General features: G+C 68.0%; 48 protein-coding genes. 16 read left to right on the top strand and 32 right to left on the bottom strand.

From position 1 onward, the window contains the following. Positions 1-65: 65 nt before the first annotated feature. The 11 genes from ACTJJ4_RS16820 to ACTJJ4_RS16770 form a co-directional block, all read right to left on the bottom strand. Complete coding sequence (locus tag ACTJJ4_RS16820) at positions 66-1,625, bottom strand: ABC transporter substrate-binding protein (protein WP_440944373.1); 1,560 nt, start codon at positions 1,623-1,625, stop codon at positions 66-68. A gap of 57 nt (positions 1,626-1,682) precedes the next feature. Next, positions 1,683-2,684 (bottom strand): carbohydrate ABC transporter permease, encoded by a 1,002-nt coding sequence (locus ACTJJ4_RS16815; protein WP_440944372.1) that lies wholly within the window; start codon positions 2,682-2,684, stop codon positions 1,683-1,685. Then, the gene (locus ACTJJ4_RS16810; protein ID WP_440944371.1) at positions 2,671-3,549 is read right to left on the bottom strand and encodes an ABC transporter permease; all 879 of its coding nucleotides are present in this window, start codon (positions 3,547-3,549) and stop codon (positions 2,671-2,673) included. Before ACTJJ4_RS16810 ends, ACTJJ4_RS16815 begins: the two co-directional genes overlap by 14 nt. A gap of 198 nt (positions 3,550-3,747) precedes the next feature. After that, complete coding sequence (locus ACTJJ4_RS16805; protein WP_440944370.1) at positions 3,748-4,746, bottom strand: arabinan endo-1,5-alpha-L-arabinosidase; 999 nt, start codon at positions 4,744-4,746, stop codon at positions 3,748-3,750. Continuing rightward, positions 4,743-6,242, bottom strand: a complete 1,500-nt coding sequence (gene arfA / locus ACTJJ4_RS16800) for an arabinosylfuranosidase ArfA (RefSeq protein ID WP_440944369.1) — start codon at positions 6,240-6,242, stop codon at positions 4,743-4,745. Before arfA ends, ACTJJ4_RS16805 begins: the two co-directional genes overlap by 4 nt. Before the next feature lie 26 nt (positions 6,243-6,268). Then, a complete protein-coding gene (locus ACTJJ4_RS16795; protein WP_440944368.1) occupies positions 6,269-6,928 on the bottom strand; it encodes a YesL family protein in 660 nt (219 codons plus the stop codon). Next, positions 6,925-8,211: a family 43 glycosylhydrolase gene (locus ACTJJ4_RS16790; protein ID WP_440944367.1), complete on the bottom strand. Its 1,287-nt coding sequence runs from the start codon at positions 8,209-8,211 to the stop codon at positions 6,925-6,927. Before ACTJJ4_RS16790 ends, ACTJJ4_RS16795 begins: the two co-directional genes overlap by 4 nt. Positions 8,212-8,213: 2 nt before the next feature. Next, positions 8,214-9,155: a carbohydrate ABC transporter permease gene (locus tag ACTJJ4_RS16785; protein WP_440944366.1), complete on the bottom strand. Its 942-nt coding sequence runs from the start codon at positions 9,153-9,155 to the stop codon at positions 8,214-8,216. 7 nt (positions 9,156-9,162) lie between these two features. Next, complete coding sequence (locus tag ACTJJ4_RS16780; RefSeq protein ID WP_440944365.1) at positions 9,163-10,071, bottom strand: carbohydrate ABC transporter permease; 909 nt, start codon at positions 10,069-10,071, stop codon at positions 9,163-9,165. 86 nt (positions 10,072-10,157) lie between these two features. Beyond that, on the bottom strand, positions 10,158-11,471 hold the full coding sequence (locus tag ACTJJ4_RS16775; protein ID WP_440944364.1) for an ABC transporter substrate-binding protein: 1,314 nt from the start codon (positions 11,469-11,471) through the stop codon (positions 10,158-10,160). Positions 11,472-11,584: 113 nt separating this feature from the next. Next, positions 11,585-12,595, bottom strand: coding sequence for a LacI family DNA-binding transcriptional regulator (locus ACTJJ4_RS16770; protein WP_440944363.1), 1,011 nt, complete (start codon positions 12,593-12,595; stop codon positions 11,585-11,587). A 74-nt stretch (positions 12,596-12,669) separates the two neighbouring features. Between ACTJJ4_RS16770 and ACTJJ4_RS16765 the strand changes: the two genes are divergently transcribed. Continuing rightward, the gene (locus tag ACTJJ4_RS16765) at positions 12,670-13,515 is read left to right on the top strand and encodes an NAD-dependent epimerase/dehydratase family protein (RefSeq protein WP_440944362.1); all 846 of its coding nucleotides are present in this window, start codon (positions 12,670-12,672) and stop codon (positions 13,513-13,515) included. Between the two features lie 15 nt (positions 13,516-13,530). Here the strand turns inward: ACTJJ4_RS16765 and ACTJJ4_RS16760 are convergent, their stop codons facing one another. Further along, complete coding sequence (locus ACTJJ4_RS16760; protein ID WP_440944361.1) at positions 13,531-14,592, bottom strand: LacI family DNA-binding transcriptional regulator; 1,062 nt, start codon at positions 14,590-14,592, stop codon at positions 13,531-13,533. A gap of 387 nt (positions 14,593-14,979) precedes the next feature. Here ACTJJ4_RS16760 and ACTJJ4_RS16755 point away from each other — a divergent pair, with 387 nt between their 5' ends. The 3 genes from ACTJJ4_RS16755 to ACTJJ4_RS16745 all read left to right on the top strand — a co-directional run bounded on the left by ACTJJ4_RS16755 (position 14,980) and on the right by ACTJJ4_RS16745 (position 20,524). Next, on the top strand, positions 14,980-18,555 hold the full coding sequence (locus ACTJJ4_RS16755) for a hypothetical protein (RefSeq protein WP_440944360.1): 3,576 nt from the start codon (positions 14,980-14,982) through the stop codon (positions 18,553-18,555). Between the two features lie 113 nt (positions 18,556-18,668). Next, the gene (locus ACTJJ4_RS16750; protein WP_440944359.1) at positions 18,669-19,757 is read left to right on the top strand and encodes a LacI family DNA-binding transcriptional regulator; all 1,089 of its coding nucleotides are present in this window, start codon (positions 18,669-18,671) and stop codon (positions 19,755-19,757) included. A 29-nt stretch (positions 19,758-19,786) separates the two neighbouring features. Then, positions 19,787-20,524 (top strand): alpha/beta fold hydrolase, encoded by a 738-nt coding sequence (locus tag ACTJJ4_RS16745; RefSeq protein WP_440944358.1) that lies wholly within the window; start codon positions 19,787-19,789, stop codon positions 20,522-20,524. A 9-nt stretch (positions 20,525-20,533) separates the two neighbouring features. Here ACTJJ4_RS16745 and ACTJJ4_RS16740 read toward each other — a convergent pair whose 3' ends face one another. The 9 genes from ACTJJ4_RS16740 to ACTJJ4_RS16700 all read right to left on the bottom strand — a co-directional run bounded on the left by ACTJJ4_RS16740 (position 20,534) and on the right by ACTJJ4_RS16700 (position 31,520). After that, a complete protein-coding gene (locus ACTJJ4_RS16740; RefSeq protein ID WP_440944357.1) occupies positions 20,534-21,907 on the bottom strand; it encodes a glycoside hydrolase family 28 protein in 1,374 nt (457 codons plus the stop codon). Between the two features lie 52 nt (positions 21,908-21,959). Further along, a complete protein-coding gene (locus tag ACTJJ4_RS16735; protein WP_440944356.1) occupies positions 21,960-23,501 on the bottom strand; it encodes a glycoside hydrolase family 43 protein in 1,542 nt (513 codons plus the stop codon). After that, on the bottom strand, positions 23,498-24,502 hold the full coding sequence (locus ACTJJ4_RS16730; protein ID WP_440944355.1) for a hydroxyacid dehydrogenase: 1,005 nt from the start codon (positions 24,500-24,502) through the stop codon (positions 23,498-23,500). Before ACTJJ4_RS16730 ends, ACTJJ4_RS16735 begins: the two co-directional genes overlap by 4 nt. Next, positions 24,499-25,392 carry a family 43 glycosylhydrolase gene (locus tag ACTJJ4_RS16725; RefSeq protein ID WP_440944354.1) on the bottom strand — a complete coding sequence of 298 codons (894 nt, stop codon included), beginning with the start codon at positions 25,390-25,392 and terminating at the stop codon, positions 24,499-24,501. Before ACTJJ4_RS16725 ends, ACTJJ4_RS16730 begins: the two co-directional genes overlap by 4 nt. Then, positions 25,389-27,479 carry a glycoside hydrolase family 36 protein gene (locus tag ACTJJ4_RS16720; protein ID WP_440944353.1) on the bottom strand — a complete coding sequence of 697 codons (2,091 nt, stop codon included), beginning with the start codon at positions 27,477-27,479 and terminating at the stop codon, positions 25,389-25,391. The genes ACTJJ4_RS16725 and ACTJJ4_RS16720 overlap by 4 nt, the downstream gene beginning before the upstream one ends. Then, the gene (locus ACTJJ4_RS16715) at positions 27,476-28,069 is read right to left on the bottom strand and encodes a hypothetical protein (protein ID WP_440944352.1); all 594 of its coding nucleotides are present in this window, start codon (positions 28,067-28,069) and stop codon (positions 27,476-27,478) included. The genes ACTJJ4_RS16720 and ACTJJ4_RS16715 overlap by 4 nt, the downstream gene beginning before the upstream one ends. A 134-nt stretch (positions 28,070-28,203) precedes the next feature. Then, on the bottom strand, positions 28,204-29,094 hold the full coding sequence (locus ACTJJ4_RS16710) for a carbohydrate ABC transporter permease (protein ID WP_440944351.1): 891 nt from the start codon (positions 29,092-29,094) through the stop codon (positions 28,204-28,206). Then, positions 29,091-30,101 carry a carbohydrate ABC transporter permease gene (locus ACTJJ4_RS16705; RefSeq protein WP_440944350.1) on the bottom strand — a complete coding sequence of 337 codons (1,011 nt, stop codon included), beginning with the start codon at positions 30,099-30,101 and terminating at the stop codon, positions 29,091-29,093. The genes ACTJJ4_RS16710 and ACTJJ4_RS16705 overlap by 4 nt, the downstream gene beginning before the upstream one ends. A gap of 72 nt (positions 30,102-30,173) precedes the next feature. Continuing rightward, positions 30,174-31,520 (bottom strand): ABC transporter substrate-binding protein, encoded by a 1,347-nt coding sequence (locus ACTJJ4_RS16700; RefSeq protein WP_440944349.1) that lies wholly within the window; start codon positions 31,518-31,520, stop codon positions 30,174-30,176. A gap of 248 nt (positions 31,521-31,768) precedes the next feature. Between ACTJJ4_RS16700 and ACTJJ4_RS16695 the strand changes: the two genes are divergently transcribed. After that, a complete protein-coding gene (locus ACTJJ4_RS16695; RefSeq protein WP_440944348.1) occupies positions 31,769-32,794 on the top strand; it encodes a LacI family DNA-binding transcriptional regulator in 1,026 nt (341 codons plus the stop codon). Between the two features lie 33 nt (positions 32,795-32,827). On the opposite strand, the gene ACTJJ4_RS16690 is transcribed toward ACTJJ4_RS16695, so the two are convergent. From ACTJJ4_RS16690 to ACTJJ4_RS16655, 8 genes are all read right to left on the bottom strand, one after another. Then, the gene (locus ACTJJ4_RS16690) at positions 32,828-35,851 is read right to left on the bottom strand and encodes a glycoside hydrolase family 2 TIM barrel-domain containing protein (RefSeq protein ID WP_440944347.1); all 3,024 of its coding nucleotides are present in this window, start codon (positions 35,849-35,851) and stop codon (positions 32,828-32,830) included. A 153-nt stretch (positions 35,852-36,004) separates the two neighbouring features. Further along, positions 36,005-37,192: a bifunctional 2-methylcitrate synthase/citrate synthase gene (locus ACTJJ4_RS16685; RefSeq protein ID WP_440944346.1), complete on the bottom strand. Its 1,188-nt coding sequence runs from the start codon at positions 37,190-37,192 to the stop codon at positions 36,005-36,007. 4 nt (positions 37,193-37,196) lie between these two features. Then, positions 37,197-38,168, bottom strand: a complete 972-nt coding sequence (gene prpB / locus ACTJJ4_RS16680; protein WP_440944345.1) for a methylisocitrate lyase — start codon at positions 38,166-38,168, stop codon at positions 37,197-37,199. Positions 38,169-38,238: 70 nt separating this feature from the next. Next, positions 38,239-39,768: an MmgE/PrpD family protein gene (locus ACTJJ4_RS16675; protein ID WP_440944344.1), complete on the bottom strand. Its 1,530-nt coding sequence runs from the start codon at positions 39,766-39,768 to the stop codon at positions 38,239-38,241. Beyond that, positions 39,765-40,421, bottom strand: a complete 657-nt coding sequence (locus ACTJJ4_RS16670; protein ID WP_440944343.1) for a GntR family transcriptional regulator — start codon at positions 40,419-40,421, stop codon at positions 39,765-39,767. Before ACTJJ4_RS16670 ends, ACTJJ4_RS16675 begins: the two co-directional genes overlap by 4 nt. An 83-nt stretch (positions 40,422-40,504) precedes the next feature. Beyond that, positions 40,505-41,104, bottom strand: a complete 600-nt coding sequence (locus ACTJJ4_RS16665; RefSeq protein ID WP_440944456.1) for a methionine ABC transporter permease — start codon at positions 41,102-41,104, stop codon at positions 40,505-40,507. A 68-nt stretch (positions 41,105-41,172) separates the two neighbouring features. Then, positions 41,173-42,222: a methionine ABC transporter ATP-binding protein gene (locus ACTJJ4_RS16660; RefSeq protein ID WP_440944342.1), complete on the bottom strand. Its 1,050-nt coding sequence runs from the start codon at positions 42,220-42,222 to the stop codon at positions 41,173-41,175. After that, positions 42,219-43,127: a MetQ/NlpA family ABC transporter substrate-binding protein gene (locus tag ACTJJ4_RS16655; RefSeq protein ID WP_440944341.1), complete on the bottom strand. Its 909-nt coding sequence runs from the start codon at positions 43,125-43,127 to the stop codon at positions 42,219-42,221. Before ACTJJ4_RS16655 ends, ACTJJ4_RS16660 begins: the two co-directional genes overlap by 4 nt. 170 nt (positions 43,128-43,297) lie before the next feature. Here ACTJJ4_RS16655 and ACTJJ4_RS16650 point away from each other — a divergent pair, with 170 nt between their 5' ends. The 5 genes from ACTJJ4_RS16650 (at position 43,298) to ACTJJ4_RS16630 (ending at position 46,596) form a co-directional block, all read left to right on the top strand. Then, positions 43,298-43,654, top strand: a complete 357-nt coding sequence (locus ACTJJ4_RS16650) for a PadR family transcriptional regulator (RefSeq protein WP_285637844.1) — start codon at positions 43,298-43,300, stop codon at positions 43,652-43,654. A gap of 1 nt (position 43,655) precedes the next feature. Beyond that, a complete protein-coding gene (locus ACTJJ4_RS16645; RefSeq protein ID WP_440944340.1) occupies positions 43,656-44,024 on the top strand; it encodes a DUF1048 domain-containing protein in 369 nt (122 codons plus the stop codon). Then, positions 44,021-44,809, top strand: coding sequence for an ABC transporter ATP-binding protein (locus ACTJJ4_RS16640; protein ID WP_440944339.1), 789 nt, complete (start codon positions 44,021-44,023; stop codon positions 44,807-44,809). Before ACTJJ4_RS16645 ends, ACTJJ4_RS16640 begins: the two co-directional genes overlap by 4 nt. Then, positions 44,806-45,573, top strand: a complete 768-nt coding sequence (locus ACTJJ4_RS16635; protein ID WP_440944338.1) for an ABC transporter permease — start codon at positions 44,806-44,808, stop codon at positions 45,571-45,573. Before ACTJJ4_RS16640 ends, ACTJJ4_RS16635 begins: the two co-directional genes overlap by 4 nt. A 210-nt stretch (positions 45,574-45,783) precedes the next feature. Continuing rightward, on the top strand, positions 45,784-46,596 hold the full coding sequence (locus ACTJJ4_RS16630) for an aspartate/glutamate racemase family protein (protein WP_440944337.1): 813 nt from the start codon (positions 45,784-45,786) through the stop codon (positions 46,594-46,596). Here the strand turns inward: ACTJJ4_RS16630 and ACTJJ4_RS16625 are convergent. Then, positions 46,502-47,281, bottom strand: a complete 780-nt coding sequence (locus ACTJJ4_RS16625; RefSeq protein ID WP_440944336.1) for a GNAT family N-acetyltransferase — start codon at positions 47,279-47,281, stop codon at positions 46,502-46,504. The two genes, ACTJJ4_RS16630 and ACTJJ4_RS16625, sit on opposite strands and share 95 nt — an antisense overlap. Positions 47,282-47,510: 229 nt before the next feature. Further along, positions 47,511-47,876: a DoxX family protein gene (locus ACTJJ4_RS16620; RefSeq protein WP_440944335.1), complete on the bottom strand. Its 366-nt coding sequence runs from the start codon at positions 47,874-47,876 to the stop codon at positions 47,511-47,513. A 122-nt stretch (positions 47,877-47,998) separates the two neighbouring features. Here ACTJJ4_RS16620 and ACTJJ4_RS16615 point away from each other — a divergent pair, with 122 nt between their 5' ends. The 4 genes from ACTJJ4_RS16615 to ACTJJ4_RS16600 are packed head-to-tail and all read left to right on the top strand — an operon-like array spanning position 47,999 to position 51,216. Further along, positions 47,999-48,412, top strand: a complete 414-nt coding sequence (locus ACTJJ4_RS16615; protein ID WP_440944334.1) for a winged helix-turn-helix transcriptional regulator — start codon at positions 47,999-48,001, stop codon at positions 48,410-48,412. Between the two features lie 44 nt (positions 48,413-48,456). Beyond that, positions 48,457-49,134, top strand: a complete 678-nt coding sequence (locus tag ACTJJ4_RS16610; RefSeq protein WP_440944333.1) for a response regulator transcription factor — start codon at positions 48,457-48,459, stop codon at positions 49,132-49,134. Between the two features lie 40 nt (positions 49,135-49,174). Continuing rightward, positions 49,175-50,443, top strand: a complete 1,269-nt coding sequence (locus ACTJJ4_RS16605; RefSeq protein WP_440944332.1) for a sensor histidine kinase — start codon at positions 49,175-49,177, stop codon at positions 50,441-50,443. A 56-nt stretch (positions 50,444-50,499) separates the two neighbouring features. Next, a complete protein-coding gene (locus ACTJJ4_RS16600; RefSeq protein WP_440944331.1) occupies positions 50,500-51,216 on the top strand; it encodes a hypothetical protein in 717 nt (238 codons plus the stop codon). A gap of 49 nt (positions 51,217-51,265) precedes the next feature. Here the strand turns inward: ACTJJ4_RS16600 and ACTJJ4_RS16595 are convergent, their stop codons facing one another. After that, on the bottom strand, positions 51,266-52,219 hold the full coding sequence (locus ACTJJ4_RS16595; RefSeq protein WP_440944330.1) for an EamA family transporter: 954 nt from the start codon (positions 52,217-52,219) through the stop codon (positions 51,266-51,268). Between the two features lie 39 nt (positions 52,220-52,258). Here ACTJJ4_RS16595 and ACTJJ4_RS16590 point away from each other — a divergent pair, with 39 nt between their 5' ends. Continuing rightward, complete coding sequence (locus tag ACTJJ4_RS16590) at positions 52,259-52,795, top strand: CGNR zinc finger domain-containing protein (protein ID WP_440944329.1); 537 nt, start codon at positions 52,259-52,261, stop codon at positions 52,793-52,795. A 322-nt stretch (positions 52,796-53,117) separates the two neighbouring features. Continuing rightward, a complete protein-coding gene (locus ACTJJ4_RS16585) occupies positions 53,118-54,389 on the top strand; it encodes an ABC transporter substrate-binding protein (RefSeq protein WP_440944328.1) in 1,272 nt (423 codons plus the stop codon). Positions 54,390-54,449 lie beyond the last annotated feature (60 nt).

The raw sequence follows: 54,449 nt of genomic DNA, 5'->3' as shown, positions 1-54,449 counted from the left end.
TTTTTCTTTTTGGGGGGTCGGGGTGGCCCCCCTCGCCGCCCCCCCCCGGCGGTGTCGTGCAGCGGCTACTTGAGCGGGTGGTCCTTCGCCCAGGCGTCGACGTCCTTCTGCAGCGACGCGCGCACGTCCTCGTAACCGGCGTCCTTCAGCTTCTGGCGCATCTCCTTGATGGCCTTGGCCGGGTCGTCGAACTTGCCGTAGTTCAGCTGCGGGATGTACTCCGAGAGCACCGCGCCCATCGCGGCGAGCGTCGGGTCGATGCTGCTCTTGTCGATGATCAGCGTGGAGTACGGGTAGTCACGGGCGACCTTGTCGAGAGCGCCGTAGATCTTGTCGCGGTCGGGGTCGTCGGTGACCTTGGCCGGCTCGAACTCGTCCCGACGCCCGGCCCAGAAGTTGGAGCCCAGCGAGTCCTTCGACGCGTCGTAGCCCTCGGGGTACCCGAGCTTGCCGTCCTTCATCACATAGTCAGTGCCCTCGATGCCGAAGTTGAGCAGGTCGTAGTCGGCCTTGTCGTTGCGGATCAGGTCGTACACCTGCAGCGCCTTCTCGGGGTGCTTGGAGTTCGCGCTGACGGCCATCGCGCCGTGCGTCTTGATGTCCTTGTACAGGTTGCCGTTCTCCTGGCCCCAGTAGAACATCTTGGGCTCGGAGCCGGGCTGCTTGGTGGTCATGTTGTTCCAGATCTGCCCGATGAACGTCTGGGTGTGGTGCTGGTCGGTTCCGGACAGCCCCGAGTAGAACTCCTCACGGGTGTCGCCGTCGTAGTTCAGCGCGTCCTCGCGCCACACGCCGAGCTTGTTCCACTCCTTGGCGAGCTCGGCGGCCTTCTCCAGCTCGTCGCCCTCCATGTACCAGGACGTCACCTCGCCGGGGTCGGACTCCGAGGTGGTGAACGGGGCGTAGTTGCCGGCGCTCACGCCCTGCAGCGGCATCTGGTCGGTGTGCCCCTGCAGGTAGCCGGTGAGCACGGCGTCGTTGCCGCCCGTCGAGGCGACGTCCCACGGGTAGGCCTCGGGCTTGTTCTTCTTGACCCACTGGAAGTACTTCGTGAAGTCCTCGAAGGTGGTGATCGTGCCGTCGGCGAAGCCCGCCTCCTTCGCCCAGTCGCCGCGGTAGAAGAACCCGTGATTGGTGTACTGGGTGTAGTCGTCCTCGGGGATGAACTGGATCTCTCCGTCGAGCTTGGTGAGGTCCCAGTCGCCGGACTTCTCGACCTGCGCCCAGGTCTTCGGCGCGTTGGCCTTGAGCATGTCCTCGCTGAGCGGGAGGAAGGCGCCCTTCTCGGCGTTCTCCCACCCGAACAGCCAGTCGGTCGCGGTGGTGATCAGGTCGACCTTGTCGTCGCCGGAGAGCAGCTGCACGTTGTACTGCGTCTGCCAGTCGGCCCACTCGACGTAGAACAGGTCGAGCGTGGCGTTGGCCTGCTTCTTCAGGTTCGCGTTGAGCTTCTTGAGCATCGCCTCCAGGCGCCCGTTGGTCGGCTTGTCGCCGAGCACGAGCATCGTGATCTTGGTGGGCTTGCTCGGGTCGTCCTCGCTGGACCCGGTGCATCCGGCCAGCATGGTCATTCCGACGCCGAGGGTCGCGATGACCGCTCCGGCTCTGAGGATCCTTCTCTTCATTGCGAGTCTCCTAGTGATGGGGTGTTCGGTGTTTCGGGGTGTGGGGAACGGGCGGGCTCAGCCCTTGACCGCTCCGATGGTGATGCCGCTGACGAAGTACTTCTGGACGAAGGGGTAGAACAGCAGGATCGGGCCGGTGGCGACCACGGCGCTGGCCATCTTCAAGGTGTTGGAGGGCAGGTCGCTGATGCTCACGTTGGCGCCGGCGACGGAGTTCCGCAGGGCGTTGGCCGTGTTGATGATGTTGTAGAGGTAGTACTGCAGCGGCTTGAACTCGACCGTGCTGCCCAGATAGAGGGACGACAGGTACCACTCGTTCCAGTAGGCCAGCGCGAGGAAGAGGCCGATGGTCGCGAGCGCGGGCTTCATCATCGGAAGGGTCAGCTGCGCGAAGATCCGGAAGTCGCCGGCGCCGTCGATCTTGCCCGACTCGACGACCTCGTACGGGACCGTGCGCATGAAGTTCTTCATCAGGATGATCAGCCACGGCGTCATGAGCAGCTGCAGGAACACCGCGAGATAACTGCCCCGCAGATGCAGCCCCTGCGTGATCCATAGGAAGGTCGGCGCGAGCCCCGCGGAGAACAGCGTGGTGAAGTAGATGAAGAACGAGATGTGGTTGCGGAACGGGAAGTCCTGCCGGTACAGCGCGAACCCCGTCATCGCGATGATGAACAGGCCGATCGCCGTGCCGAGCACGGTCATCGTGACCGTGACGACGTAGGCGCCGATGATCTGCCTGGGCGCCTGGAAGATCAGTTCGTAGGCGGCGAGGCTGAAACCCTTGGGGAGCAGGCCGAACCCGTCCTTGCGGATCGCCGCCTCGCTCGAGAACGAGGCCGAGACGATCAGCACGAACGGCAGCAGGCAGAACAGCGCGAACAGCGTGATCCACACGTACGAGATGCCGCGCAGCCAGCGGTCGCTCGCGGAGAGCTTGATCGACCGCGGCCGCGGGGAACGGGCGAACAGGCTCTTGTCCCGCGACGGCAGCAGCAGGGTCTTCGTCGCGCCGGTGTCGGTGACGGGCGGGTTCATCGTCAGGTCAGAAGAGGGCATAGTCCTTGTTCATCCTTCGAACGAGCCAGTTCGCCGTCATGACGATGGCGAAGCCGAACAGCGACTGGTACAGGCCCACGGCCGTGGAGGTCGTGAAGTTGTTCTGCGACATGACCATCCGGTACACCGAGGTCTCGATGATGTCGGTGGTGGAGAACAGCGCCGCGTTGTTGCCGACCAGGTTCCAGAACAGGCCGAAGTTGCCGCTCATGATCCCGCCCAGCGAGAACAGGAAGAGGATGATGAAGGTCGGCTTCAGGCTGGGCAGGATCACGTACCGGATGCGCTGCCAGGCGGATGCCCCGTCGATCTCGGCCGCTTCGAACAGGCCCTTGTCGATGCCCATGATCGCCGCGAAGTAGACGATGGACCCGTAGCCGGTGCTCTGCCAGAGGTGCACGACGATGATGATCAGCGGCCAGAGCCCGGCCATGCTGTAGATCTTGATCGGATCGCCGCCGGTCTGCTTGATCAGCGTGTTCAGTGCGCCGCTGTCGTAGTTGAGCAGGTTGAAGGCGATCACGCCGATGAGCACGACCGAGATGAAGTACGGCAGGAACATGACGCCCTGCGTGATCTTCTTGAAGAACTTCAGCCGCACCTCGTTGAACATGATCGCGATCGCGATCTGCAGCACATTGCCCAGCACGATGAACGCGACGTTGTACAGGATCGTGTTGCGCGTGAGATCCCACAGCATCCCGGACTTCACGAGGAACTCGAAGTTCTTGAACCCGACGAACGGGCTGCCGAAGATGCCGTCCCGGTAGTTGAAGTCGGTGAACGCGATCCAGATGCCGGGCAGCGGGGCGTAGTTGAAGACGAGGAAGAACGCGATGGCGGGGACGCACATCAGGATCAGCATCCTGCTGCTCCTGATCTGCCCCCACAGCGACTTCCGCCGTCGTGGTGCTTGCGTCGGTATCATCCCCCGCCTCTCTGCGCGACCCGGTCGGCGTCGACCGGGTGGAATGAACAGGTATAAAACTAACCCCTGATTAAACTACGGCCACGGTAGCAGAGGCTGGTGCGGCGGGACAAGGACTTTCTCGCCGCGGGGCCGTCAGCCCTCGGCGGGGGCGACCGACGGCCAGCCGTCCGCCCACTCCAGCGGCAGGATGCCGAGTGTCGGCACGCCTTCGGCGGCGCCGTCGTACCAGTGGAAGGCCAGCATCCCGCCGGAGACGGACTGGCCACCGGGGCCGATGCGGTCGCCGTCGGTCGTGAGGACGACCGTGCCGCCGTCCTCGAGCAGCCTGCCGCCGTCGGCATCCAGGTAGGGGCCGCGGACGTCCTCGGACCGGCCCACGATGATCTCGTAGGTGCTGTCCGTGCCGCGGCAGCAGAAGCCGCGCGAGGCGAAGAGGTAGAACCAGCCGTCGTGACGCACGATGTACGGCGCCTCGATGGCGTTCTCGACCAGGCCGCGGTCGGCGAGGCGCAGCGGCTCGGCGTCGTCGGCGCGCAGCCCGCTCGGCCATTCGAGCCTCACCATGCGGATGCCGGAGGAGAACGATCCGAACGCCATCCACGGGGTGCCGTCGGCGTCCTCGACGATGCCGGCGTCGATCGCGTTGAAGTCGGTGCCCGCGCTGGCGATCACCTCCCCGCGGTCGACCCACTCGTACTCGGGGTCGTCGGGGTCGAGGGTGGTGTTGGTGGCCAGCGCGATCACCGACCGGTTGCTGCCGAAGGTGGATGCCGCGTAGTAGAGGTACCAGGTGCCGTCGTGCTCGTAGAGCTCGGGCGCCCACAGGTTGTCGACTCCGGGCACCGCCTCGGCCAGCCATGCGGGCTTGTGCTGCCACACCTCCCCCGCGTACTCCCATTCGGCGCCGTCGTCGGAGCGGCGGATCTGGATGTTCCCGTCTGCGATCTGGCCGTCGCCGGTGGAGTACACGAAGTCGCCGTGGTCGGTGCGCACGTACGCGGGATCGTGCACGAACACGTCGCCGCTCAGCTGCGGCGCCGCCGCGACCGCGGGTGCGCAGCCGGCCAGCGCAGCCGCCGCCGTGATGGCCGCGACGGCTGCGCCGGCCAGGCGCAGGATCGGATGTCTCACGACAGCGCGAGCGCCGACCAGGAGACCGGGGGCAGGGTGACGGTGAGCACGCCGTCGGCGAGCGCGGCGCCCTCCAGCGGCTTCAGGCCCACGCGGTCCTGGTCGGCGAGCGTGTTCTTGGCGTACACGTCGTCGTCCCAGAGAGTGACCGCCTCGTCGATCGTCGCGACCCCGAGCTCGGTCGCGTCGATCGTGACGGTGATGGCCGAGGTCCGGCTGCGGTTCACCAGGAACACGGCCGAGCCCTCGCCGTCGGTGGTGACCACCGCGTCGATCAGAGGAGCCTCGCCGTGGACCTTGGTCTCGTACGTCCCCACCTCGATGCGCGGCTTGATGATCTCGCCCCTGGCCAGTCGCGAGGTGACCGAGAACGGGAAGAACGTGGTCTGCCGCCAGGCGTCGCCGCCGGGCTCCGTCATGATCGGGGCGATCACGTTGACCAGCTGTGCCAGTGACGCCGAGGCGACCCGGTCGTGGTTCTTCAGCAGCGTGATGAGCAGGTTGCCCAGCACCACGGCATCCGCCACCGAGTAGACGTCCTCCAGCTGGCGCGGAGCGTACCGCCACTCGTCGTTGACCTCGTCGGATGCCTGGTGCTCGTCGAGGTACCAGATGTTCCACTCGTCGAAGGAGAGCTTGATCCTCTTGTCGCTCTTCAGCTTGTAGCCGACGTGGTCGGCGGTGGCGACCACCGTCTCGATGAAGTACTGCATGTCCAGCGAGGAGGCCAGGTACGAGTCCAGGTCACCGCCGCGCTCCTGGTAGTAGGCGTGGCAGGAGATGTAGTCCACGTGCTCGTAGGCGTGCTCGAGCACCGTGCGCTCCCAGTCGCCGAAGGTCGGCATCGACGACCCGGACGACCCGCACACCACGAGCTCGAGACTGCGATCGGCGGCCTTCATGGCCTGCGCGGTGCGAGCGGCGAGCTTGCCGTAGTCGTCCGCGGTCATGTATCCGGTCTGCCAGGGCCCGTCCATCTCGTTGCCCAGGCACCACATCCGGATGTCGTGCGGCTCGATCGTGCCGTTGGCGATCCGCTGATCGCTCAGTGCGGTGCCGGAGGGGTGGTTGCAGTACTCCAGCAGGTCGAGCGCCGCCTCGATCCCTCGGGTGCCGAGGTTCACTGCCATCATCAGCTCGGAACCGGTGAGCTTCAGCCAGCGGGCGAACTCGTCGACGCCGACCTGGTTGGTCTCCAGTGAGTGCCAGGCCAGGTCGCGGCGCACCGGACGGTTCTCGCGCGGACCGACCGAGTCCTCCCAGCGGAAGCCGGAGACGAAGTTGCCTCCGGGGTAGCGGATGGTGGTCGAGCCGAGCTCGCGCACCAGGTCGACGACGTCCAGGCGGAAGCCGTCCTCGTCAGCTGTCGGGTGGCCGGGCTCGTAGATGCCGTCGTAGACGCAGCGGCCGAGGTGCTCGACGAAGGAGCCGAAGATGCGCCGATCGATCGGGGCGACGACCGCCTCGCGGTCGATGGAGATGCGTGCCTGGGTCACGGTGTTCCTTTTCTGGATGGGTGGGGTCAGTGGTTCGGATGCCCGGGGTCGAGCGCCCTGAGTCGGCGGTCGATGAGCCGCGCGGCGATCCCGAGCGGCAGCGACGCCCCCGCCAGCGGCACGAAGACGGGCAGGACGGCGGCGATGATGCCGCACGAGACGAGGGCGAGCACCACTCCCGCAGCGGTGAGAGGTGCGGTCAGGGCGATGCCGAGCGCGTAGCGCAGCACCGCCGTCGGGCGGTCGTCGTAGCGGGCCAGCAGTGTGACGGCGACCACGCCGGTGAGCAGGACGAGTACGGCCGCCGCGACGGTCAGGACGATCAGCACCGCGGCGGCCGGTCCGGTCAGGTGCGGCAGGACCAGGGCATCCGCCGTCAGCAGCACGGCCGCTGCGAGGAGCGGGGCGCCGGTGAGATTGGCGCGCCGGAACTCGCGTCGATAGGTGCGCAGGAAGATCCGCGTGGCGCCGCCATCCTGGTCGACGCCTTCGGCGTCGCGGAGCAGGACGGACACCGCCGCCGTCGCTGCGGGCATGACTCCGAGCAGCACGAGCCCGGCGAGCACGCCGGCGAGGAACAGCAGGTTCACGAGCACGAGCGACCAGACCGCACCCAGCATCTGCATGACGCGGCCCGCCCAGCCGAGGGCGGGCTGCGCGTCACCGCTCAGGGGATGCCCGGTCATGCCGTCACCGTCTTCGATCCGCTCCACACGACGCCGTCCGCGTCGATTCCGCTGAATGCGAGCACGGTGCGCTGAGCGACCGGGTCCCAGGCGCCGAACACGACGGCGTCCAGGATCGCGCCCCCCAGGACCAGGACCTGAGCGACCGGCGTCCCGTCCGACATCCCGTTCGCGCTGACCTCGACGCGCCGCGCGTCGACGAGGGCCGACACCTCGGGCGCGAAGCGCACGGCGTCCCACTCCCCCGCGATCGGCTCGGCGTCAGGCAGCCGCTCGGTGTCCGCGCCGGCGTACGGGTGCGGCGAGACGACGGGCCAGCCGGATGCCGTCCAGTGCACGCGGCGCACCTGCGCCTCGTGCTGCGCAGGCGCGTCCGCGAGCCGCACGTGATGCACCATGAACATGTCATCGCCCACCCGGAGGATCGAGTTGTGTCCTGGCGCGATCAGACCCACGCCGCCGGGGAACCGCAGACCGCCGAGCACCTTGGTGCCGGTCGCCCGCGCCTCCTCCTCCGAGGGCGACGTCATGTCGCGTCCGCTCTGGTCGACGTAGGGTCCGGTGATGGCATCCGACACTCCGACCCGCACGCTGTAGGAGTCCGCGAGCGAGTCGTACGAGACGAACAGGAAGTATCGTCCGTCGTGCTCGACGACGTAGGCGCCCTCGATCGCTCCGTCCACGCTGCGCGGACGGCGTGCGATCAGCGTGCCCGGCTCGTCGCGCAGCCGCATCCCGGTCGTGAGCGAGAGCTCCACCGCGTGGATGCCGCCGAAGAACGAGCCGTAGATCATCCACGGCGCCCCGTCGCGGTCGAACACGACGGCCGCGTCGATGGCGTTGATCTCGTCCCGGTCGTGGCGGGTGGCGATCACGATGCCGCGATCGGTCCAGGGCCCGGCGGGATCGGATGCCGTGGCCAGGCCGATCGCCGAGGTGCGGGATCCGAAGGTCGACGCCGAGTAGTACATGTGCCAGCGCCGCTCGGCAGCCCTTTCCCGCGGTACGCCATCGGCATCCGGCCACCGCACCACCTCGGGCGCCCACAGGCCGACGGCACCGGACCACTCGGCGGCGGGTGCGGGCACGCCGGGCAGCGCGGTGCCGTGGAAGGTCCACTCCACCAGGTCGGGCGAGGTGCGCACGTGCGCGCCCGCCGGGACGCTGTCGACGCCGGCGGCGGCATCCGTCGAGAACATGTACCAGAGGCCGTCGTCGCCGCGGACGATCGTGGGGTCGTGCGCGTTGCGGGCTCCCCAGGAACCGGTGTCCAGGTCGACCATGCTCAGCCCTTCGCCCCCGTCAGCGCGACGGACTCGATGATCTGCTTCTGGAAGATCACGAACACCAGCAGCACCGGGATCAGCGCAATGAACGACGCCGCCATGATCAGCGGGTAGTCGCGCTGGGTCGCGTAGGTCGAGTTGAAGGTCGCGATCACGACCTGCAGGGTCTGCTTCGCCGGGGTGTTCAGGTAGATGACCGGTGCGAGGTAGTCGTTCCACACCGCCATGAACCACAGGATGAACTGGGCGGCGACCGCGGGACGGATCGCGGGGAAGATCAGCGTCGTGAAGATCCGCAGGTGCCCTGCGCCGTCGAGCTTTGCGGCCTCGATGATCGAGTCCGGCACGGAGTCGAGGAACTGCCGCAGGAAGAAGACCATCACGATGTTGCCGAACAGCCCCGGGAGGATCAGCGGCCACAGGGTGTCCACCAGACCGAGATTCGCGAACATGATGAACTGCGGGATCATGATCGTCGGGAACGGGATCATGATCGCGGCGAGCAGCACGAGGAAGATCGCGTTCTTGAACGGGAGCCGCATCTTCGCGAACGCGAACGCGGCGAGCGCGGAGAACCCGGTGCCGACGACGGTCACGCTCACCGACACGATGAGGCTGTTCCCGATCCCCGAGGCGAGCGGGCCGGCATCCCACACCCTCACGAAGTTGTCCCACTGGATCGGGTCCGGGATCCACTGCAGCGGGTCGGTCAGTGCGGCCGCCCTGGACTTCAGCGCGGTGCTGAGCGTCCACACCAGCGGTGCGATCATGACGATCCCGCCGAGGGAGAGCACGATGGTCAGGATCGCGTTCGTCAGACGGTGACTGCGAGCACGGGCGCCGGAGCGCACGGGCCGGCCGATCGTGTCGGAGAGGCGGCGCCGTCCGCCCGGAGGGGACGGGACGACGGTGGCCACGGTGTCAGGTGCGTCGATGGTCATGGCTGCCTCACTCGATGGAGAACTGGGAGCGGCGGTTGATCTGGAACTGGATCGCCGTGACGACGAAGACCAGCAGACCCAGCACGACCGACATCGCCGTCGCGTAGCCCATCTGCGAGTAGTTGAAAGCCTTCTGCCAGATGTACCAGACGATGGAGGCCGTGGAGAACTCGGGCCCGCCGGTCGGGGTCATGATGTTGATCTCGATGAAGATCTGGGATCCGCCGATGATGCTCGTGATGACCAGGAAGAAGGTCACGGGCTGCAGCATCGGGACCGTGATGTAGCGGAACTGGCGGAAGGCGCCGGCGCCGTCGATCGCGGCGGCCTCGTACAGGTGACGGGGCACGGACTGGAGCGCGGCCAGGTAGAGCAGCATCGAGAAGCCGAGGCCCTTCCAGATCGCCATGATGACGATCGCGGGCTTGGCCCAGGCCGGGTCCTGCAGCCAGTTGGGCCCGTCGATTCCGACCAGCGCGAGCAGGTGGTTGATCAGTCCGACGTCGCCGTTGTACGCCAGCTGCCACAGGATGGCGACCGCCGCGAGCGACGAGATCACCGGCACGTAGTAGACCGTGCGGAAGAAGGTGGTGCCGCGCATCCTGCGGTTCAGCGCGAGCGCGAGCAGGAGCGAGAGGATCAGCCCGATCGGGATCCCGATCATCATGAAGACCGTGTTGCCCATCGACTGCCAGAAGTACGGGTCGGAGAGGATGTCGACGTAGTTCTGGATGCCGTTGGGGCGCGGCGCCGTGAGGCCGTTCCACTTCGTGAACGAGACGTACACGGCGAAGAGCATCGGGAACGCGATGAACACGAGGAAGCCGATGACCGGCACGGCGATGAAGGCGAGGGCGGTCAGGTGCTCCCGGCGATGCAGCGTGGAACGACGCGCGGCGTGCGGCAGTGCTGCCACGATCCACCTCCAAGGGTGAGATGCGGTCCGGCCGTGGCCGGAGGAGGGAGGCGGGGGGGTCCGTCGCGGACGCCCCCGCCGACGGGTCAGCCGAGCTCGGCGTCCTGAATGGCCTTGTCGAGGAGCTTCTGCATCGCGGGCTGCTCCTTCTTCACGTAGTCCGCGGCCGTGACCTTGCCGTCGAGCACGGGCTGGATGTTCTTCCAGAACTCGTCGTACCACTCGCCGCTGTAGGTGTTGTTGGCGGGCAGGGCGCGGCCGTAGTCCTTGACGATGTCCAGGAACTCCTGCTTGTTGGCCGGCGGAAGGTCGGAGCTGGTCACCCAGGCGTCGGCCATGCTCTTCAGGTTCGGGATCTGCACGCCCGCGTCCACGAGCGACTGCTGCGCCGTCTTGTCGGTGCTGAGGTACAGCGCGAGCTTCGTGGCGAGATCGGGGTTCTTGGTGCTCGCGCTCACGGCGATGCCGAGCGTGCCGATCCAGGTGGCCGGCTCGCCGGTCTCGCCGACCGGGTAGGGGATCAGATCCCAGTCGAAGTCGAGCTTCTCGTAGGTGGGCACGTCCCAGGGCCCGACCGGGAAGAAGCCGATCTCGCCCTTCATCCAGCGCTGATAGGTGTCCAGGCTCGCCGCCTCGGTCGCGGACGGGCTGACCGACTTCAGATCGGCGAAGTTCTGCAGCGCCTCGGCGAACTCCGGCGTGTTGACGGTGACCTCGGTCTGATCGTCGTTCAGCCAGGATCCGCCGTTCGACCACACCCACGACTGCAGGTTCCAGGTGACGTTCAGGCCGGTGCCCCAGTGGTCGAGCTTGCCGTCGCCGTCGGTGTCCTGGGTGAGCTTCTTCGCGACCTCGGCGAACTCGGCCCAGGTGTAGGGCTTGTCCTTGTCGGGCAGCGGGATGCCCGCCTTCTCGAACATCGTCTTGTTGTAGCCGAACGAGAACGGCCCCAGGTCCTTCGGAACGGCGTAGATCGCGCCCTTGCCCTGGACCTTGCCGTCGTAGCGGTAGCTGTCGATGCCGTAATCCCAGATGTCGGCGAAGTTCGGCGCGCTCTCGACTTGCTTCGTGATGTCGGTGATGACTCCCGACTTGGCGTAGGACTGCACGTCACCCGGGCCGACGTAGAACACATCGGGCACCTTGTGCCCGGTGATCGCGGCCTTGAGCTTGGTGTTGTAGTCGTCGGCGGTGGTCATGATGATCTTGACCTTCGCGTCGTTGTCCTTCTCGAACGCCTTGATGGCGTCGGTGTAGGCGGCCTTCTCGGCATCTCCGCCGCGGAACATGAAGGTGAGCTCGTTGATGTCGCCGCCCGAGGCGCTCGCGCCCGCGCAGCCGGTGATTGCGGTGCCGGCGAGGGCGATGACGCCCACGGCGGCCAGGATCCGGAACTTCATTGTGCTGGGTCTTCCTCTCGGAGTGAGGTTCTTTACAACGTTGTAGTAAACGTTGTAAATGCATTGTGGCCCGAACCGGGCGAGCTGTCAACGATGATTTCCGCGCCGGGCGGTCAGACAGCCGGTGCGGACTCGCGCTCGAGGATGCGGAACTCGCTCAGCAGCGTCTGCGGCGCCGCATCCGCCTCCCCGGCGATCCTCGCGAGCAGCGTCGTGACCGCGGTCTTCGCGATCCAGTCGCGGCCGGGATCGACCGTGGTCAGCGAGGGAATGGAGTACGCGGCCTCGTCGAGACCGTCGAAGCCGACCACCGCGACGTCGTCGGGCACCCGCCGACCCGCCTCCTGCAGCACGCGCATGGCACCCAGCGCGAGCGTGTCGTTCAGCCCGAAGACCGCGTCGAACTCGGCGCCGCGCGCGAGGAGCTCGCGCATCGAATCGGCGCCGTTGGCGCGGTGCCAGAGGGTGGTGTAGCCGATGATGTCGTCGTCGAAGCGGATGCCTGCGGCGTCCAGCGCCTGACGATAGCCCTCGAGCCGGAGAGCCGCGGAGCCGATCACCTCGCCCTCGTGGGCTCCCACCACGGCGATGCGGCGGCGGCCGAGCGAGAGCAGGTACTCGGTCGCGGCGCGCGCCGCCTCGACGTTGCGCATGGTGACGTGATCGGTCGGGCCGTCGAAGATGCGCTCGCCGAGCAGCACCATCGGGTAGGGCACGTCGAGCGCGGCGACATCCTCCTGCCCCATGCCCAGCGGGCTGAAGATCAGGCCGTCGGTGAGCTTCAGGCGCGGGCTGCGCAACAGCTCGAGCTCGCGGTCGCGGTCCGCCCCGGTCTGCTCGACCAGCACGACGACGCCGGCCGCCTCGGCCTCGCTGATCACCTGCGCGGCGAGCTCGCCGAAGTACGCCAGGCTGAGATCGGGCAGCGCGAGGGCGATCGCGCCGGTGCGGCCGGAGCGCAGGTTGCGCGCGGTGAGATTCGGCGTGTAGCCGAGTTCGGCGATGGCCTTCTCGACCTTCTCGCGCGTGGCCGGCCGGATGTGCGGGTAGTCGTTGATGACGTTGGAGACCGTCTTGATCGAGACGCCCGAGAGCCTCGCCACATCATGCAGCGTCACAGCCATGCGACTTCTCCCCCTGTTCCGGACACAGTCACCATATAACGTTGCAGAACAGGCATCCGACGGAAGGACGGCACATGCGCATCGCACTCACCGGGGCATCCGGGAAACTCGGCGTCGTCGTCGCCCGTGAACTGCGCGCGCACGGCTGGGACGTGATCGGGATGGATGTCGTGGGCACGCGCGCCCCCGACTTCGTGCAGGTCGACCTGACGGACTACGGGCAGGTCGTGGACGCGCTCACCGCCGTCGGCGACCGGCACGACGGCATCGACGCCGTGGTGCACCTCGGCGCGGTCCCCGCCCCCGGCATCCGCACCGACGTCGCGACGTTCCACAACAACATGCCGGCGACGTTCAACGTGTTCTGGGCGGCCGTGCGGCTCGGCATCCGGCGCATCGTGTACGCGTCCAGCGAGACGGTGCTGGGCCTGCCGTTCGACGTGCCGCCGCCCTACATCCCCGTCGACGAGGAGTACCCGGCGCGCCCCGAGTCGGTGTACTCGCTGGTGAAGACGCTCGAGGAGCAGCTGGCGAGAGAGCTCGTGCGCTGGCATCCCGACCTTTCGATCACCGCCCTGCGCTTCTCGAACGTGATGGTGCCCGAGGACTACGCGGCGTTCCCCTCGTTCGATGCCGACGCACGGCAGCGCAAGTGGAACCTGTGGGGCTACATCGACGCCCGCGACGGCGCGCAGGCCGTGGAGCGCGCTCTGCAGGTGGCGGAGCCCGGGTTCGACCGCTTCATCATCGCGGCGGCCGACACCGTGATGTCGCGCCCCAACGCCGAGCTGATCGCGGAGGTCTTCCCCGGCGTGCCGATGACCCGCGAGGTCGGCCCGAACGAGACGCTGCTGTCGATCGACCACGCCAGGGACGTGCTGGGCTACGACCCGCAGCACTCCTGGCGCGACCACGTCTGAGACTGGTCGGACGAATCAGTCGATCGAGTCCGACAACGGACGCAGCGGGATCCCGTGCACGATGGGGATCGCGCGCAACGCGATCCGCGAGATCTCCCCGGCGACGTCCTGCTCGTCCAGTGCCAGAGTGAGGGCGGCCCTGCCGAACGCCTTGAGGGGAACCTCCACAGTGCTGAATTCCGGCAGCACATCGCCGAGCATCGGCACGTGGTCGAACCCTGTCACTTCGACCGGGCCGGGATACCCGATCCCGAGTTCGCGCAGCCGCGCGATGATCCCGACAGCCATCGCGTCGCTCATCGCGGCGATGACGTCCAGTTCGGACAGATCGGAGGAGATCCGGTCCACGGCCGCGTATCCGCCGTCCCGGGAGAACGGTGCCTGAACGATATCGTCCTGCGCCACAGCGAGTCCGTGCTCGGCGAGCCCCTCCAGGAACCCGGTCACCCGCTCGTGCGCGGTGATCTCCTGGTCGGGGCCGGATGCCAGCGCGAACCTGCGTGCGCCTGTGGCGGCCAGCTCCGCGGCGAGCCGACGCGCGGCTCGGCGGTTGTCCACGGTGACTGTCGGGAAGTCCATGTCGTTGTCGCCGATCACCACGACCCGCGTGCCGCGCTCGTGCAGCGTCTGCAGGAGCGACGCCAACTGCGCTTCCCGCGCTTGATCGGTCGTGCGGCTTGTGCCGATGATGACCGCGCGGTGCCGCTCCCCGGCCAGATGCGTGAGCAGCGCCGCCTCGCGCTTCGGGTCGTCTCCCGTCGCGCGGACGGCGACTGACGCGCCGCGCATCTCGGCGGCGTGCATGACGCCGGAGATCAGCGCGGCGGACCCGAAGTCTTCGATGTCGCTGACGACCAGCGCCACCGTGCGTGCACGCCCGCCTTTGGTTGCCTGGGCCGCGGGGCTGACGACGTAGCCGAGGGCCCGGGCAGCATCCGTCACGCGCTTGCGCACCTCGGAGGATCCGCTCTGCACGCCTCGCACGCCGCCGTTCAGTGCACGCGATGCCGACGGCACCGAGACGCCCGCCAGTCGTGCCACATCGACCAGAGTCGGCGGCTTCCCGGCTCTCGCCATCACGTCCTCCCGAATGAGTTCGACATCCACGGCGGATGGAACTCGACGTCGGCGTCGAGAACGCCTCCACGAACCATCTTCGCGGATCGTCCGCGTCTGGTCATCCTTTGCAGTTCGGCAGCGCGAAGGCAGACCCCTGTCGCACACTCTAGTGGACATCGTTTACCAGCATGATGGCAGAACCGTGGAGCACGGCACCTAGTTCGGTTGCCCGGGAGCCCCCTGTGTCGATGAACTCCGGCCGATTCTGCGTATGCCTGGAAACGCTGCGTGGAAATAGTACTGGCAAACGTTATCCATTTTCATTACCCTGGCCTCGGACCGGTCGGAATGGGCTTTCCCGTGCCGGCATCCGCCCCGCAACGACGCAGACAGAGGAGATCCGCAATGCAGCGTGTTCAGATCAGGGCCGGGCGCGCGCGCCTGCGAGGGATGCTGGGAGGTGCCGTGGCTCTCGTGCTGGGCGTCTCGCTCCTCTCCGCCGCGCCCGCCGCCGCCGGGACGGCGACTCCGGCGGCGGCGACGCCGGTCGCGACGGCTTCCCTTCCCGAGATCGTGTCCACCACAAGCCCGCAGGGCTTCGTGCATCCGGGCATCGGCGTGACCGCGGCGCAACTGCAGAACACGCGTCAGCAGGTGAACGCCGGGGTCGAACCGTGGGCCAGCTACTTCTCCGCGATGACGAAGACCAAGTACGCCTCGAAGTCGTACACGGCGCAGAACCAGGGTGCCGACGACCAGCCCAAGGACGACGCGTACGACAAGGTGGGCATGCGCTCACGAGCACTCGACGACAGCATCGGTGCGCTGACGCAGTCGCTCATGTACGCGCTCACGGGCGACGAGGTCTACCGCGCCAACGCGTTGCACGTGCTGCGCAGCTGGAGCGGTCTGGATCCCGCCAAGTACGCGTACTTCCCGGACGCGCACATCCACACCGGGGTGCCGCTGTACTACTTCGTGACGGCCGCTGAGCTCATCCGCTCCACCAAGCCGGTCCATGATTCGCTGGACGGCTACGACCTGCGCTGGACGGATCGGGACCAGCAGCGCGCCGCCGACAACCTCGTGCGCCCCACCCTGGACACTTTCCTGTTCTCGCAGAACAGGCTGTGGAACCAGCACACCTACGGCGTGGTCGGCATGATCGCCGCCGCGATCTTCCTCGACGACGCCGACCTGTATGCCCAGCGGGTGGAGTGGTTCTCGGTGAACTCCACGTATCAGAGCGAGCACACGATCAACGGCGGCGACGTGAACGGCGGTCTGGCTTCTCTGATCCGGATGATCAGCGCGGACGATCCGCTGAACACCACTGGCAAGGACTTCGTGGAACTCGTCGAGATGGAGCGCGACCAGGCGCACGCCGAGGGCGATATCACCACGCTGAGCGCCGCCGCCCGGATGATCAGCAACCAGGGCACTCGACTCGACCCGGTGCACGGCACCGTGTCCGCCGCGGCCGACGCGGTGAGCCCGTACGGGTTCCTGGACAACCGCCTGCTGAAAGGCGCGAACGCGTTCGCCCAGTTCATGATGGGCTCCGAGCCGCCGTTCATCGACCCGTCCGGCGGGGCGAGCACGCTCTCGCAGGCGTACCGCGGCCGGCTGCGCGAACTGATGAACGACCTCTACTACCAGTACACCTATGTCGAGGGCGTGGACGTCGCATCCGTCGCACCCTGGGTCGCGAAGCTGCACGAGCAGTCCGACGGCCCGCTCTATTACTACGGTTCGGGGATCGAGAACTTCTGGAACCCGCGTGGATCGGACTTCACCGACTCGGAGTACTGGGTCGCATTCCCTCCGCAGCTCGCTTCGCAGAACGTGCAGGTGCCCGCTCCCGCATCCTCCGCGGTGGTGTCGCCGGTGCGATACGGCACTGCGCTCGGCGCGGGCGCGAAGGTGCTCACCGACGACGAGGGCGCCGAGATCGCACGCCTGAATCCGCAGAAGGGCGACGCGGCGGTCGCGCTGCGGCGGATGGTGTGGGGCGACACCCGCAAGACCTCGCTGGTCGGCATCCGGGTTCGCACCAACGGTACGGCCACGCTGGACGCTCTCGGCACCGCGCAGGGCACGCCGTTCGCGCAACTCTCGCTGCCCGACACCGGTAACCGGTGGACCTGGGTGTGGGTCGACTTGGATCAGAATCTCGTACCGCCGAGCGCGGTGGGGGCGAACATCCTGTTCCTGCGCGCAACCGGCGACGCCTCGAAGGTCGACATCGGCGGAGTGCTCAGCGATGCCACCAGCACGCTCACACCGCCGAAGTTCGCCGACAGCCCGTCGCTGGGCTTCGTGGCCGTCTCCGGCGAGCCGATCGCCCGCAGACTCGCGGTGACCGATGCGGACTCCACCCCGGCGCTGTCGCTGCAGAGCGCGCCCAAGGGCGCCGCGGTCGCCGCGGACGGAACACTGTCGTGGACACCTCCGAGCGCGGGCAGCACGAAGCTGCTGGTGGTCGCCGACGACGGCGAGGCCACCACGACGCTGCCCGTCACGATCACGGTGGCCGCCGATCGCACCGCCGCGATCGCCGCCGTGCAGGCGGGGCTGGCCGAGCCATCGGCGTACACGAGCGAGACCTGGGGGCCGGTGGCCGCCGCGGCGGATGCCGCCCGCGACGGGATCGCATCCGACTCGGCGACCTTCGCCGGCCTGCTGGAGAATCTGCGGATCGCGGTGTGCGGCCTGGTGCTGCTGAACCCGCACCTCGCGGACGGCACGCTGGACTACTCCCGGATCGTCACCTCGGGGCAGCTGACCCCGCAGGTGCTGGGCGCCCTGGTCGACGGATCGAACAGTACGACGTGGGGCGACCGCAGGGACAAGACCGTGGACCTGGATTTCGGCGCGGGCTACCGCGTTCGGGCCGACCGCTTCGGGCTGCTCGCGCGCGACACTTTCCCGAACCGGTCGCAGGGCACCAACGTGTACGGCTCCGACGACGGCCGGACCTGGACGCTGCTCACCGAGCACCCCAACGCGGGGCGCGATGACCAGATCGAGTACCTCGATGTGAAGGACGCCGTGAAGGACCAGCGCTTCCGGTACATCCGACTGCAGCTGGACGAGCCGGGCATCCCGACCGATCCGGCGTATCCGGGCATCTGGACGCAGGCCGACTTCCACATCGACGGGGTACGCTCCGAGGCGACCCTCGCCGACGTGCTCGCCGAGGCCGACGCGATCGATTCGTCGGCGTACTCGCGCGCCTCGCGGCTGCTGTTCTCCCGCGAGATCGACGCGATCCGCACCGCAGCGCAGAAGCCGGATGCCGATCAGGCCGCGCTCACAGCTCGCGCCCTCGCCGCCTGGGACCTGCTCGAGCCCCCCGTGCCCGAGACCGTCGCCGTACAGCCCGCCTGGGTCACGGCGAGCACCCGCTCCTGGGACGGCAAGCGCGACGCGGCGGGCAATGGGTGGGCGATGTTCGACGGGGATCCTGCCACGTATACCGACACCACATCATCCTCAGGCTGGGTGAGCGTGATCCCGCCTGACGGGACCCCGCTCACGGTCGCCGCGATCGGGTTCACGCCGCGCGCCGGCTACACCTCGCGGGCGGTGGGCATCCAGTTCCAGGGATCGACCGACGACGGGCACACCTGGACGACGTTCGCGACCGTCGGATCGGCGACCGAGGGCGCGAATCGCGTCACGCTGGACGCGCCGATGACCATGGGAGCGTTCCGCGTGTACGCGCCCTCGGGCAACACCAACCTCGCTGAGGTGTCGCTCATCTCGACGTCGGTCGACCACAGCGGGCTGCGCCTGCTGCTCGATGAGACGGCCGGGCTGACGGAGCAGGACTGGACCGCATCCTCGTGGACATCGCTGGCGGATGCCCGTGCCGCGGGCTCCTCGGTGCTGGCCGACGCCTCGGCGGATCAGGCGACGGTCGATTCGGCCGCGACGCGGATCGCCGATGCACGCGCGCAGCTGGTCGCAGCCGGGTAGCGCAGACCCCGAACTGCGGACCCCGGAGGATGCCTCCTCTGGGGTCCGCAGGAAACCGAATCGCCGATCTGCAACTAGATCAAGAGTGGCGCTGGGAACGGTAGATTTCTCGCATGAGTACGACCGCAGCATCCGGAGCGCCGACGAGCCGAAGCGGCGCCCCCGGTCCGGTGCGCACCGGGGGCGCGACCCTCGCCGACGTGGCACGCCTGGCCGGAGTCTCCCGCGCGACCGCCTCCAGAGTGCTCGCCGGACGCTCTGCAGGACGTGCCGCGAGCCACGCGCAAGTCCTCGCCGCAGCGGAGGAGCTGGGCTACGTCGTGAACGGGCTGGCCCGCTCGATGATGGGTGTCGGACGCCGCAGCATCGCCTTCATCTCGAGCATCATGGTCGGCCCCACCTTCGCCTCCATGGCCGCGGGCGCCGAGGACGTCGCCACCGCGGAAGGCCACCTGTTCACCATGTGCACCACCGGCGGCGATGTCGATCGCGAGAACGCTCTGATCGCGGCGCTCAGCGAGCAGCGGGTCGCCGCTGTGCTGCTCGTCGGATCGACTCCCGCGACCGATGAGTTCGAGCTGCGGGCCGCGGGGTACGCCGATGCACTCGACCGGGTGGGCGCGCGGCTCATCCTCTGCGGACGTGCCGCAGTCCCTGCGCTGCCGCAGATCGCGTCGATCGACTACGACCACCGCGGTGGGGTGCGCAGCGGCGTGAACCATCTGACTGGGCTCGGGCACCGTCGCATCGCCTTCATCGGCTCGCTCGATGAGATGACGACCTCGCGCCAGCGCTTCCTGGGCTATCAGGACGGACTCACGGATGCCGGGATCGACTTCGACGCCGGCATCACCATCCGGTGCGAGAACACCTCCGAGGAGGCTTCGGTCATGACTCGCGCGTTCCTCGCGCAGCATCCCGACGTCACCGCCATCACCTGCCAGACCGACATCCTCGCGGTCGGCGTCTACCGCGCTCTGCACGAGGCCGGCGTCGCGGTTCCGGGAGACATCTCAGTGGTCGGCTTCGATGACATGCAGTTGGTCGGCGACCTCACGCCCCCGCTGACCACCATACGCGCTCCGTTTCACGAAGTCGGAGAACTGGCTGGACGCATCGCCGTGGGCGGCCCATATGAGGAACCCGTGGTCCTGCCGGTCGAATTGATCGTCCGCGGTTCCTCAGGTCCTGCCCGCAGCTGAGCCCACCCGGCAGAGAGCGCATCATCGCCATGACTCCCATCCCCGCGATCTTCGTGCACGGCTGGGCCGGATCGGCCGACAGCTGGCTGCCGATCTTGGATCGCCTGGATCCGCAGCGCTGGACACCGACCGCGCTGCGCCTGCCGGGGTCCCGCGGGACCCCGCCCGGAACGGAATTCACCGTGCGCGCTGCTGCGGAGCTGCTGGCCGAGATGCTCGCAGATGCGCGATCGCCCGCCATCATCGTCGGACATTCGATGGGTGCGCAGGTGACGCTGCTCGCCCACATCGCGCATCCCGATGCCGTGTCGAGCGAAGTCGTCATCGATCCCGCATACGGCGCCGCCCCGGAATCGGCATCGGGAATGGCGGAGTGGGCGGCGCGCATCCGGCAGTACGGCATGGACGAGGTCTCCGACTTCTTCGGGGCGGCGACGCGGAGCATGGATTCCGCGCTGGCAGATCGGGTGCTCAGCGACCTGCACGCCACCTCACCGGAGGCCATCGCCCGCTTCCTCCTGTCCGAATACGTCGACGATGGGGCCGTCGGCTGCTCCCCAGCGACTCACGCCGCCGCGGCGATGCGGAGGCGGCCGGTACTGTCGCTGCATTCGAATCAGGACAGCGCCGGCCGTGAGGCCTCGCTCGAATCGCCTGCGGGTTCGAGATCCGTGACCTGGCGCGGCCACGGTCACTACCTGCACCTGGAGGATCCCGATCGATTCGTCAGGCTCCTCGACGAGTGGCGGAGCGAGCCCGTGGCGTGACGCACCGTCTCATGCCGCGCCGACCACGGTGACGTCCTCAGCGAGGATCGTGCAGCCCTCCACCCGGTACGGGGGACGCGAATCCGGATGCTGCGATTCCAGCAGAATCGCGTCAAGGCGCAGCTGCTCGACATTGCGCACATCGAGGAAGGTCGTCCGGCTCCAGGTCGGATAGTAGTTCGACGATGCACCGACCGTGCTTCCGCGCAGCCCGTCGACCACCTCCGGATACTCCTCGATGCGGTGAGACGGCCTCTGCACCCCACCCCACGGCACGTAGGTGATGTCGCGCAGGCTGAGGTATCGGATCGGTCTGCCCGGCGCCGCGTCCACGCGGATCCCAGCGAACTCGGGCGTTCCCTGGATGTCGTGGTCGAATCGCCACTGCTCCCGGCGCATCTCCTCGGAGTCGACCGCGGTCAGGCCCGAGACGCGGACGTGCGACAGCTCTCCGATGGGCGGCATGTGGTCGAGTTCCTTGGATGAGCCGAGATCATCGGGCTCGAAGCGATTGTTCAGCAGGACCCAGAGCGGTCGACGCACGTCCTGCATGACGAGGTCGCTGATCGCGATCCTGGTGATCGTGCCGCCCTCCGTGCACTCGATCTTCACTCCCTCGCGCAGCACGCGCGCCATGCTCACGCCCTGGATGGTGACATCGCTGATCGTGCCGATCGACTTGAGGCCGATGCGGATGCCCGCGCAGACCGAGCTCAGCTCGCAATCGCTGATGTGCACGTCCCGAGTGGGATACTCGCGACTCGAGGACTGCAGGCAGATGTTGTCGTCCGTGCCGACGATGTGACATCCGCGAACCCACACGTGCTCGCAGCCGTCGAAGTTGAGGCCATCGCCGTTGAAGTTCGACGCGTTGTGGATGCGCACGTCCTCGACCCAGATCCAGCGCGAATCCAGGAACGCGGTGGTCCAGCCCGATGCATCCAGCAGCCGGAGGTCGCGCACCCGCACGTGACTCGCTCTCAGTGTGCGCAGCATCATGGCTCGTCCGGGCGGTCCGGACCGCGGGAAGGCGGGACCGTTCCCATTGATCTCGCCGCCTCCGCTCAACGTGACGTGCTCGACGTCCTCGGCGTACAGCAGGCAGCGATCGAGGTCGGGCTCGTTGCGATAGCGGTTGTGATGGACGTCCTCGCGGTAGTCATCGATGTCGGGACTGGCGAGAAGCCGCGCCGACGCGGCTATGTGCAGCTCGACGCGCGAGCGGAGGAAGAGCGTTCCCGTGAGAAACGTGCCGTCCTCGAGCACCACTCGCCCACCACCTGCTTCTCCGCATGCGTCCAGAGTTGCCTGCAGCGCCGCGGTGTCCTTCGTCACGCCGTCGCCGACGGCACCGTGGTCGCGAGGGTCGATGGTCGGCGGCATATCGGGCTCCTGATCCGGGCTCGTCCGGCGGCGAACCGCACGTGGGGTTTCTTCAGACCTCGCGCTGAGCGAGCGCGGCGCTGTCGAAGTCGGCGCTCCAGCCGCGACCGTCCAGGTCGTCTGCCCTGAGTCCGAGGAACAGGCCGGTGAACCGCAGGAGTTCGCCATGATCGTCGGACAGCTTCCATGCCGGGTACGTACCCTCGATCCTGTGCTCGACACGCTGCGTGTCGCGCCACGCGAAGGTCAGCTCGGGGCCCCGGAGCCGCGCGTGCAGCGTCAGCTGCCCATCCGGCACCCGCACCGGGCCGGAGCGCTCGGTACGCCGGCCGTCGCGGGTCACCACCCGCAGATGCCTGCCGTTCTCGGCATCCGCCGTCACCTGCAGCTGGATCCAGCCGGACCGGTCGTACCAGGCGATGATCCCCGCGCTCTCCCGCGGGGTGGTGGGCGACGCATCGATCACCACGGAGAAGTCGGTCTCGTGCTCCTCCACGCGGGTGAGGATCATCGACTGATCGAACACCGATGAGGTCGAGTGCCCGCCACGCAGCCGAAGCCACCCGGGTCGGCTCGCCAGATCGGCGGCGTCCAGGCTGAGTGGCGCACGCAGCGTGGACCAGCGCGCAGAATTCAGCGGTCCGTCGAATTCATCGATCCACGAGACCTGCGGAGCGCGATCCGTCCCGGTGAGGGCATGGTGACCACCGCCCTCCAGCCGGAGCCAGCCGTCGTCGTCGAAGACCACGCGCTGCAGGCAGGTCTCGCGCCCGAGAGTCGAGTACCGCTCCCCCAGATGCAAGGTCGGACGGGATGCCAGGTGCGCCAGCATCCATTCGCCGTCCGCGGTCTGCACGAGCTCGCCATGCCCCGCCTTCTGCAGCGGGGCTCCGGGGGCGTCTCGGCTCGTCAGCACGAACGGCCGCGGATCGCGCTCGTACGGGCCCTCCCTGTGACGAGAGCGTGCCATCGTGATCGCGTGATTCCATCCCGTTCCGCCGGCTGCGATCAGCAGGTGGTACCAGTCGCCGATGTGGTAGAGATTCGGACCCTCCACGAGAGTGGGCTCCTGATACAGCAGCGTCGCCTCACCAGACGTGCGTCGCTGTTCAGGCAGGTACTGCTCGAGCACCAGCCCGCTGAAGGACGGGTGCTCGGGGCGCTGATCCCATTGCACGCCCACGATCCAGTGGGTGCCGTCAGTGTCGTGGAAGAACGAGAAGTCGAAACCGCGTGAGCCCAGGTGCACCGGCTCGCTCCACGGCCCGTCGACGCTCTCGGACGTGACGAGGTAGTTGTCGATGTCCTTGTCGTCGCCATCCATCGTGCGCACGATCGAGTAGGCCAGCCAGAACAGACCGTCCGCGTAGGACAGACTCGGGGCCCAGACGCCGCCGGAATCGGGGATGCCGCGCAGGTCCAGATCCAGGGCGTGCCCGCGCACAGTCCAGTTCACCAGGTCTACGGAGTGGTGGATCCGCACCGCAGGATGGAACTCGAACGTGCTGGTCGCGATGAAAAAGTCGTCGCCGACGCGCAGAATCGACGGATCGGGGTTGAACCCGCGAAGGATCGGGTTGCGCGGCGAGATCATCGGACCATGCCCGGTACTCGTTCGAGTCCGGCGAAGACCTCACCGGCGACGTATCGCTCGACCTCGTCCACGGCATCTCGCCCGAGACGATGCAGTTCGTTGCCGGTGGCGCCCGCGATGTGCGGGGTCAGAGTGACGTTCGGCAGGCTCCAGAGCTCGTCGTCAGGGGGCAGCGGCTCGGGATCCGTCACGTCGAGGATCGCCCGGATGCGGCCGTTCCGGGCATGCTCACGCAGCGCGTCGTGATCGACCAGCGAACCCCGCGCCGTGTTGATGAGCACGGCCCCATCACGCATCAGGGACAGCGCTCGGGAGCCGATCATGTGGTCGGTCTCGGGGATGGCGGGAGCGTGCACCGAGACGATGTCCGAGTGAGCCATCAGCTCGTCGAGATCGACCTGTTCCGCTCCCAGCGCCACGATCTCATCCTCACCCGCATACGGGTCGAAGATCAGCACGCGCATGTCGGTGGGAGCGAGCAGCTGTGCGACACGGCGCCCGATGCGAGATGCACCGATCAGCCCCACGGTGCGGCCGAAGTTCCCGGTGTCCAGCAGCTCCTCCTCGCGCGGGATGAATGCACGACGCTCGCGATAGAGCCGTTCCGCGTCCCGTGCGCGCTTGCCCGCCAGCACGATGGTCGCGAACGTGTACTCCGCGACCCCCTTCGCGTTGCCCTCTCCGGTGTTGGTGAGGGCGATTCCGCGACGCGCAGCCTCAGCGGGATCGACGAGCGCACCGGCCGAGCCACCCGTGAAGACGACCGCCCGCAGGTGCGGCATAAGGTCGAGCTGCCGGCTGAGGATGCGCGGGCACCCCCATCCGGTGATCAGGATCTCGACGTCTTCGAGTGCGCGCCGCGCATCGACGCTGTCGAATTCGGTGAGCACAGCCGGATGCAGTTCGACCATCGCCGCCAGGCGGGCTCGGTGCGGTGCGAACAGGTGGTCGGCGAGGGTCGCCGGTCTCATCGCCAGGGCGGCGCGCGGAAGCTCCTTCACGCGTTCATCTCCTCGATGCTCCATTCGTCGCGCCAGATCAGCTCTGCGCGACCGTTCTCGATAATCAGCGGGAGCCACACCGGGGCGGAGGAGGCGAGTTCCTCGCGTCGCCAGCGGTCTCCGAAGTACACGTGCCCCTCTCCGACAGGCAGCACGACGCTCACCTGTGAGTCGAAGGTGCGGCTGCCCGCCGGCGCGAAGTCCCTCCAGGCGGACCAGGGCCCTTCGAGCGAGGGTGCGGTCGCGTACTTGTTGTCGTTCAGGTCCCAGCCGGTGAGGTCCGCCCCGAACAGATAGCAGCGTCCCTCGTGCCGGATCAGCGTGGGCGATTCGTAGCCGAGCTCGGGGCGGTCCTGTTGACGCAGGGTCGCGACGATCGATTCCACACCGCACCAGTCCTCCCGGAGCCGGTAGATGTGCAGGCCGTGGTCCCGGTCCTCGGAAAGCAGGTACGCCGCATCGCCCTCCTGAAAGACACCGATGTCTCTGCTCACGTTGCCGAGGGGACGTTCACTGCCCAGGTACTCATAAGGGCCCTCGGGCCGGTCGGCGATCGCGTAGCCGACCCTGGCCGCGGAGTAGTCCGCGTCGTCCACATGGACGAGCAGCACCCACTTCCCGTCCGGCCGATGCAGAGCCTTGGGCCGCTCGATGATCCGGTCGGGTGCGAGGTCGCCGTCACCGGAGCTGAGCGCATCGCCGACGAACTCCCAGGTCGCGAGATCCGCTGAGCGATAGCACGCGATCGAGGTGAACCTGTCGCCGGCCGTCTTGTTCTCCCCCCAGGCGTACCAGTGCTCGTCCACGCGCCGGATCCCGATGCCGTGCAGCTGCGCGATGAGTCCGCGGTCGTCGAGGAGGAGCTCCCCCGTGCGGATGACCGCGCTCATGAGCCGGCCTCCGCGACATGCAGCACCCGCGCGCCGATACCACAACCGGTTCGGATGCGGAGCCCGCTCGATACGGCGTCGAGTTGCCACGATCCGTCGCGACTGGGAAAGACCTGATCCGCCGTGCCCCTGATGCCGGGAATCACGAACTCGGCCGCGTCCTCGCTGCGATCCCACACGAACAGCAGTGTGCCCGCGGCACCGCGCAGGCCGAGACAGACCACCTCGTCCTCCCATCCGGGGAGGCCTCGGGGCCAGAACGGTTCGGCGGATGTCAGGTCGCGGCGGAGACTCTTGTGCAGGGACACCGCCTCGCTCAGCAGCGCCGTCTGTTCCGGCCGGAGCTGATCGAGGAAGCCGGAGAGGTACAGCCGACCACTGAGGCCGGTCACCAGCGTGAACGCGGTCTCCGCATCGCTCATCGGCTCAGCGGGATACGCCCAGTTGCCACACTGCTCGGGCAGGATCGACGCGGGGGCGGACGCGGCGATCGGCGGATACAGGCGGTGATCCTGCTGGTCGCTGGTCGACTGCAGGTGGCTCACCGCAAGCAGCCCGTAGTCGGCCCTCATGGCCCCTGAGCTGCAGTTCTCGATCAGCACGCCCGGATGCCGTTGCTGCACGGCGATGAGCCACTCCCGATAGGCCCTGGCGTGACCGAGCAGCCCCGCGCCGGGCGCTGCCGCGTCGACTTCGGTCCCCACGCCGGGATTGATGTTGTAATCGAGCTTCAGGTAGGTCGCCCCATAGTCTGCGATCACGCGGTCCACTGCGTCGTCCGCATGCGCGCGGGCGGCCGGATGCCGGAAGTCCAGGTGCAGGCGGCGGTGCTCGACGACAGGCCTGCCGTACCGGCGGAAGAACGCCTGCTCAGGCAGCGTGCTGGCCGCAGCGCTGTCCACTCCGACCACTTCCGGTTCGAGCCAGAGGCCCACCCGCATGCCGCGGGCGGCGATGCGATCGGTGATCTGCGTGAGTCCACCGCTGAACCGGGTCTCCGCTTCCTGCCACTCCCCGACCGTCGACCACCAGTCGCCCAGTTCCGGGTCTGCGAACCAGCCGGCATCGACGCAGAACACCTCCACGCCGGCGTCTGCCGCGGCATCAACGAGCGGGAGCAGAGCCTCCGTGCTCGGCTGTCCCATCAGCGTGTTCATGAAGTCGTTGTAGATGACCGGCAGGGTGGCGGACTCGGGTTCCCATCGGATGCTGCGGCGATACCGAGTCAGCTCGGCGAACGCCGCATCGGCTCCGCCGCGCACTGCGGCCAGCGCCACAGGCTCGGTGAGGAGGCTCTCCCCCGGAGCGAGCACCTGGGCGAACTGATGCTCGAGATCCGTCGGCCCGAGCAGCGACAGCGCGGCGCCTTCGGCTCCCTGCGACATGTCGGCGCACCAGCCTGCGGACGTCTCGAGCTGCCAGGCGAGGGCGGGGGCCTCGGGATCCGACGACGCGAGCAGAACGCCCACGGGCAGGTGCTCCCCGGTCGACCACGAACCATGGCTGACGATGGCGTACCGCCCTCGACCGTCCTGCGCGTGGATGGGCAACGAGAGCGAGGGCAGCGCTTCACGCAGGGGACGATCCACCCAGCGATCCTCCGCGAGCCATTCGCTGCGCGCCGTGAGCAGCCGAGCCGGGTCGAGGTCGGCTTCCTTGCTTCCGAAGCCGATCGTCGCGGACGAGACGGCGGTGAGCACCAGAGCCTCCGCACCGGTGTTGCGGATGACGTGCTGCATCCGCACGGTGCGCGCACCCTGCGTCGTGCGGATGGTGGTCGACACTTCGATCCCGGTTTCGTCGTCGCGCTGCACGGCGACGAGAACACTGGCATCGTCATCGACGGCACGGTCCACGCTCCGAATTCTCAGTCGGCTCCCGATGGCGGAGCGCACATATGCCTGGCTGGTGCGCGCGCGGTGCTCCGAAGCGGAGAAGATCTCCACGAGTGCGACGGAATCGCGTCCGATGCCCGGAAGGTCGGCGGTCAGCGAGGCGGGCGCGCACCCGGACCAGTGCAGGCGGAACGCGCCGATCATCGCGCACGAGTCCGCCACGCGCGGTTGAGAGTCAAGTGCGGTGCTCATCGTGCGGCTCCGTCCACGAGTGCCGAATATCCCAGTGATCGATTGCACACCACGATCGCGAGCGCGGCGCCGGCGGGCAGAAGCAGCACCGCTACGGCGCCGATGACGGGCAGGACCATCGCCGAGACCGTCAGGCCGACGATGAGCAGCCAGGCCAGAACGACGTGGGGGCGACGCAGCATGGCCGATACGGTTCGTGTCATCAGCACGACCGGCGCGCAGGTGTGGATCGACTGCGCCGTCGCAGCCACTCCCACGACGAGTGCGATGGCCAGGGCGGCACCGCTGACCACGAGCAGGAGGACGACGTCGTTCCCGCCCATCAGCGCGTAGTCGTATCCGAGGATCACAGTCGCCGCGGGCAGGACCGCCGACATCCACCACAACCCGCGGAACGCTGTGCCGAACGCCTGCCAGAACCGGCGTGCGGCGCGAGCGCTCTCGAATCCGTCGTCCAGCATCGACGTCGCCGCGGCGAGCAGGCCGTGTATTCCTGGGAAGACGGTCGTCAACGAGATCGCGCCGAGCCAGATGGCCGCATGCGTCCCCTGCCAGCCGACCAGCGCCTGGAAGAGAAGTGCGGGCAGCATCGAAGCGAGAAAGGACACCGAGGCGACGAAGACGGCGAAGACTCCGAGGACAGTGGATGCGACTGGTCCGTCATAACCGAGGATCTGCCGGATGCGGCCGAGAGAACGGCCGGATCCGACTCTGTACAGAGTGTTCATCCCTTCACCGCTCCGACCGACATTCCCTTGATGAAATAGCGCTGGAAGCCGGCGAAGATCGCGATCGACGGGATGACCGCCAGGATCGCACCCGTGTAGATCAGCTGCCACTGCGAGGTCAGAAGGCCGATCATCCGGTTGATCGCGACGTTGATCGTTCCTGCAGAGGAAGAGTCGAGGAACACCAGTGGGACGAAGAAGTCGTTCCACAGGCCCAGAGCCTGGATGATCACGAACGCACTGGTCACCGGCATCAGCATCGGGAAGACGATCAGCCAGAACGTGCGAAGCCGGCCCGCACCGTCGACGTGAGCGGCTTCTTCGACTTCGATCGGGATGCCCTTGATGAAGCTGCAGTAGAGGAGGATGCCGAAGCTCGACGCCCCGCCGAGGTGAACGAGGATCACGGCCGTGAGCGTGCTGTAGAGGCCCACCTCGTTGAACCCCTTGACCAGCGGGATCATCCTCACCTGGAAGGGGATCATGAGGCCGGCGATGAACAGGACGTATAGGAAGCGGCTGGTCCAGCCACCTACGCGTTCGATGCCGTACGCGGCCATCGGGACGACGGCGACCAGCAGCACCACCGTTCCGACGGTGATGATGAGCGTGTTCAGCAGCGCTTCAGCGTAGTCGGTCTGCTGGAACAGGGCGATGTAATTGTCGAGCGTGAACCGGGTCGGGAGGCCCATCGGATCGATGGTGATCTCGGCGTAGGAGCGGAACGACTGGAGCAGGGCGTAGATCACCGGCGATGCGACGACGAGGACGAGCACCGTGAGCACGGCCATCACGACGACCTCGCCGGGACTCCACTTCTTCTTCTCCCTCGGCGTGCGCGTCTTCTTGGGCAGCACGTGTGCACGGGTGGTGTCGGCGGCGCTCATGCCTGGATCTCCCTCTTGCGCATGTAGGCGTTGGCGCCGACGGTGCTGACGATCACGACGATGAACAGGACCACGGCTGCGGCCGAGCCGAATCCAGCTCGGTATTCCCCGAAGCCGACCTTGTAGATGAAGAAGGCCATGGTTTCGCTCACGAAGCCCGGCCCCCCTGCTGTGAGCACCATCACCTGATCGAAGATGACCCAGCCGGCGATCATCGCCAGGGTCATGTTCACGGTGACAGCTCCGGCGATCATGGGCCAGGTGACGTTCCAGAAGACCTTCCAGCCGTCCGCGCCATCGATTCGGGCAGCTTCGAGCAGCTCCTGCGGGACGGACTGCAGGTTGGCCAGGTAGATGAGAGTGGTGTTTCCGCCGAGCGTGAAGCAGGCGATGAACAGGATGACCCAGACCACCATGCCGCTGTCACCGAGCCAGTCGCGGGTCCAGCTCGGCAGCCCGAGATCGCGCAGCACTCCGTTGACCATCCCGAAGTTGTAGTTGAGCAGGTACTTCCAGATCGTGGCCATGATGAACGCGCTCACCAGGGCGGGCAGATACACCGCGGTGCGGAACAGGCCCTGAGCGTGATTGAGCCGGTCGAGCATGAGCGCGATGGCCAGCGCGATCACATTGACGATGACGGCGGACCCGAGCCCCAGGATCAGGGTGTTCTTCACCGCGTTCCAGAAGCGGCCGTCGTTCAGGATGATCTCGTAGTTCTTCGCGCCGATGTAGTCGTACGAGTCGCTGATCCCATCCCAGTTCGTGAAGCTGAGCTGCACGGACTGCAGCGACGGGATGATCACCATCAGCAGATAGACCACCAGTGCGGGGATCACGAATCCGATGAGGACGAGACGTCCGCGGGTCGCGATGCTGATGCCCCGACGCCGGGAAGGTGCGTCGCGAACGACATCCGGCGTGCCCGCGAGATGCGGCTCATCGGTGAGGAGCGCGGCGGCGCCGATGACGCCGATACCGCCCTCCATCGAGCTCTGATCGCTCATGTGTCCTCCTTCGGAAACGATGGGTCAATGGTCCGGGGCCGGGCGCAGACTGTGCCCGGCCCCGTGGCGGAATCAGCCCGCCGCTGCAACCTGGTTCTCGAGTTCTTTCTGAGACTTGTCGATCGTCTGATCGATCGTGGTCTGCTCGTCCTGCATCTCGATCCGCGCCTGACGGAAGAACGTGTTGAAGGCGCTGAAGGTGGGCAGCTCGGGCGAGTTCTCGTACCAGACGAGGTTCGGGTTCTTCAGCAGCGCGAAGTAGTCTGCGGCGCCCGGAATGGATTCGTTCAGCTTCACTTCGTCGGACTTCTTGATGTTCGGATTCAGCCAGCCGCTCTTCTGCATCAGGTTCGCGGCGTCGACGGAGTAGAAGTACTTCAGGAACTCGATCGATGAGGCCAGTTCCTTCTTGTTCTTCGCCGCCTGCGACGAGATGGCCAGACCGCCTGCGGTGTCGCCCACGACGCTGTTCTTGAGGACGTAGATCTTGCCGTCCTTCGCCGGGACGATGAACATCCCGGCGTTGAACTTCGGATCGACCTTGCTGATGTCCATCAGTCGTCCCAGCCCGGCCGACGATGTGGCCATGACTGCCTGCTTGTTCACGAGCAGGGTGGTCGTCTGCGCATCGGCGGTGGACTGCCACCCTTGCAGCACGTAATTGTCGGTGATGTCCTGAAGCTCCTCGAGCGGGGCGCGAAGATCGGCGATGCTGGCGTCGCCGTTCACGACCGCGTTCCAGAACCCTCCCTTGTCGGCGTACTCGGCGAACGTCGGTGCAGCCAGCGGCTTCCACAGCTGATCCGAGGGCCACACCTCCGCAGCCGCGGTCGCCAGCGGCACATCACCATTGGACTTGATCTTCTTCATCAGAGAGATGAAGTCGTCGTAGGTCTTCGGCACGGACAGGTCGTGCTTCTTGAAGTAGTCCTTGTCGTAGACGATGTTGATGCCGATCTCACCGTTCAGAGCGCTGTAGGGAGTCGTGTAGACATTGCCATCGGCCGCCGGGGCGAAGGCGTCGGGCTGCAGCAGGTCGGTGACCTCCGACGGGATGGGCGCGAGCTTGCCGGCCTTCACGTAGGTCAGAGTGTCGCGCATGTCGACGATCGCCGGCCACTTGCCGGTCGCATCGACCGTCTTCAAGGCGGTGGCATAGTCGCTGCCCGCAGGCAGGGGGTCGAGCTTCACGGTGGTCGTGTCGCTGTGCTCGTTGAAGTCCTTCACGAGAGCATCGACCGTGCTGTTCCAGGTCTCGTCGCCCGTGGCATAGAGGAATCGGATCGTGGTCTTGTCCGCTGACCCACCGGCGGCGTTTCCAGCCCCGGAGCAGCCCGCGAGCGCCAATGATGCGATGGCGACACCGGTCGAGGCGATGAAGAGCCGTCGCGTGAAAGTCTGCTTCCATGCGTCGTGCATGTGATCTCCTTTGATGTGCAGATGGGGCGGTGAGGTCCTTATCGAGTTCGACGCCACCAAGACTGTAACTAGTTGCAAGTCAGTTCTACATCGGCGGGGACGATTGCGCAAGACCTCGGAAAGCATTTTCCTGCGATCTGCGCAGAGGCAGACTGGCCGGTTGCGCCGGGTACCCGTCCGTCCGGGTTGATCGGGTCCCCGTCCGTCCCGGTTGATATCGTTCAGATAGGGCGGAGAAGGAGCACTCGGTGGCGGACAGACCCGACGCACGCGTATGGCGCGCCCCGTCGATCATCGACGTCGCACGAGAGGCCGGGGTGTCCGCGCAGACCGTCTCTCGGGTGGCCAACGGCATGGACATCGTGCGGCCGGCGACGCGCGAGAAGGTGCTGGCCGCGATGGACCGGCTCGGCTACCGGCCGAACTCCGCCGCCCGCGCGCTGAAGTCCGGCCGGTTCCGCACCCTCGGCGTGATCATGTCCGGTCTCTCCAGTTACGGCAACATGCGCACGCTGGAGGCCATCGCCAACGAGGCGTCGCGGGCGGGCTACTCGCTGGCGCTGACCCCGCTGTGGACCATCGCCCAGGCGGGTCTCGCCGGGGCGTTCGTGCGGCTCGCGGAGCAGGCGGTGGACGGGGTGCTCGTCGTGCTCGAGGCGCACGACCTGCACGACTCCGATCTCGCGCACATCGCTGGCATCCCCGCGGTGGTGGTGACGGCGGGCGGCTCCCAGCCCTACCCGACGATCGACATCGACCAGGCCCAGGGCGCGCGGCTGGCCACCGAGCATCTTCTCGGCCTCGGCCATCGCACGGTGTGGCACATCAGCGGCCCCGAGGACTCGTTCTCCGCTCGTGACCGTGCGGCCTCCTGGGAGGCGACGCTGCGCGCGCACGACCGCGAGGTCCCGCCGGTGCTGCACGGCGACTGGAGCGCGGCATCCGGTCACGCCGCCGGGCTCCGGCTGGCCGCCGACCCGTCGGTGACCGCCGTGTTCGCCGCGAACGACGAGATGGCCCTGGGCGCCATGCGCGCCCTGCGCGAGGCCGGGCGGATCGTGCCGGACGACGTGAGCGTGGTCGGCTTCGACGACATGGACATGGCCGCCGACTTCCAGCCGCCCCTGACCACCGTCCACCAGTACTTCGACCGCGTGGGCACCACCGCCGTGGAGATGCTGGTCGACCGGATCGAGCACCGCGGGGAGACGGGGCCGGGACTGGTCCCCACCGATCTCGTCGTGCGCGCCAGCACCGCGCCGCCCCGCCGGTGAAGGCACAGGCGGGGCGGCTCCGGGGCTGACGGGCTAGATCCCCCGGAAGGCGAAGCGGAACTCGAGGTCGCCGGTCGGCAGCAGGTGCTCGGCCAGCGGACGCGCACCCCACGAGTCGTCGCCGGCGACGCCGCGGCGCATGAGCGCCGGCCGCACGATCGTGCGGTGGATCGGCGGCAGCTCGTTCGGATGGAGTGCGCTCTCGATCTCTGCGGGCGTCCAGCTGAGCGCCGAGAACTCCATGGTCGGATCGCCCTCGAAGCGCAGCCCGACGCCCTGGGCATCCGTCACCTCGGCCCAGCGCACGCCCGTGCGGTTCCCCGCCTCCTGCGGGTTCAGGTAGGGCGTGAGCATGTCCGGCACGCGGCGGTCGTAGACGCCGAGCCGGGCGCCCGCGCGGCGGTCGACGTAGCACTCCTCCGGCCCCTCGCCGTACCAGCGCACCCGGTCGTAGTCGGCGGGCATGGCGAGCATGGTCGCGAACTCCGGCATCGCGGGCATGCCCTCGGGCACGTGCATCCGCTGCGTGACCTCCACCCGGCCGGAGCCGTCGATCAGGTAGCTCAGCTCGCAGTGCGTGACGGGGTTCGTCGGAAGCTCGTACCGGTACCCGATGCGCACCCCCTGCTCCTCCTGCATCACCGAGATGTCCGCCGGCTCGTGGTATCCGCTGGCGCGTCCGTACCGGCTGGCCAGCAGCCACTGCCCCTCGTCGAACGGTCCGTTCCAGCCGCGCTCGTTCGAGGTCGGCGCGTGCCAGAAGTTCGGGGTCACGGTGCCGGCCAGCAGCTCGCGACCTCCCGTCCGCGACCCGCCGAAGCGGTACGAGCCGAGCCCGTTGAACAGCCGCGAGAAGAGCACGTGGAACCCGGGTCCGTGCACGCCGATGCTCAGGGTGCCCTCCACGACCTGGGGCCGGGCGGCCACGACAGCCGGCGCCGGCTCGCCGACAGCGACCACGTGCTCGCCCCAGGCCACCTCGTGCCCGGATGGCGCCCACGCCGTCGCGACGCGCAGGTGCAGCGACACGACGATCGCGTACTCCCCCGGCATCCGCGGCACGTCCACCGGCAGCGGGTACGAGCGGGTCTCTCCGGGAGCGACGTCGGTGTCGATGATGCCGGAGGCCACCACTGCGCCCTCGCGGGCGATCGACACGCGCGTCTCGAAGGCCGAGGACGAGGTGAACAGCATCCTGCTCGTGATCGCGACCCCGGCGGGCGAGACCTCGACGACGAAGGGCTGGTACAGCTTCTTCATCTCCTGCGCCTTGGGCGAGAGGGTGCGGTCGGCGAAGAGGATCCCGTTGCCGCTGAAGTCGTGGTCGTGCGGCGCCTCGCCGTTGTCGCCGCCGTAGCCCAGGAACTCGCGCCCGTACCGGTCGCGCATCCGGATGGCCTGATCCGCGAAGTCCCAGATGAATCCGCCCTGGAACAGCTCGTCGCGGTACGCGAGCTCGACGTACTCCGCCACACCTCCGAAGGAGTTGCCCATCGCGTGCGCGTACTCGCACAGGATGAACGGCTTGTCCCGATGCTCGCGCAGCTGGCGCTCGACGGCGGCGGCCGGGGTGTACATCTGGCTCGTGATGTCGGTGGTCTCCGGATGCCGCGGATCCCAGGTCACGCCCTCGTAGTGGACGGGTCTGTGATCCGCCTGGCGGAACCAGTCGGCCACGTCCCGCAGCACCGTGCCGCCGTACGACTCGTTGCCGCACGACCAGATCACGACGCTCGGGTGGTTGCGGTCGCGCTCGAGCATACTGCGCGCACGGTCCAGCGCCGCCGGCCGCCACTCGTCGTGGTCGCCGGGGATGGCGATGTCCTCCGCCGCGCCGCGCTGGCGGATCTCGGTCCAGCGCCCGTGCGTCTCCATGTTCATCTCGTCGATGACGAGCAGCCCGTACTCATCGGCCAGCTCGTAGAACATGGAGTCGTTCGGGTAGTGGCTGGTGCGCACGGCGTTGACGTTGTGGGCCTTCAGCACCCGCATGTCGGCCTCGGTCACCTCCCTCGACGGGACGCGGCCCGCCAGGGAGAACTCGTGACGGTTGATGCCGTTGAACACGACGCGCACGCCGTTGAGCGAGAGCACGCCGTTCTCGATTCCGAAGCGGCGGATGCCGACGCGCTGCGGGATCACCTCGGTCACCGTCCCCTCGGAATCCCGCACCTCGATGATCAGCTCATGCAGGTGCGGGTCCTCCGGGCTCCACAGGCGCGGATCCTCGACGTGCAGCACCAGGGCGCCGTCCCCGCGGGCCGTCAGCTCGCCGAGCCCGTCGATGCGCGCGGAGGCCGATCCTTCGCCCGCGAGATCCACGTGCAGCTCGATGTCGGCGGATGCCAGATCGTCGGCCACCACGGTCCGCACGCGCAGGTGCTCGACGTGCACGGCCGGGCGGCGGTACAGCACGACGTCGCGGAAGATGCCGGAGAAGCGGAAGAAGTCCTGATCCTCCAGCCACGATCCGGAGCTGTAGGTGAAGATCTGTGCCGCGAGACGGTTCTCGCCTTCGATCAGGGCATCCGTCAGGTCGAACTCGCCGGGCGTGAAGCCGTCGGTGCTGTACCCGATGTACCGTCCGTTCAGCCACACCGCGATCGCGCTCTCGGCGCCGTGGAAGCTCACGCTCAGGCGCTCACCGGTCTGCAGCGGGGCGTCCAGCGTGAACGTGCGGACATAGCATCCGATCGGGTTGTCGCGTTCGGGCACCTGGCCGGGGACGATGTCCTCCTGACCGTCCCAGGCGTACCCGACATTGACGTACTGGGGGCGGTCGTAGCCCTCCAGTTGCAGGTGCGACGGCACCCTGATCGTGTCCCAGGCGGAGACGTCGTACCCCGGGTCGGCGAAGCCCGAGGGCGCCTCCCGCTGATTGCGTGCGCAGCGGAACGCCCAGCGTCCGTTGAGGGACTGCTCGAAGGAGCTGACGCCGGTGCGGGCCTCGTCGGCGTCGCGGAACCAGCGGTGGTCGGAGTGCGCCGGCAGGCGGTTCTCCGAGACGAAGCGCGGGTCGGCGATGCGGTCGATGTCGAAGGCGGGATCGATGGTCACGTGGTGGCTCCCCTGCTCGGATGTCACCAGAATGATAACGTGAACATTCTTCCCCGTCACCCCCGGACGACTTCGGGCACGAGGTCCGCGCCGCAGCGCTGATCCTCGTGCCCGAAGCGATGCCTCACCGGGAGGCCGAGAGACGGATGCCGGTCAGCCCGCGGCCTCCTCGGGACGCTCCTGCACCTCGATCGCTGCGGTGTCGGGCGAGTAGCTGTCGATGTGGCGCTCGTCCACGCCGTTGTACGCCGACAGCGGCCGGATCAGGGCGTTGGACGCCTGCTGCTCGAGGATGTGCGCGGTCCAGCCCGTGATGCGCGCCGCGATGAACAGCGGCGTGAACGTGAGCGTGTCGTAGCCGATCAGGTTGTACGCCGGGCCCGACGGGTAGTCGAGGTTCGGGTAGATGCCCTTGCGCTCGACGAACTCGCTCTCGAGCTTCTCGTACAGCTCGGCGACATCGGGCCGGTCGTAGTGCTCGACCAGCGTGTCCAGCGCAGCCTTCATGGTCGGAACGCGCGAGTCCCCGCGCTTGTACACCCGGTGCCCGAAGCCCATGATCTTGCGCTTCTCGGCGAGCGCCCGCTCCAGCCACGGCACCACCTGATCGGCCGAGCCGATCTCGTCGAAGATGTGCATGACCGCCTCGTTGGCGCCGCCGTGCAGCGGGCCCTTCAGCGCGCCGATCGCGCCGACCACGGCCGAGTACAGGTCGCTGAGCGTCGAGGTGATCACCCGGGCCGTGAACGTGGAGGCGTTGAAGGAGTGCTCCGCGTACAGGATCATCGAGCGGTTGAAGGCGTCGACGACTACGGCGTCCGGCTCCTCGCCGAAGGTGAGCCAGAGGAAGTTGGCGGCGTAGTCGAGGTCGTCGCGCGACTCGATCAGGGCCTGGCCGCGGCGACGCCGCTGACCGTAGGCGACGATCGCGGGCAGCACGGCGAACAGCTGCAGGCTGCGCTGCAGGTTCTGGTCGGGAGTGCCGACCGCATCCAGCACGTTGCCGGTGCCCGCGGTCTCGATGGCGCCGATCACGCTGACCGCGGTGCGCACCTCGTCCATCGGGTGCGCGTCCAGCGGCAGCGCGTCGATGGCGTCCTTCACCCGCGGCGGGAGCGCTCGGTGCGCCCGCTCGGTCTCGCGGAACTGCGCCAGCTGCGCGGCATCCGGCAGCTCGCCGTTCCACAGCAGGTAGGCGACGGCCTCGAACGGCTGGGTGGCCGCCAGCTCCTGGACGGGATATCCGCGGTAGAGCAGGCTGTTCGTCTCGGGGTTGACCTTGCTGATCGCGGTCACATCGGCGACGACGCCGGCGAGGCCCTTCTTGATGTCTTCGGTCATGAGCTCAGTCCTTCGCGTACTTCGTCTCGTCGCTGCGCTCCTCGCTCAGCAACCGGGTGGAGGTCGCTTCGCGACCCGGGTGATCAATACTGAAGTTGAAGACGCCGGAGTCGAAGTGGTTGTACGACTCGTAGTCGATGAGGTCATACAGGTCGGCGCGGTGCTGCATCTCGCCGAGCTTGGAGGTGAGGTGCCCCTCCTCGTTCAGCGTATCGAGTGCGCGACCCGCCGCGCCCATCGCGATCCGCAGCAGCGACACCGGCCAGATGACGATGTTCACGCCCACGTCGCGCAGCTGGTCGACCGAGAACAGGTCGCTCTTGCCGAACTCGGTCATGTTCGCCAGGATCGGCACGTCCACGGCATCCCGGATCGCGGCGAACTCCTCCAGCGATCGCATCGCCTCGGGGAAGATCGCGTCGGCGCCGGCATCCACCAGCGCCTTCGCGCGGTCCTTCGCGGCCGATAGCCCCTCCACCGCGGCGATGTCGGTGCGCGCCATGATCAGGAAGTTCTCGTCCCGACGGGCGTCGACGGCGGCGCGGATGCGCTTGAGGGCGGTCTGCTCGTCCACCACGGCCTTGCCGTCGAGGTGGCCGCAGCGCTTCGGATTGATCTGGTCCTCGATGTGGGCGCCGGCGAGGCCGGCATCCTCGAGAGTCTGGATCGTGCGGGCGACGTTCATCGGCTCGCCGAACCCGGTGTCGGCGTCGATGATCGCCGGCAGGTCGGTCATCCTGGCGATCTGCTGACCGCGGCCGGCCACCTCGGTGAGCGTGGTGAGGCCGATGTCGGGCAGGCCCAGGTCGGCGGAGAGCACCGCACCGGAGATGTAGACGCCCTCGAAGCCCCTCTGCTCGATGAGCCGGGCGGACAGCGGGTTGAACGCACCTGGGAAGCGCAGCAGCTCGCCGGTCGCGAGCCGCTCGCGGAACAGACGGCGCTTCTCGTGCGCCGGAGTGGATGAGTACAGCATCAGATTTCCTTCCGGACTGTCGGAGCCTCTGACGGACGCGAGGACTCGCCCGCGGCGGCAGCCGCGCGCATCAGAACAGCCCCTTCGGAGCCTCGGGGGCGGATGCCAGGACGCCGGGCTTCGCGATGATGGACAGCTCCCCCACCTCGGCGGCGGTCAGCTCGGGCAGGCGCTGCACCAGTTCCAGGAAGCGCTCGATCTCGGAGGCGTCGAGCACCGGGTCGGCCAGGATGCGGAACTTGCGGATGTACTGCTCGCGGCCGAACGGACGGGCGCCCAGCGGGTGGGCGTCGGCGACGGCGATCTCGTCGATGACGGTCTCGCCGTTCGTGAGCGTGATCTCCACGCGACCGCCGAACGCCTTCTCGGCCGGGTCGATGGAGTGGTACCGGCGGGTCCACTCCGGGTCCTCGGCCGTGGTGACCTTGTGCCACAGGGCGACGGTGTCCTCGCGCTGCGCGCGCTCGGGCAGGTAGGAGTCGACGTGGTGCCAGGTGCCGTCCTGCAGCGCGACGGCGAAGATGTACGGCACGGAGTGGTCCAGCGTCTCGCGGGATGCCTTGGGGTCGTACTTCTGCGGGTCGTTCGCCCCCGAGCCGATCACGTTGTGCGTGTGGTGGCTGGTGTGCAGCACGATGCTCGCGATGTTCGCGGGGTCGCGCAGCTCGGGACGGGCCGTGCCCAGGCGACGGGCGAGGTCGATGATCGCCTGCGCCTGGTACTCGGCGGAGTGCTCCTTGGTGTAGGTGTCCAGGATGCCGCGCTTGGCCTCGCCGGCGGCGGGCAGCGGCACATCGTAGGAGGCGTCCTTGCCGTCCAGCATCCAGGCGATCACGCCGTCCTCGCCCTCGTAGATGGGCGACGGGCTGGTCTGGCCGCGCATCGCACGGTCGACGGCCTCGACGGCCATCTTCCCGGCGAAGGCCGGGGCGTGCGCCTTCCAGGTGGAGATCTCGCCCTTGCGGCTCTGCCGCGTGGCGGTCGTGGTGTGCAGCGCCTGGCCGATGGCCTGGTAGATGGTCTCGGCATCCAGTCCCAGCATGGTGCCGATGCCGGCGGCGGCCGACGGGCCGAGGTGGGCGACGTGGTCGATCTTGTGGGCGTGCAGCGAGATGGCGCGCACCAGGTCGACCTGGATCTCGTAACCGGTCGCGATGCCGCGCACCAGCGCGCGTCCGTCGCAGCCGGCGTGCTGGGCGACGGCGAGGATCGGCGGGATGTTGTCGCCCGGGTGCGAGTACTCGGCCGCGAGGAACGTGTCGTGGTAGTCGAGCTCGCGCACGGCGACGCCGTTGGCCCACGCGGCCCACTCGGGGCTGGTGCGCTCGTCGAGCTTCGCACCGAACACGGCGGAGCCCTTGCCGCCGGTGGAGACCGGGTGGCTGAACGCCTGGGCGCGGGCGGCGACGATCGGGCCGCGGGTGAGGGATGCCGCGGCGACGGACGCGTTGTCGATGATGCGGTTGATGATCATCTCGACGACCTCGGGCTCGACCTCGACGGGATCGACCGCGACCTGCGCGATCTTCCAGGCCAGCTGCTCCTCACGGGGCAGATCCTCTTCGGAGCGGTAGACGCGGACGTGATGGGTGACGGTCATGGGGTTCCTTCCGGGAGGGTGCTCGGGCTGTCGAGCGAGGTCAGGATGCTGTCGAGGGCATTGTGCAGGTGCACGTGGGTGGCGTGGGCGGCGAGCTCGGCATCGCGGGATGCCAGGGCGCGGGCGATGAGCTGATGCTCGGATGCCGATGCCGCCAGGCGCTCGGGCTTGTCCCGCGCCATGCGGCGCACGCGCACGAGGTGCGTGCGCACGGTCCGCAGTGCGGAGGTGAGGTAGTCGTTGCCGTGGGAGGCGTCGACCTGGGCGTCGAGGCGTGCGATCAGCGCGTAGTACGCGTCCCGGCCCTCGCCCTCGTCGAGGTCGACGTGCGCGAACTCCGCGGCGAGCGCGGCGAAGGCAGCCGCGTCGCCGCGCTGCGCGGCGAGTCGCGCGGCGGTCTCCTCCAGCGCGCGGCGGATCTCGAAGAGCGAGCGGATGTCGTCGGCATCCAGGTCGGCGACGACCGTGACCCGCGGCGACTGCTGCACAGCCAGGCCGTCGGCGGCGAGCCGGCGCAGCGCCTCGCGCAGGGGCGTGCGGCTGACTCCGAGGCGCGCGGCCTGCTCGACCTCGGCGAGCACGGCGCCGGACGGAAGAGCCCCGGACTGGATCTCGTCGAGGAGCGCAGCATACGCTCGTTCACTGGCTCGCACGCCATCAGTGTATACATACGTGGGTCGGATGATCAATCAGAGCCGGGTATCATCCCCTATTCGTATACATTCAAGCGACAGCTCTAACGGCGCAGGATGCGCTGGGCGAGGCGGTTCCCGATGAACTGTCCCACCTGCACGATCACGACGATGATCGCCACAGTGACCCAGGTCGCCCCCTGATCGAACTGCTGGTAGCCGTAGATGATCGCGAAGTTGCCCAGCCCACCGCCCCCGATGTAGCCGGCCATCGCCGACATGTCGACCACGGCGATGAACATGAAGGTGTAGCCGAGGATGAGCGGGGCGAGCGCCTCGGGGATGACCACGCCGAACAGGATGCTCAGCCGCCTGGCGCCGATCGCGCTGGCCGCCTCCACGATCCCGGGGTCGACCGCGACCAGGTTCTGCTCGACGACGCGGGCGATGACCACGGTCGCCATCACCACCATCGGCACGATCGCCGCCGTGGTGCCGAGCGTGGTCCCGACCACGGCCTTGGTGAGCGGCCCGACCGCGGTGAGGAAGATGATGAACGGGATGGGCCGGACCAGGTTGATGACGATGTTGAGGGTCTGGAACACGATGGGGTTCGCGAACAGGTTCCCGGGTCTGGTGGCGTACAGCACCGCGCCGACGATCAGTCCGGCCGCACCGGCGATCACCAGGGTGACGGCGACCATGAAGACCGTCTCCTGGATGGACTGCAGCAGGACCGGGGTCAGCGAGTCCCAGCTCGCGGCGTCGCGGATCACGGACCCACCACCGCTCGCGCGTCCGCGCCTGTGAAGATCGTCGCCTTCGTGCGCTGCGAGAGCTCGGCGGCGGCGCGCCGGACGGCATCCTGCTCAGCCCTGATCCGGTAGGTCAAGGTGCCCAGCTGGCGCCCGAGGACGTCGGTGACACCGCCGTAGACGACGGTGCCGCGCAGACCGTGCGCGTCCAGCACGGCGGCGATGTCCTCGGTGGTCACCTCGTTCACGTCCACGCTCAGCAGCACCCCGCCTCCGGAGAGCAGTGCGGCCAGGGTCTCCCCCTCCGGGAGCCCCTGCGTCACCGCTGCGACGAACCTCTCGGTGAGGGCGGCCTCGGGGTGCGCGAACACGCGGTAGGTCTCGCCGCTGTCCACCACCCTGCCGCCGTCCATCACGATCACCTGGTCGCACAGCTCGTGGACGATCGAGATCTGATGCGTGATCACCACGATCGTCACCCCGAGCTGCCGGTTGATGCGCCTGAGCAGCGCGAGAACCTCGGCCGTGGTCTGCGGGTCCAGCGCGCTGGTGGCCTCGTCGGCCAGCAGGATCTCGGGCTCGGTCGCGATCGCCCTGGCGATGCCCACGCGCTGCTTCTGCCCGCCGGACAGTCTGCGCGGATGCTGCGACGCCTTGTCCCCGATGCCGACGAAGTCGAGCAGCTCGTCGACCCGGCGGTCGATGTCGACCCGCTTCCAGCCCGCCACCTTCAGCGGGTAGCCGACGTTGCCGCGCACGGTGCGCGCATTGAACAGGTTGAACTGCTGGAAGATCATCCCGATCCGGCCGCGCAGCGCGCGGAGCGCCGAGGGCGACGCCGTCCCGACGTCGACCCCCAGCACGTTCACGCTGCCACTGCTCGGCTTCTCCAGCCCGTTGATCAGGCGCACCAGGGTGGACTTCCCCGCCCCGGAATAGCCGATGACGCCGACGATGGAGCCCGCCTGGACTGCGAGGCTCACATCGTCGACAGCCACCAGCTCGGGGGCGCGCTTCGGGCCGGGGAAGGCCTTGGTCACGCCCTCGAAGCTGATGACCGAGCTCACTTGTGCGCCCGGATGTCGTCCTCGAGCCTGGTCAGCTCGTCCTGCAGCTGAGCGGGGGTCCACTCGGCCTTGAACTTGAGATTGCCCTGGTTGAGCTCGGTCACGGACGCCTCGACCTCGGTGGAGTGGTAGGCGTCGATGATCTTCTGCCAGACCTTGTCGTCCTTGCGATCGGCCTTGACCACGAAGGCGTTGATGTACGGCGCGAGCTTCGGATCGTCGAGGTCCTCCTTGAAGATGATCCGGTCGTCGCCGAGACCGCCGCGCTGCGCCTGGGTGTTGTTCACCACGGCGGCCTGCGCGCTGCCGTCCTTGAGCGCGGTGACCGTCTGATTCGAGTCGACGGGCTTCAGCTCGATCTTGGAGGTGACGACATCCGCCGGCGTGGACAGCGCGTTGCCGCCGTCCTTGAGGGTGAGCAGGCCCGCCGTCTGCAGGTTCAGCAGAGCGCGCGCCAGGTTGGTGGGATTGTTGGGCAGCGCCACGGTGGCGCCCTCGGGCAGGTCGTCGACGCTGGAGTACTTCTCGGAGTAGAGCGCCAGCGGGTAGACGGCGGTCGCTCCGATCGGCACGAGATCCGCCTTGTTGTCGACGTCGTACTGCGCCAGGAAGATCAGATGCTGGAACAGGTTGATGTCGAGGTCGCCGTCCTTCACCCCGTTGTTGAGCTGAACGCCGTCGGTGAAGTTGCGGACCTCGAGCTCGATGCCCTCCTTGGCGAGCTTGTCCTTGAGGATCCCCCAGTGCGCCTCGGTCGCATCATCGGCGCCGAGCACGATCTTCTGGGTGCCGGACGACGAGGACGACGGCTCGGAGGCTGCGGCCGCGCAGCCGGCGAACGCCATCATGCCGGCCGCCAGGACGGCGAGTGCGGTCAGGATGCGAGGTGCGCGGTTCTTGGTCATGTCGCCATGCAAACAGGAAGACGACATCGCGCGCACTCCGGCTGTCATGGTGCGACACCCCCTGTCATGGAACGTCATGAAAGAAGTCAGTATTCAGTCTTGCTAAGTACCACTACTCAGTGTTACTTTGTACCGGTAGTCATCATCACTGAGTAGCGAAAGGAGCGGCCATGGGAAAGCAGATGACCGAGATGCTCAAGGGCACCTTGGAAGGCATCGTGCTCGCACTCCTGTCGGGCAGACCGGCATACGGGTACGAGATCACCACCCAGCTGCGCGACCGCGGCTTCGAGGAGATCGCCGAGGGCACCGTGTACGCGCTGCTCGTGCGCATCGAGCAGAAGGGCCTCGTCGACATCGAGAAGGTGCCGAGCGAGAAGGGCCCGCCGCGCAAGGTGTTCACCCTCAACGCCCAGGGCGAGCAGGAGCTCGCCGAGTTCTGGAGGACCTGGAGCTTCCTCGCAGATCGCATCGAACAGCTCCACTCCCCCGCAGCATCCGAGAACCCCTCTGAAGGAGAGAACTGACATGGCCATGAAGTGGATCGAAGCGCTCACCGGATCGCTCGAGCAGAAGAAGCAGTACCGGCAGGACAAGGCGCGCATCGACGGGCTCGCCGAACCGTACGGCAGCGCCGCCAAGGCGATGCACCGCTACCTGCTGAACACCAGCGGCATCGTCGACGGCGACATCATCATCCGCATGCTCACCGACCTCGCCGACCTCTGGGAGACCGCCGCCGTCGACGGCACCCCCGTGCACGACATCGTCGGCGATGACCCGGCCGACTTCGCGGACACGTTCGCGAAGGCGTACGCGGCGAAGGAATGGCAGGACAAGGAGCGCGCACGGTTCGTGAAGGCGCTCGAGGACGCGAAGAAGGAGGAGCGATCATGAACGACGCACGCACAGACGCCGGCACGGCGATCTCGGTCCGCGGCATCGAGAAGTCCTTCAAGGACCTGCATGTGCTGCGCGGCGTGGACTTCGAGGTGGGCAAGGGCAGCATCTTCGCCCTGCTCGGCTCCAACGGCGCCGGCAAGACCACGCTCGTGCGCATCCTGTCCACGCTGTCGAAGGCGGATGCCGGCACGGCCACCGTGCACGGCTTCGACGTGGCATCCGAGCCGCTCGACGTGCGCCGCTCGATCAGCCTGACCGGGCAGTTCGCCGCGGTCGACGAGATCCTCACCGGACGCGAGAACCTCGTGCTGGTCGGGAAGCTGCGGCACCTGCCCGACCCCGGTGCGGTGGCGGATGCGCTGCTCGCCCGGTTCCGGCTCACGGATGCCGGCGGCAGGCGCGCCGGCACCTACTCCGGCGGCATGCGCCGCCGGCTCGACATCGCGATGAGCCTGGTCGGCGAACCCGAGGTGATCTACCTCGACGAGCCGACCACGGGGCTGGACCCCGAGGCGCGCATCGAGGTGTGGAACGTCGTGAAGGAGCTGGCGGATGCCGGTCGCACGGTGCTGCTGACCACGCAGTACCTCGACGAGGCGGAGCAGCTGGCCGACCGCATCGCGATCCTGCACGAGGGTCGCATCATCGCGAACGGCACGCTCGCCGAGCTGAAGCAGCTGCTGCCGGCGGCGAAGGTCGAGTACGTCGAGAAGCAGCCCACGCTCGAGGAGATCTTCCTCGCGCTGATCGGGCCCTCATCCGAGAGGAGCGCAGCATGACCACCCACTTCGTGGCGGACACAGCCACACTCACCGGCCGGTCGATGCGCCACATCCTGCGCAGCGCCGACACCATCATCACCACCGCGGTCACGCCGATCGCGCTGATGCTGCTGTTCGTGTTCGTCTTCGGCGGTGCGCTGAAGCAGAGCATCGGGGACGGGAGCTACGTGAACTACCTGCTCCCGGGCATCCTGCTGATCGCCATCGCATCCGGCATCGCCTACACGGCGTTCCGGCTGTTCACCGACCTGCAGGGCGGCATCTTCGAGCGGTTCCACTCCATGCCGATCTCCCGATCGAGCGTGCTGTGGGCGCACGTGCTGACCTCGATGGCGTCGAACGGCATCACCCTGGTCATCATCTTCGCGGTCGGGTTCCTGTCGGGATTCCGCACGGGGGCGAGCGTCTGGGCGTGGCTGGGCGTGATCGGCATCCTCGCCCTGTTCACTCTGGCGCTGACCTGGCTGGCGGTGATCGCGGGCCTGTCCGCGAAGACCGTCGACGGGGCGAGCGCGTTCAGCTACCCGCTGATCTTCCTGCCGTTCATCAGCTCGGCGTTCGTGCCGACCGAGACGATGCCGGGTCCGGTGCGCTGGTTCGCGGAGAACCAGCCGGTCACCTCGATCGTGAACACCATCCAGGCGCTGTTCGAGGGGCAGCCGGTCGGCTCGTCGATCTGGATCGCCCTGGCCTGGTGCGTCGGCATCCTAGTCATCGCGTACGTCTTCGCGATGCGCGCCTACCGGAGGCGGATCGGCTGATCCCGATGCCCTCCAGGTCGCAATTCGTCGCGGAACGGCCCGGCATCCAGCATCCAGGTCGCGATTCGTCCCGGTATCCCTCGCGGATACCGGGACGAACTGCGACCCGGACAGGTGACGGATGCTGAGAACGGGACCGATCGCGACCTGGAGCTGCGCGATCCTCGTCCGATTCCGCTCACGTCGTCCGCCGACCGATAGCGTGAGGGCATGCAGACGATCGGCGTGCTCGGCGGGATGAGCTGGGAGTCCTCCCTGGACTGGTACCGGATCGCCAACGAGAAGGTCAGGGAAGAGCTCGGCGGCTTCCACTCGGCCCCGATCCTGCTGGACTCGCTCGACTTCGCGGAGATCGAGGCGATGCAGGCATCCGGCGACTGGGATGCGGCCGGCGAGGTCCTCGCCGCCCACGCCAAGAGGCTCGAAGCCGCCGGAGCCGGACTCGTCGTGCTGTGCACGAACACCATGCACCTGGTCGCCGACCGGATCACCGACGCGATCGGCATTCCGTTCCTGCACATCGCGGACACCACGGCAGAGGCGATCAGCGCGACAGGCCTGCAGACGGTCGGCCTGCTCGGGACCGCCTTCACGATGGAGCAGTCCTTCTATCGAGACCGCCTCGCCTCACACGGCATCGCTGCGGTGATCCCGGATGCCGAGGACCGTGCGACCGTGCACGGCATCATCTACGACGAGCTGGTGCAGGGCATCGTCACCGAGGAGTCGCGACAGAAGTACCGCGGCGTCATCGAGCGGCTCGTCGACGCGGGAGCGCAGGGCGTCATCCTCGGATGCACGGAGATCGAGCTCCTCATCACCCAGCAGGACTCCGCTGTGCCGGTGTTCCCGACGACGGCGTTGCACGTGGCAGCCGCTCTGAAGGCTGCGGGGCTCTGTGACGCAGCGAACGGAGACGCTGCCGGGCTCAGCGGGTCCAGACGTACGGAGTCGTCGTCGACACCTTCACCAGGCCGGAGCGCTCCAGGATCGGGCGGGAGAACTCCGTCGAGTCCGAGTTGATCAGGGTCTTGCCGAGCGCGAGCGCCACCTCCGCGCGCCGCGAGGTGAGCGCACGGTAGATGCCGCGACCCCGCCATTCCGGCAGCGTCGCGCCACCCCAGATACCGGCGAAGTCCGTGCCCTCCACCGGCTCCAGGCGTCCCGTGCTGACGACGGCGCCGTCGGCCACCGCGATCCACAGCTCCTGCTGCTCGCCGGACTCCCGGCGCCGCACCGCATCCTCCGCGCGGCTCCGCCAATCCGGGTCGTCGAAGACGATGCCCTGCATCTCGTACGACGCCCGGATGTCCTCGACGGACGACGCCCGCCGCACCTCGACGCCCTGCGGCAGGTCGACGTCCGCGACCAGACCCTCGGCGCGGCCGACCATGATCGACTCCGGCTCCTCCGCGACGAATCCGCGCTCGAGCAGCTCGTCCTCGAGGCCGGGCGCGAGGTCGTGTCCACGCGTCTTCCACTCGACCGAGGAGGCTGCGGTCCGTTCACGGAAGTGCTCCAGCGCAGCATCCACCAGGTCTGCGATCTCCCGCGCATCAGCCGGCAGCGACCGGTAGGTGATGAAGCCGCGATCGCCCCGGAACTGCGCGAGCCACAGCGGACCGAGCCGTTCCACATCCACTTCACCGTGCAGCTCCGCGGCACCCCGCAGCTGATCGTCGTACGCCTGCAGCAGATCCTCGTGCATCCGTCGATCCTCGCAGGTCGTACGCTCGTCGGCCCGCAACCGATCGCCCGCGTCCAGGTCGCGATTCCTCCCGGTACCGCGTCCCGACCGCAGCCCGGGTCACGGATGCTCAGAACGGGACGAACTGCGACCGGTAGCGTCGGAACCGGCTCAGATCATGCTCCTGCCGGACTTGGCGGGCGCGCCGGTCGCGACGACCGGCTGCGAGGCAGCGGTGTCTGTCATGAGGTCACACCCCTGCGAAGCGCAGCACGGCGATCGCCACGGCTACCAGCATCATGACGATGTTGGGAACGAACGGCTCGCCGTGCTTGCGGTGCGCGAAGATCGCGAGGAACTGGATGAGTGCGATGCCGAGCGCCGCGATCGGCGTGAGGATCGGCAGGATGCCGGTGAGCACGGGCACGATCAGCCCGATCGCGCCGAGCACCTCGGCGATGCCGATCAGGCGCACCTGCGTGTCGGTGTAGTCGTCGAGCATGGGCATGGGGCGGGCGCCGCCGTGCGGCTTGGCGATCTTGCCGCCGCCCGCCATGAGGTTGAGGAGGGCGAGCAGACCGGAGAGAACCCAGGTGATGATGGTGAGGACGATCATGAGGAGCAGAAGCCTTTCTGAAGTTACTATCGGTAACTGAGGTACCATGGGTAAGTATTCCGATGTCGGGCCAGGCACTTCAACGTGACCTGGTCACATCGAGGTAACCGAAGGAGCACGTCATGAGCGTCGAAGACAGGATGGCGACCATCCATCAGCCGAGCATGCATGCGATGTGCGGACACGACCCGATGGAGTCCGAGCTGTTCCGCTCGGTGCTGTCGCGCATCGGCGACAAGTGGTCGGTGATGCTGGTCGGGATGCTGCACGAGGGCCCCCGCCGCTTCACCGAGCTCAAGCAGATGACGCCCGGGATCTCGTCGCGGATGCTGACCCACACGCTCCGGCAACTGGAGCGCGACGGGCTCGTCGAGCGGGAGATCTTCGCCGAGATCCCGCCCCGCGTCGTCTACAGCTCCACACCCCTCGGCAAGAGCCTTGCCGGGCCGATGCTCGCCGTCGCCGAATGGGCATCCGACCACCAGGCGGAGATCAGCGCCAATCGCGAGCGCTACGACGCGTCAGCCGAGGACTGATCCTCTTCAGCCCCGCTTCAGCGGGATCCGGCCAGACTGAGATCATGCGGATCCTGCTCGTTGACGATGAGGTGCGCCTCGCCGACGGCATCCGCCGCGGCCTCGAGGCCGAGGGCATGCTCGTCGATGTCGCCCACAACGGCGTCGACGGCCTGCGGATGACCACCGACGCCGACTACGACGCGATCGTGCTCGACGTGATGATGCCGGGCATGAGCGGGTACCGCGTCTGCCAGGCGCTGCGCGCGGACGACATCTGGACGCCTGTGCTGTTCCTCACCGCCAAGGACGGCGAGTGGGACGAGGTGGAGGGCCTGGACACCGGCGGAGACGACTGGCTCACCAAGCCGTTCTCGTACCCGGTGCTCGTCGCCCGGCTGCGTGCGCTGATCCGGCGGGGCGGGCGCGAGCGTCCCGCGGTGCTCGAGGCCGGTGACCTTCGACTGGATCCCGCGGCCCGGCGGGTGTTCCGCGGCGACGCGGAGGTGGCGCTGACCGCCCGCGAGCTGTCGGTCCTCGACTTCCTGATGCGCCGGCGCGACGAGGTCGTCACCAAGCCGGAGGTGATCGCCAACGTGTGGGGAGACGACTTCGACGGCGACGCCAACATCGTCGAGGTGTACATCGGGCATCTGCGCGCCAAGCTCGACCGCCCTTTCGGCCGCGAGGCCATCGAGACCGTGCGCGGCGCCGGCTACCGGCTGTCCGGGACGGGCGGCTGACGTGGCCGGAGCGCCCTTCTCCCATTCGATCCGAGCACGCGTGACGGCAGGCGCCTTCATCGTCGTCGCCGTCGTGCTCGGGATCGCGGCGGTGTCGACCGTGCAGATCCTGGCCGGCGCCCTGACCGACGGCGTCCGGGTCTCGGTGGAGCAGGATCTCGAGACCATCGGGGCGCGGCTCGAGACGAGCCCCTCGGCCGGGCGGACCCTCGACGACATCGGCGATGACGTGCTGGTGCGCCTGGTCGGATCCTCGACCGTGGTCAATGACGAGGATGCCGCGGCCCTGCCCTCCGTCTCCGAGGACAGCACCCGCCGAGTGGTGGTCGACGGGGATGCGTATCTGGTCGGATCCGATGACACCGATGCCGGAGTGCTGACCGTCGCGCGCCCGCTCGAGCACGTCGACGACGCCGTCTCCACGGCGACCGTGCTGCTCGCAGTCGGCGTGCCGCTGGTGCTCGCGCTGATGGCGGTGGTCGTATGGGTGGTCGCCGGACGCGCCCTCGCCCCTGTGGAACGGCTGCGCAGGCAGGTCGACGGCATCGGCGCGACCGACCTCTCGCATCGTGTCGATGCGGGTGACGACGAACTGGGCGCGCTGGCCGAGACGATGAATCGGATGCTTGCGCGCATCGAGCACGCGCAGAGCGTGCAGCGCCGGTTCGTGAGCGACGCATCGCACGAGCTGCGCTCCCCGCTGGCGACGATGCGGCAGCACGCGGAGCTCGCCCACGCGCATCCGGACTCGACCTCCCTGGACGAGCTCGGCCGCGTCGTACGCGACGAGGGCGCCCGGATGCAGGACCTGGTCGAGGGCCTGCTGCTGCTCGCCCGCCTCGACGAGCATCAGCAGCCGCCGTTCGAGCCCGTCGATCTGGACGATCTCGCCCTCGAGGAGGCTGCGCGGCTGCGCGGCATGGGCGTGCACGTCGACACCACCAGTGTCGGTGCCGGTCGCGTGCTCGGCGCACCTCCGCTGCTCGCACGGGCGGTGCGCAACCTCGTCGACAACGCCGCGCGGCACGCGGACCGCGCAGTGACCCTTCGGGTCGCCGCTGACGGACCTGTGGTGCGACTGGAGGTCGAGGACGACGGAGCAGGAATCCTGCCCGAGGATCGCCTGCGCGTGTTCGACCGCTTCGCCCGGCTCGACGAGGGCAGAGCCCGGGACGAGGGCGGCAGCGGCCTGGGCCTGGCGATCGTGCGCGAAGTCGCCGAAGTGCACCACGGCACCGTCGCGGTGGATGCCGGGGCCGGAGGCGGCGCACGGTTCATGCTCGCTCTGCCCGCCGCGCCCTCCGCCTGAAGCGTCCTTCAGGTCGCTTCAGAAGCGCTTCAGCACCTTCTGGGCAGGCTGGAAGCATGAACGAGAACGAGAACCCCCGGCCCGAAGAGAACTCCGCGGAGACGAGGAAGAAGCATCCTCTCCGCAAGCGCGGTCTGCTGATCGGCGCTGCAGCGGCGGTGGCGCTGATCGTCGTGGGCGGGAGCGCCTATGCGATCGGCTCGAACATCGGTGAGGATGACGACGACCGTCCTGCCGTCGTCGGCAACACCACCACGGACGACGGCCACGGCGACCGGAACGACCGGGATGACAGCGACGACGACGGACGGTCGGGCGGCGGCCAGGACGATGGCCGGGGCGCCGGGCTGCCGGCATCCGACGCCGCCGCGCTCCGCGCCGCCGCAGAGAAGGCCGTCGCCGCGGCGGGAGCCGCCGGTGCCACGTCGATCGACGTCGAGCGCACGGGCTACGAGATCGAGGTGCAGCTCGCGGACGGCAGTGAGCGCGACCTGCTCGTCGCCGTCGACGGAACCATCACGACCGACACCGACCGACCCGACGACGACCGTCCGGACCCTGTCCTGGACCTCGCACGGCTCGCCGACATCGAGAAGGCGGCACTCGCGGCCGCAGCCTCGGCCGGCGGCGCGGACGGGGTGATCGACTCGATCTCCGGCTCGGACTCGCCCGGCGTGGCCTACGAGGTCAGCATCCGCCTCGCGGACGGTCGCGACGCCGACGTCGAACTCGCGGCGGACTTCTCTGCGGTGACGACCGACCTCGACGACTGAGCCGTCCGCTCGCCGTTGTCGCGCCGTCCGCCCGTCGGGCGGCGCGACCTCACACCGGAACCGGCAGAGGCTCCTCCTCGGCCACCGCCGGCTCGCCGAGCTTGACGACCACGACGCCCGCGAGCACCAGAGCCGCACCGAGCAGCTGGAGGGGCTCGGGCAGCTGCCCCAGCAGCATCCAGCCGAACAGCAGCGCCGCGACGACCTCGGCGAGGGCGACGAAGGACGCCAGTCTCGAGCCGAGCATCCGTGTCGAGGCGATGCCGAGCACGTAGGCGAGGGCGGTCGCCAGCAGGCCGATCGCGAGCACGGGGACGAACCACGGGACGGTCCCGAAGCGGTAGGCGACCTCGCCGAAGGTGAAGGCCATCGGCAGGACGCCGGTGAGCCCGGCGACGGTCAGCCCGATCGCGCCGAGCAGCAGGCCGGACCCCGCCAGCACGATCGGCGGCATGCCGGTGTCCTCGCGAGCGGAGAGCACGAAGTAGGTAGCGGCGCCGACCATGGCGCCGAGCGACCAGAGGATGCCGGCCGCATCGACCCGCGCACCGGTGAGGATGTCGAGCATGAGCACCAGGCCCGCGAACGCGATCACCGCGCCGAGGATGCTGCGGCGTGTGGGCTTCTCGCCGCGGCGGAGCCAGAGCCAGAGCACCACCGCGATGGGAGCGGTGTACTCGACGAGCAGCGCGATGCCGACATCCATCACGGCGACCGCCTGGAAGTAGAACAGCTGCGTGGCGGTGACGGCGAGCAGCCCGTAGCCGATCACCATGCCGGCGTTGCGGCGAAGCACCGACCAGCGTCCGCGCAGCGCGAGGATCGTCGGCACCAGCAGCACCAGCGCCGCCACCCACACTCGCGCGGTCACGGCCGCGCCCGGGGTCCATCCCGCATCGATCAGACCGCGCGCCCACGCTCCGGACATGCCGAACGAGAACGCCGCGCCCAGCGCGACGAGAAGACCCGCACCAACGCGGGTGTCATGTGCAACATGCCCCATGGGAGATGACACTATTCCGGAGCGATGTAAGGTGTCAACATGATCTTCACCAGTGACACCGAGGAGGCGCTCCGCGCCGCCGTCGCGCTGGTGAACTCCGCGGAGGATCCCGACGCGCTCGCGACCCTGGACGACTACGAGAGCTTCCTCGCCGAGTATCCGTACACCGGCCGCCTCGACCGCGATGCCGCGGAGCTCCAGACCCTGCGCGAGCTGCGCCCGCGCCTGCGCGGAATGCTGCTCGCCCCTCGCGATGAGATGGTCGCGCACGTCAACACCGCCCTGGCGGACGTCACCCTCACCCCGCGCCTGACCCGCCACGACGCGGCCGACTGGCATCTGCACGCGGTCGCCGACGACCACCCGCTGGCCGAGCGGATCCTCGTCGAGACCGCGATGGCGCTGATCGACGTCATCCGCGCCGACGAGGGCAGCCGGCTGGACGTCTGCGCGGACGCCGACTGTCAGGCGATCGCGCTGGACCTCAGCCGCAACCGCTCCAAGCGGTACTGCTCCACCACCTGCGCGAACCGCAACGCCGTCGCCGCGTACCGCGCCCGCCGCGCCTCGCGCTGACGACCGCGCAAGCACCCACCGTCCTTCCGCGCGTTCCTGGCGGCCGGGTCGCATTTCGTCCCGTTCTCAGCATCCATCGCCCACCCGGGTCGCATTTCATCCCGGAACCCGGCCACCGAAGCGGGACGAATCGCGACCCGGACAGATGTTGGGCACCGAGAAGCGGACAGATTGCGACCTGGACGACCGCCGGACACGCGCGCCCACCCACCATCGGCGGGAAAGCGCTTCATCCAATCCCTCGCACACTCTTCACAAACGATTATCGATTAGTGTAATGTCCCTGGAAGCACCCTCCCCATGCATCCCGAAAGGATCAACGATGATCAAGGCTCGACTCCTCGCAGCAGTCGGCATGACCGCGGCCGCCGCCCTGGCACTGGCCGGCTGCAGCAGCGCAGCGGACGCCGGCGACGGCGGAACCTCGAACGAGAAGGTCACCCTGCGCGTGCTCGTCAACGTCACCCCGAACCTCACCGAGAAGTTCTGGAACGACCTCGTCGCCCCGTTCGAGGCGAAGAACAAGAACATCGACGTCGTCATCCAGAACCCCGGCGCCGAAGGCGTCTCGGCTGCGATCCCGCGCCTGCTCGCCTCCGGCGACGCGCCCGACATCGTGCAGTCCCTCGCCCCGAACGGCAAGCTCGCACCCGAGCTCGTCGACCTGTCCAAGTACGAATGGGCCAAGAAGGGCCCGCTCGCCGAGCAGTACTCCATGGACGGCAAGTACCTGATGGCCGGCATCGGCGTGCAGCTGCAGAGCCTGTTCTTCTACAACAAGACCGCCTTCAAGGAGGCGGGCATCACCGAGGTGCCCACCACCGTCGACGAGCTCACCGAGGACCTCGGCAAGCTCAAGGACGCCGGGTGGACCCCGATCCAGGAGGGCGGCGACTGGATGTCCAGCGCCACGCTGCAGGCCCTCGCGCTGCCGACGATCGTGTCCGAGAACCCGAAGTGGTTCCAGGACGTGTCCTCCGGCAAGGTGAGCTTCGGCAAGACCTACGGACCCGCCATCGAGACCTTCGCCGACTGGGTCGCGAAGGGCTACGTCCCCAAGGACGCCCTGGGCATCAAGTACCCCGACGCCGAGCAGGCGTTCCTCTCCGGCAAGACCGCGATCTACTCCATGGGCAGCTGGTTCATGGGATCGCAGGCGAAAGCCACCGACTCGGCCGACATCGGAGTGTTCCGCGCCCCGGCGACCAAGGCCGGCGACAAGCCCGCGATGGGCGCCAACATCGCCAGCCCGTACTCGATCCTCAAGGCGAGCAAGAACCAGGACGCCTCGGCCAAGCTGATCGAGTTCCTCACCACCGACAAGAAGGCGGTCGCGGACCAGCTCGAGGTCGACGGGAACTTCCGCGACGGCTACGAGTACGACATGACGCCCCTCGGCGAGGAGCTGCTCAAGATTGTCGCCGACACCCCGGCATCCGACTACACGCCTACCGGCGGCGGCTACGGCGAGCGCACCATGCCCGACGGGTTCTCGGGTGAGCTGAACACCCAGACCCAGGCGCTGATGGGCGGAACGCCGGCCGCCGACGTCATCAAGTCCATGGACGCCTGGTTCACCGCGAACGCAGGCTGATCGCCGCGGGGGGGGGGGGGGGGGGAGGGGGAAAACCCCCCCCCCCCCCCCCCCACCCCC

Origin of the sequence: Microbacterium sp. 22195 (assembly GCF_052056515.1) — a bacterium.
GTDB lineage: Bacteria > Actinomycetota > Actinomycetes > Actinomycetales > Microbacteriaceae > Microbacterium.
The sequence above is the reverse complement of the archived record's forward strand: the minus strand, read 5'-3'. Positions and strand labels throughout refer to the sequence as shown.

Coding starts and splice junctions, on each gene's coding strand:
- ACTJJ4_RS16820 (WP_440944373.1), bottom strand. CDS start 1,625: ATGAAGAGAAGGATCCTCAGAGCCGGAGCGGTCATCGCGACCCTCGGC.
- ACTJJ4_RS16815 (WP_440944372.1), bottom strand. CDS start 2,684: ATGCCCTCTTCTGACCTGACGATGAACCCGCCCGTCACCGACACCGGC.
- ACTJJ4_RS16810 (WP_440944371.1), bottom strand. CDS start 3,549: ATGCTGATCCTGATGTGCGTCCCCGCCATCGCGTTCTTCCTCGTCTTC.
- ACTJJ4_RS16795 (WP_440944368.1), bottom strand. CDS start 6,928: ATGACCGGGCATCCCCTGAGCGGTGACGCGCAGCCCGCCCTCGGCTGG.
- ACTJJ4_RS16790 (WP_440944367.1), bottom strand. CDS start 8,211: ATGGTCGACCTGGACACCGGTTCCTGGGGAGCCCGCAACGCGCACGAC.
- ACTJJ4_RS16785 (WP_440944366.1), bottom strand. CDS start 9,155: ATGACCATCGACGCACCTGACACCGTGGCCACCGTCGTCCCGTCCCCT.
- ACTJJ4_RS16775 (WP_440944364.1), bottom strand. CDS start 11,471: ATGAAGTTCCGGATCCTGGCCGCCGTGGGCGTCATCGCCCTCGCCGGC.
- ACTJJ4_RS16770 (WP_440944363.1), bottom strand. CDS start 12,595: ATGGCTGTGACGCTGCATGATGTGGCGAGGCTCTCGGGCGTCTCGATC.
- ACTJJ4_RS16765 (WP_440944362.1), top strand. CDS start 12,670: ATGCGCATCGCACTCACCGGGGCATCCGGGAAACTCGGCGTCGTCGTC.
- ACTJJ4_RS16760 (WP_440944361.1), bottom strand. CDS start 14,592: ATGGCGAGAGCCGGGAAGCCGCCGACTCTGGTCGATGTGGCACGACTG.
- ACTJJ4_RS16755 (WP_440944360.1), top strand. CDS start 14,980: ATGCAGCGTGTTCAGATCAGGGCCGGGCGCGCGCGCCTGCGAGGGATG.
- ACTJJ4_RS16750 (WP_440944359.1), top strand. CDS start 18,669: ATGAGTACGACCGCAGCATCCGGAGCGCCGACGAGCCGAAGCGGCGCC.
- ACTJJ4_RS16745 (WP_440944358.1), top strand. CDS start 19,787: ATGACTCCCATCCCCGCGATCTTCGTGCACGGCTGGGCCGGATCGGCC.
- ACTJJ4_RS16740 (WP_440944357.1), bottom strand. CDS start 21,907: ATGCCGCCGACCATCGACCCTCGCGACCACGGTGCCGTCGGCGACGGC.
- ACTJJ4_RS16735 (WP_440944356.1), bottom strand. CDS start 23,501: ATGATCTCGCCGCGCAACCCGATCCTTCGCGGGTTCAACCCCGATCCG.
- ACTJJ4_RS16725 (WP_440944354.1), bottom strand. CDS start 25,392: ATGAGCGCGGTCATCCGCACGGGGGAGCTCCTCCTCGACGACCGCGGA.
- ACTJJ4_RS16720 (WP_440944353.1), bottom strand. CDS start 27,479: ATGAGCACCGCACTTGACTCTCAACCGCGCGTGGCGGACTCGTGCGCG.
- ACTJJ4_RS16715 (WP_440944352.1), bottom strand. CDS start 28,069: ATGCTGCCCGCACTTCTCTTCCAGGCGCTGGTCGGCTGGCAGGGGACG.
- ACTJJ4_RS16710 (WP_440944351.1), bottom strand. CDS start 29,094: ATGAGCGCCGCCGACACCACCCGTGCACACGTGCTGCCCAAGAAGACG.
- ACTJJ4_RS16705 (WP_440944350.1), bottom strand. CDS start 30,101: ATGAGCGATCAGAGCTCGATGGAGGGCGGTATCGGCGTCATCGGCGCC.
- ACTJJ4_RS16700 (WP_440944349.1), bottom strand. CDS start 31,520: ATGCACGACGCATGGAAGCAGACTTTCACGCGACGGCTCTTCATCGCC.
- ACTJJ4_RS16685 (WP_440944346.1), bottom strand. CDS start 37,192: ATGACCGAAGACATCAAGAAGGGCCTCGCCGGCGTCGTCGCCGATGTG.
- prpB (WP_440944345.1), bottom strand. CDS start 38,168: ATGCTGTACTCATCCACTCCGGCGCACGAGAAGCGCCGTCTGTTCCGC.
- ACTJJ4_RS16675 (WP_440944344.1), bottom strand. CDS start 39,768: ATGACCGTCACCCATCACGTCCGCGTCTACCGCTCCGAAGAGGATCTG.
- ACTJJ4_RS16665 (WP_440944456.1), bottom strand. CDS start 41,104: ATGGTCGCCGTCACCCTGGTGATCGCCGGTGCGGCCGGACTGATCGTC.
- ACTJJ4_RS16655 (WP_440944341.1), bottom strand. CDS start 43,127: ATGACCAAGAACCGCGCACCTCGCATCCTGACCGCACTCGCCGTCCTG.
- ACTJJ4_RS16650 (WP_285637844.1), top strand. CDS start 43,298: ATGGGAAAGCAGATGACCGAGATGCTCAAGGGCACCTTGGAAGGCATC.
- ACTJJ4_RS16645 (WP_440944340.1), top strand. CDS start 43,656: ATGGCCATGAAGTGGATCGAAGCGCTCACCGGATCGCTCGAGCAGAAG.
- ACTJJ4_RS16640 (WP_440944339.1), top strand. CDS start 44,021: ATGAACGACGCACGCACAGACGCCGGCACGGCGATCTCGGTCCGCGGC.
- ACTJJ4_RS16635 (WP_440944338.1), top strand. CDS start 44,806: ATGACCACCCACTTCGTGGCGGACACAGCCACACTCACCGGCCGGTCG.
- ACTJJ4_RS16630 (WP_440944337.1), top strand. CDS start 45,784: ATGCAGACGATCGGCGTGCTCGGCGGGATGAGCTGGGAGTCCTCCCTG.
- ACTJJ4_RS16625 (WP_440944336.1), bottom strand. CDS start 47,281: ATGCACGAGGATCTGCTGCAGGCGTACGACGATCAGCTGCGGGGTGCC.
- ACTJJ4_RS16620 (WP_440944335.1), bottom strand. CDS start 47,876: ATGATCGTCCTCACCATCATCACCTGGGTTCTCTCCGGTCTGCTCGCC.
- ACTJJ4_RS16615 (WP_440944334.1), top strand. CDS start 47,999: ATGAGCGTCGAAGACAGGATGGCGACCATCCATCAGCCGAGCATGCAT.
- ACTJJ4_RS16610 (WP_440944333.1), top strand. CDS start 48,457: ATGCGGATCCTGCTCGTTGACGATGAGGTGCGCCTCGCCGACGGCATC.
- ACTJJ4_RS16600 (WP_440944331.1), top strand. CDS start 50,500: ATGAACGAGAACGAGAACCCCCGGCCCGAAGAGAACTCCGCGGAGACG.
- ACTJJ4_RS16595 (WP_440944330.1), bottom strand. CDS start 52,219: ATGGGGCATGTTGCACATGACACCCGCGTTGGTGCGGGTCTTCTCGTC.
- ACTJJ4_RS16590 (WP_440944329.1), top strand. CDS start 52,259: ATGATCTTCACCAGTGACACCGAGGAGGCGCTCCGCGCCGCCGTCGCG.
- ACTJJ4_RS16585 (WP_440944328.1), top strand. CDS start 53,118: ATGATCAAGGCTCGACTCCTCGCAGCAGTCGGCATGACCGCGGCCGCC.